Source organism: Roseateles chitinivorans, assembly GCF_002761755.1.
Lineage (GTDB): Bacteria > Pseudomonadota > Gammaproteobacteria > Burkholderiales > Burkholderiaceae_C > Roseateles > Roseateles chitinivorans.
The window spans coordinates 1-56,258 of sequence record NZ_PEOG01000013.1 but is presented as its reverse complement, the minus strand read 5'-3'; the positions used below and the strand labels follow the sequence as shown (position 1 = coordinate 56,258).

49 protein-coding genes (1 of these 49 running past the window's edge) are annotated in these 56,258 nt (G+C 70.6%); 24 read left to right on the top strand and 25 right to left on the bottom strand.

Going from position 1 to position 56,258, the window contains the following annotated elements; genetic code table 11:
* The 3 genes in view from CS062_RS06300 to CS062_RS06290 are tightly spaced (at most 57 nt apart) and all read right to left on the bottom strand, a layout consistent with a single transcriptional unit that may run on beyond the window.
* Window positions 1-92: the 5' portion of a hypothetical protein gene (locus tag CS062_RS06300; RefSeq protein WP_099860588.1), read on the bottom strand. It extends 142 nt beyond the left edge of the window; 92 of the gene's 234 nt are visible here — the first part of the coding sequence; its start codon is at window positions 90-92; its stop codon lies off the left edge, out of view.
* Window positions 93-149: 57 nt separating this feature from the next.
* On the bottom strand, window positions 150-1,184 hold the full coding sequence (locus tag CS062_RS06295) for an alpha/beta fold hydrolase (RefSeq protein WP_099860587.1): 1,035 nt from the start codon (window positions 1,182-1,184) through the stop codon (window positions 150-152).
* On the bottom strand, window positions 1,181-2,401 hold the full coding sequence (locus tag CS062_RS06290; RefSeq protein WP_099860586.1) for a low temperature requirement protein A: 1,221 nt from the start codon (window positions 2,399-2,401) through the stop codon (window positions 1,181-1,183). Before CS062_RS06290 ends, CS062_RS06295 begins: the two co-directional genes overlap by 4 nt.
* A 161-nt stretch (window positions 2,402-2,562) precedes the next feature.
* On the opposite strand from CS062_RS06290, the gene CS062_RS06285 reads away from it, so the two are divergent.
* From CS062_RS06285 to CS062_RS06265, 5 genes are all read left to right on the top strand, one after another.
* Entirely contained in the window at window positions 2,563-4,479 is a 1,917-nt protein-coding gene (locus CS062_RS06285; protein WP_099860585.1) for a diguanylate cyclase domain-containing protein, read from the top strand.
* Between the two features lie 39 nt (window positions 4,480-4,518).
* A complete protein-coding gene (locus tag CS062_RS06280) occupies window positions 4,519-5,298 on the top strand; it encodes a c-type cytochrome (RefSeq protein ID WP_233217937.1) in 780 nt (259 codons plus the stop codon).
* 74 nt (window positions 5,299-5,372) lie between these two features.
* Complete coding sequence (locus tag CS062_RS06275) at window positions 5,373-6,695, top strand: c-type cytochrome (RefSeq protein ID WP_099860639.1); 1,323 nt, start codon at window positions 5,373-5,375, stop codon at window positions 6,693-6,695.
* Between the two features lie 294 nt (window positions 6,696-6,989).
* Entirely contained in the window at window positions 6,990-7,469 is a 480-nt protein-coding gene (locus CS062_RS06270) for an Hsp20/alpha crystallin family protein (RefSeq protein WP_099860584.1), read from the top strand.
* A 51-nt stretch (window positions 7,470-7,520) separates the two neighbouring features.
* Window positions 7,521-7,952, top strand: a complete 432-nt coding sequence (locus CS062_RS06265) for an Hsp20/alpha crystallin family protein (protein ID WP_099860583.1) — start codon at window positions 7,521-7,523, stop codon at window positions 7,950-7,952.
* 179 nt (window positions 7,953-8,131) lie between these two features.
* Here the strand turns inward: CS062_RS06265 and CS062_RS06260 are convergent, their stop codons facing one another.
* A complete protein-coding gene (locus CS062_RS06260; protein WP_099860582.1) occupies window positions 8,132-8,938 on the bottom strand; it encodes an amidohydrolase family protein in 807 nt (268 codons plus the stop codon).
* Between the two features lie 80 nt (window positions 8,939-9,018).
* Between CS062_RS06260 and CS062_RS06255 the strand changes: the two genes are divergently transcribed.
* Window positions 9,019-9,717, top strand: coding sequence for a GntR family transcriptional regulator (locus CS062_RS06255; RefSeq protein ID WP_233217935.1), 699 nt, complete (start codon window positions 9,019-9,021; stop codon window positions 9,715-9,717).
* Window positions 9,718-9,738: 21 nt separating this feature from the next.
* Window positions 9,739-10,710: a tripartite tricarboxylate transporter substrate binding protein gene (locus CS062_RS06250; protein ID WP_233217934.1), complete on the top strand. Its 972-nt coding sequence runs from the start codon at window positions 9,739-9,741 to the stop codon at window positions 10,708-10,710.
* A gap of 24 nt (window positions 10,711-10,734) precedes the next feature.
* On the opposite strand, the gene CS062_RS06245 is transcribed toward CS062_RS06250, so the two are convergent.
* From CS062_RS06245 to CS062_RS06235, 3 genes are read right to left on the bottom strand one after another with little or no spacing between them, the layout of a single operon-like run.
* A complete protein-coding gene (locus CS062_RS06245; RefSeq protein WP_099860580.1) occupies window positions 10,735-12,855 on the bottom strand; it encodes an FUSC family protein in 2,121 nt (706 codons plus the stop codon).
* A complete protein-coding gene (gene cphA, locus CS062_RS06240) occupies window positions 12,855-15,443 on the bottom strand; it encodes a cyanophycin synthetase (RefSeq protein ID WP_099860579.1) in 2,589 nt (862 codons plus the stop codon). The genes CS062_RS06245 and cphA overlap by 1 nt, the downstream gene beginning before the upstream one ends.
* A gap of 59 nt (window positions 15,444-15,502) precedes the next feature.
* On the bottom strand, window positions 15,503-17,680 hold the full coding sequence (locus tag CS062_RS06235) for a cyanophycin synthetase (RefSeq protein WP_099860578.1): 2,178 nt from the start codon (window positions 17,678-17,680) through the stop codon (window positions 15,503-15,505).
* A gap of 178 nt (window positions 17,681-17,858) precedes the next feature.
* Between CS062_RS06235 and CS062_RS06230 the strand changes: the two genes are divergently transcribed.
* The 8 genes from CS062_RS06230 (at window position 17,859) to CS062_RS06195 (ending at window position 27,671) form a co-directional block, all read left to right on the top strand.
* Window positions 17,859-20,165 (top strand): cyanophycin metabolism-associated ABC transporter, encoded by a 2,307-nt coding sequence (locus CS062_RS06230; RefSeq protein WP_099860577.1) that lies wholly within the window; start codon window positions 17,859-17,861, stop codon window positions 20,163-20,165.
* A gap of 18 nt (window positions 20,166-20,183) precedes the next feature.
* The gene (locus CS062_RS06225) at window positions 20,184-20,651 is read left to right on the top strand and encodes a cyanophycin metabolism-associated DUF1854 family protein (RefSeq protein WP_099860576.1); all 468 of its coding nucleotides are present in this window, start codon (window positions 20,184-20,186) and stop codon (window positions 20,649-20,651) included.
* A 155-nt stretch (window positions 20,652-20,806) separates the two neighbouring features.
* Window positions 20,807-21,985: an isovaleryl-CoA dehydrogenase gene (locus CS062_RS06220; RefSeq protein ID WP_099860575.1), complete on the top strand. Its 1,179-nt coding sequence runs from the start codon at window positions 20,807-20,809 to the stop codon at window positions 21,983-21,985.
* A gap of 56 nt (window positions 21,986-22,041) precedes the next feature.
* Window positions 22,042-22,719: a carbonate dehydratase gene (gene can, locus CS062_RS06215; protein WP_099860574.1), complete on the top strand. Its 678-nt coding sequence runs from the start codon at window positions 22,042-22,044 to the stop codon at window positions 22,717-22,719.
* 46 nt (window positions 22,720-22,765) lie between these two features.
* Window positions 22,766-24,628 (top strand): bifunctional isocitrate dehydrogenase kinase/phosphatase, encoded by a 1,863-nt coding sequence (gene aceK, locus CS062_RS06210; RefSeq protein WP_099860637.1) that lies wholly within the window; start codon window positions 22,766-22,768, stop codon window positions 24,626-24,628.
* Window positions 24,629-24,677: 49 nt separating this feature from the next.
* Window positions 24,678-25,856: an acetyl-CoA C-acyltransferase gene (locus CS062_RS06205; RefSeq protein WP_099860573.1), complete on the top strand. Its 1,179-nt coding sequence runs from the start codon at window positions 24,678-24,680 to the stop codon at window positions 25,854-25,856.
* 11 nt (window positions 25,857-25,867) lie between these two features.
* Entirely contained in the window at window positions 25,868-26,536 is a 669-nt protein-coding gene (locus CS062_RS06200; protein WP_099860572.1) for an SDR family oxidoreductase, read from the top strand.
* A 4-nt stretch (window positions 26,537-26,540) separates the two neighbouring features.
* Window positions 26,541-27,671 carry an acyl-CoA dehydrogenase family protein gene (locus CS062_RS06195; protein ID WP_099860571.1) on the top strand — a complete coding sequence of 377 codons (1,131 nt, stop codon included), beginning with the start codon at window positions 26,541-26,543 and terminating at the stop codon, window positions 27,669-27,671.
* A 92-nt stretch (window positions 27,672-27,763) separates the two neighbouring features.
* Here CS062_RS06195 and CS062_RS06190 read toward each other — a convergent pair whose 3' ends face one another.
* From CS062_RS06190 to CS062_RS06145, 10 genes are all read right to left on the bottom strand, one after another.
* Complete coding sequence (locus CS062_RS06190; RefSeq protein ID WP_099860570.1) at window positions 27,764-28,522, bottom strand: carbonic anhydrase; 759 nt, start codon at window positions 28,520-28,522, stop codon at window positions 27,764-27,766.
* A 152-nt stretch (window positions 28,523-28,674) separates the two neighbouring features.
* Window positions 28,675-29,382 (bottom strand): hypothetical protein, encoded by a 708-nt coding sequence (locus tag CS062_RS06185; protein WP_099860569.1) that lies wholly within the window; start codon window positions 29,380-29,382, stop codon window positions 28,675-28,677.
* Window positions 29,383-29,610: 228 nt separating this feature from the next.
* On the bottom strand, window positions 29,611-30,480 hold the full coding sequence (locus CS062_RS06180; protein ID WP_099860568.1) for a ZIP family metal transporter: 870 nt from the start codon (window positions 30,478-30,480) through the stop codon (window positions 29,611-29,613).
* Between the two features lie 115 nt (window positions 30,481-30,595).
* Window positions 30,596-31,996, bottom strand: a complete 1,401-nt coding sequence (locus tag CS062_RS06175; RefSeq protein ID WP_099860567.1) for a class II fumarate hydratase — start codon at window positions 31,994-31,996, stop codon at window positions 30,596-30,598.
* Window positions 31,997-32,015: 19 nt separating this feature from the next.
* Window positions 32,016-32,324, bottom strand: coding sequence for a FagA protein (locus CS062_RS06170; protein ID WP_143742263.1), 309 nt, complete (start codon window positions 32,322-32,324; stop codon window positions 32,016-32,018).
* A gap of 470 nt (window positions 32,325-32,794) precedes the next feature.
* Window positions 32,795-34,123: a DUF1501 domain-containing protein gene (locus CS062_RS06165; RefSeq protein WP_099860565.1), complete on the bottom strand. Its 1,329-nt coding sequence runs from the start codon at window positions 34,121-34,123 to the stop codon at window positions 32,795-32,797.
* A 10-nt stretch (window positions 34,124-34,133) separates the two neighbouring features.
* Window positions 34,134-35,681 carry a DUF1800 domain-containing protein gene (locus CS062_RS06160; protein ID WP_099860564.1) on the bottom strand — a complete coding sequence of 516 codons (1,548 nt, stop codon included), beginning with the start codon at window positions 35,679-35,681 and terminating at the stop codon, window positions 34,134-34,136.
* Window positions 35,682-35,758: 77 nt separating this feature from the next.
* Window positions 35,759-36,481, bottom strand: a complete 723-nt coding sequence (locus tag CS062_RS06155) for a DUF2442 domain-containing protein (RefSeq protein ID WP_099860563.1) — start codon at window positions 36,479-36,481, stop codon at window positions 35,759-35,761.
* Window positions 36,468-36,755, bottom strand: coding sequence for a DUF4160 domain-containing protein (locus CS062_RS06150; RefSeq protein WP_099860562.1), 288 nt, complete (start codon window positions 36,753-36,755; stop codon window positions 36,468-36,470). The genes CS062_RS06155 and CS062_RS06150 overlap by 14 nt, the downstream gene beginning before the upstream one ends.
* A 175-nt stretch (window positions 36,756-36,930) precedes the next feature.
* Window positions 36,931-40,518 carry an indolepyruvate ferredoxin oxidoreductase family protein gene (locus CS062_RS06145; RefSeq protein ID WP_099860561.1) on the bottom strand — a complete coding sequence of 1,196 codons (3,588 nt, stop codon included), beginning with the start codon at window positions 40,516-40,518 and terminating at the stop codon, window positions 36,931-36,933.
* 153 nt (window positions 40,519-40,671) lie between these two features.
* On the opposite strand from CS062_RS06145, the gene CS062_RS06140 reads away from it, so the two are divergent.
* Together CS062_RS06140 and CS062_RS06135 are read left to right on the top strand one after the other, a co-directional pair.
* Window positions 40,672-41,142: an Lrp/AsnC family transcriptional regulator gene (locus tag CS062_RS06140; RefSeq protein WP_099860560.1), complete on the top strand. Its 471-nt coding sequence runs from the start codon at window positions 40,672-40,674 to the stop codon at window positions 41,140-41,142.
* A gap of 75 nt (window positions 41,143-41,217) precedes the next feature.
* Complete coding sequence (locus tag CS062_RS06135) at window positions 41,218-41,907, top strand: CBS domain-containing protein (protein ID WP_099860559.1); 690 nt, start codon at window positions 41,218-41,220, stop codon at window positions 41,905-41,907.
* Between the two features lie 40 nt (window positions 41,908-41,947).
* On the opposite strand, the gene CS062_RS06130 is transcribed toward CS062_RS06135, so the two are convergent.
* Window positions 41,948-42,394, bottom strand: a complete 447-nt coding sequence (locus CS062_RS06130) for a hypothetical protein (protein WP_099860558.1) — start codon at window positions 42,392-42,394, stop codon at window positions 41,948-41,950.
* Window positions 42,395-42,690: 296 nt separating this feature from the next.
* Between CS062_RS06130 and CS062_RS06125 the strand changes: the two genes are divergently transcribed.
* Entirely contained in the window at window positions 42,691-43,242 is a 552-nt protein-coding gene (locus CS062_RS06125) for a protein phosphatase CheZ (RefSeq protein ID WP_099860557.1), read from the top strand.
* An 18-nt stretch (window positions 43,243-43,260) separates the two neighbouring features.
* On the opposite strand, the gene CS062_RS06120 is transcribed toward CS062_RS06125, so the two are convergent.
* Entirely contained in the window at window positions 43,261-44,106 is an 846-nt protein-coding gene (locus CS062_RS06120) for a M90 family metallopeptidase (RefSeq protein WP_233217933.1), read from the bottom strand.
* 343 nt (window positions 44,107-44,449) lie between these two features.
* On the opposite strand from CS062_RS06120, the gene CS062_RS06115 reads away from it, so the two are divergent.
* On the top strand, window positions 44,450-44,836 hold the full coding sequence (locus tag CS062_RS06115) for a hypothetical protein (RefSeq protein WP_143742262.1): 387 nt from the start codon (window positions 44,450-44,452) through the stop codon (window positions 44,834-44,836).
* Window positions 44,837-44,904: 68 nt separating this feature from the next.
* Window positions 44,905-45,738: a lectin gene (locus CS062_RS06110; protein WP_099860555.1), complete on the top strand. Its 834-nt coding sequence runs from the start codon at window positions 44,905-44,907 to the stop codon at window positions 45,736-45,738.
* Here the strand turns inward: CS062_RS06110 and CS062_RS06105 are convergent, their stop codons facing one another.
* The 3 genes from CS062_RS06105 to rsmI form a co-directional block, all read right to left on the bottom strand.
* Window positions 45,739-46,887 carry a 3-deoxy-7-phosphoheptulonate synthase gene (locus CS062_RS06105; protein ID WP_099860554.1) on the bottom strand — a complete coding sequence of 383 codons (1,149 nt, stop codon included), beginning with the start codon at window positions 46,885-46,887 and terminating at the stop codon, window positions 45,739-45,741. It lies immediately after the preceding gene.
* A gap of 313 nt (window positions 46,888-47,200) precedes the next feature.
* On the bottom strand, window positions 47,201-48,664 hold the full coding sequence (tldD, locus tag CS062_RS06100) for a metalloprotease TldD (protein WP_099860635.1): 1,464 nt from the start codon (window positions 48,662-48,664) through the stop codon (window positions 47,201-47,203).
* Between the two features lie 100 nt (window positions 48,665-48,764).
* Window positions 48,765-49,727: a 16S rRNA (cytidine(1402)-2'-O)-methyltransferase gene (gene rsmI, locus CS062_RS06095; RefSeq protein ID WP_099860553.1), complete on the bottom strand. Its 963-nt coding sequence runs from the start codon at window positions 49,725-49,727 to the stop codon at window positions 48,765-48,767.
* On the opposite strand from rsmI, the gene CS062_RS06090 reads away from it, so the two are divergent.
* The 4 genes from CS062_RS06090 to CS062_RS06075 all read left to right on the top strand — a co-directional run bounded on the left by CS062_RS06090 (window position 49,726) and on the right by CS062_RS06075 (window position 52,742).
* On the top strand, window positions 49,726-50,133 hold the full coding sequence (locus CS062_RS06090) for a YraN family protein (RefSeq protein ID WP_099860552.1): 408 nt from the start codon (window positions 49,726-49,728) through the stop codon (window positions 50,131-50,133). The genes rsmI and CS062_RS06090 overlap by 2 nt on opposite strands.
* A gap of 45 nt (window positions 50,134-50,178) precedes the next feature.
* Window positions 50,179-50,748 (top strand): SIS domain-containing protein, encoded by a 570-nt coding sequence (locus CS062_RS06085; protein WP_091720410.1) that lies wholly within the window; start codon window positions 50,179-50,181, stop codon window positions 50,746-50,748.
* Window positions 50,749-50,777: 29 nt separating this feature from the next.
* Window positions 50,778-51,437 carry a BON domain-containing protein gene (locus tag CS062_RS06080; protein ID WP_199174178.1) on the top strand — a complete coding sequence of 220 codons (660 nt, stop codon included), beginning with the start codon at window positions 50,778-50,780 and terminating at the stop codon, window positions 51,435-51,437.
* Between the two features lie 276 nt (window positions 51,438-51,713).
* Window positions 51,714-52,742 (top strand): sce7725 family protein, encoded by a 1,029-nt coding sequence (locus CS062_RS06075; protein ID WP_099860550.1) that lies wholly within the window; start codon window positions 51,714-51,716, stop codon window positions 52,740-52,742.
* 12 nt (window positions 52,743-52,754) lie between these two features.
* On the opposite strand, the gene CS062_RS06070 is transcribed toward CS062_RS06075, so the two are convergent.
* The 3 genes from CS062_RS06070 to CS062_RS06060 form a co-directional block, all read right to left on the bottom strand.
* A complete protein-coding gene (locus CS062_RS06070) occupies window positions 52,755-55,022 on the bottom strand; it encodes a molybdopterin-dependent oxidoreductase (protein ID WP_099860549.1) in 2,268 nt (755 codons plus the stop codon).
* 121 nt (window positions 55,023-55,143) lie between these two features.
* Window positions 55,144-55,914: a LytR/AlgR family response regulator transcription factor gene (locus tag CS062_RS06065; protein WP_099860548.1), complete on the bottom strand. Its 771-nt coding sequence runs from the start codon at window positions 55,912-55,914 to the stop codon at window positions 55,144-55,146.
* Entirely contained in the window at window positions 55,911-56,171 is a 261-nt protein-coding gene (locus CS062_RS06060; RefSeq protein ID WP_099860547.1) for a hypothetical protein, read from the bottom strand. The genes CS062_RS06065 and CS062_RS06060 overlap by 4 nt, the downstream gene beginning before the upstream one ends.
* Window positions 56,172-56,258 lie beyond the last annotated feature (87 nt).

Here is a 56,258-nt window from a genome sequence, read left to right as displayed (position 1 = left end):
AGCGGCTTGAGCGCGTTGACGCCCGCGACCACCGCGGCCAGCCACAGCACCGCGCCGCCCAGGAACTGCCCGAAGGCCACCAGCTTGTTCATCCTGTCCTTCCGGAAACCATTCCTCGCGGAGCGTAGCGGCCTCGCGGGCCACTTCGCTCAAAGCCCTTCGGCCAGGAACGGCATCACCGCCGCGAGCAACGCGTCCGGCGCTTCTTCCGGGATGTAGTGCCCGCAAGGCAGGGGGCCGCCGTCGACGTCCGCCGCCACCCGGCGCCATTCCTTCAGCGGGTCGAAGCACTTCGCCACCACGCCCTGGGCGCCCCAGTACACCCGCAGTGGCATCGCCAGCTTCGCGCCGGCATCGCGGTCCGCGCGATCGTGCGCGAGATCGATGCCTGCCGCCGCGCGGTAGTCCTCGCACATGCCGTGCGCCGCACCGGGCAACGCCAGCGCCCGCTGGTACTCCGCGAAGGCGCGCGGGTCGAAGGCGGATAGCCCCGCATGCCGCCGCCCCATCACGTCCAGCGCGTAGGCCGCGGGATCGGCCTCGATCAGACGCTCCGGCATCGGCGCCGGCTGGATCAGGAAGAACCAGTGCCAGTACGCGCGGGCGAAGGTCTCGGTCGTCTGCTCGTACATCGCCAGCGTCGGCGCGATGTCCAGCAGCGCCAGGCGCTCGACCGCCACTGGATGATCGGCCGCCATCCGGTGCGCCACCCGCGCGCCGCGGTCGTGCGCCAGCACGCGAAAGCGCGCGTGCCCCAGCGCGGCCATCACCGTGACCAGGTCCAGCGCCATGCGCCGCTTGCTGTAGTTGCCGTGGTCCGCCTCGCCGGCGGGCTTGGACGAATCGCCATAGCCTCGCAGGTCGGGCATCACCACGGTGAAGCGCTCCGCCAGGGCCGGCAGCACGCGATGCCAGATCGCCAGCGTCTGCGGGTGGCCGTGGATCAGCAGCAGCGGCGGACCGTCGCCGCAGACCCGCGCATGGATCCGCACACCGGGCTCGACCTCGACGAACAGCCGCTTCGCGGTCGCCGGGAACAAGGCGTCGACCGGATGCGCCTCGGTGGTGAACTCGGCGGTGGGTGCTGGACGGGCACCGGCGGTGACACCGGTGTCGACGGTCGCGGCGGTCGGCGCGGCGGCCGGTGCGGGATGGGCGGGAGAAGGGGGGCGCGCGGCGTTCATTCGCCGATGCTAGGCGCGTTGGCCTCCGCCGCGCTGTCGGGGACGAGACACTGCGCCCGCGAACGGCGCTCCCACGCCGCCAGCGCGATCAGCACCGCGCAGGCGAAGGCGCTGGTCGCCACTGGTGGCCAGGCATGCACGAACGGTCCCGCCGCCGCCAGCACCAGCACCGCCACGCCGTGCGACCACGGCCAATGGCCGACCACCGCGCGCTTGAACAGCCCGACGCCGATGGCATAGATCCCCACGCCGCCGAGCAGGCACCAGGCCGTCTTCAGGTCGGTGTGGCCGTCGGGATGCGCGAGCACGAACTCGTCCGCCGCTGCGTTGACGATGATCCCGGCCACGATCGGCAGGTGGATGTAGGTGTAGGCCAGCCGCGCCAGCCGACCCGGGTCCTCGCTGTGGGCGATGCGGCCCGCGGCGAAGTCGTTGGTCGTGTCGAAGTAGAGCCACCACAGCGCCAGGCTGCCGGCGAAGGAGACCAGGAAGGCCAGCAGGCTCATCGTCGTCAACGGCGCCGCGGCGAAGGTCGCGCCGGTGACGAGCAGCGACTCGCCCAGCGCGATGATCACGAACAGCGCGCAGCGCTCGGCCAGGTGACCGCCGGAGACATTCCAGTCCGCCGTCGTCGACCGACCCAGCCCGGGCACGAAGAACCCGGCCGACGGGCCGATCACCTCGAGGCCCAGCGCCGCGACCCACAGCGGCACGCGCAGGTCCTCGTGCAGCGCGCCGGCGATCCACAGCACGGCCGACACCGACAGCCACGCGCCGATGCGCTGGAAGTTGCGCACCAGGGCCGCGTCGGCGCCGCGCGCCGCCCAGAGGAAGAACAGCGTGCGCCCGACCTGCAGGGCGGTGAAGGACAGCGCGAACATCAGCGCGCGTTCGCCGAAGGCCTGCGGCAGCGACACCGACATCAGCAGCCCGGCCAGCATCATCGCGAACAGGCACAGCCGCACCGGCAGCCGCTCCGGATCCAGCCAGTTCGTCACCCACGAGGTGAAGATCCATACCCACCAGACCGCCAGCATCAGGAAGCCGGTCTGCGCCGCGCCGCGCAGGGTGACGCCATCGTGGGCGAAATGCGCGATCAGCGTGTGCGACAGCTGGGTGACGGCGAAGACGAAGACGAGATCGAAGAACAGCTCGACAAAGCTGACCTTCGCATGACCGTGCGGATCGGGACGGCGCAGGAGGGGTATCCGGGACATCCCCGGACTGTCGCACGCGGGCGCGAGCCCTCCACCGGGGCCGATGCCAGCTTGACGCAGATCGCACGGGCGCACCCATAATCGCCCGCACCCCTGTCTCCCGCCGGCCCCACCCCCAACGCCCATCCGCCTTGACGAGACCGACCCGCCCGAGACGTCGCATGCGTTCCTCCGCCGAGCCGATCCATCGCACCAGCCTCGGTCGCGGCGTGGGGCTGCTGATGGTGGCCCTGGTGGCGATGGGCCTGATCATCGCCCTGCTGGCCGGTCGGGCGCGGGCGACGCTGGACGACCTGCGCCGCGCCGACCGCATCAACAACGTCCTGCCGACGATGACGATGCTGATGGAGGACCTGCTCAATGCCGAGACCGGCCAGCGCGGCTACCTGCTGACGCAGCGCTCCAGCTACCTGCAGCCCTACCGCGACGCGGTGCGCAACCTCGACCGCCGTGTCGAGGAGCTCGGCGCCCGCGACCAGGACCCTGCCCACGCGCCGAAGCTGGCACGCGTCCGCGAGCTGGTGAATCTCAAGCTCGGCGAGATGAACCAGACGATCCGGCTGCACGATTCCGGCCGGCAGGACGAGGCCCTGGAACTGGTGCTCAACGACCAGGGCCTGCACCACATGGATGAACTGCGCGACGTGCTGGGCGAGCTGACCTCGTCGCTGCGCGCCGAGCGGGCCGCGATCAGCGAGCGGCTGTCGCGCGAAGCCGGCCACACCGAGCTGCTGATGCTGGCCGGGCTGGCGATGCTGGGGCTGTTCACCGTGATGGCGACGAGCCAGGTCGTCCTGCGCTCGCGCGAGCTGCTGCGGACGCAGAAGCGCCTCCAGGGCATCGCCGACAACGTGCCCGCGCTGATCAGCCATTACGACGCCGATGGCCTGCTGCGCTTCGCCAATGCGGAGGTCGGCCGCGTCTTCCACGCCGACCCGGCCGCGCTGCGGGGAAGCACGCTCGAGCAGGTGCGCGGGACCGAGAACGCCGCGCAGATGCGGCCCTTCGTCGAACGGGTGATGCGCGGCGAGGCCGTGTCCTTCGACGCCGAGCAGGTCATCGACGGCGAGACGATGCACTTCCACCAGCGTTTCGTGCCGGAACTCGTCAACGGCCGCGTCGAGGGCTTCTACGCCTGCTCGATGGACATCACCGACCGCAAGCGCACCGAGGCGCTGGTCGCCGCGAGCGAACGCCGCATGAAGGCGGTCACCGACAACCTGCCGGTGTTCATCACCTACATCGACGCGGAACGCCGGATGCGCTACGTCAACGAGGCCTTGCGGACCTGGTTCGGCCTGGACCCGCAGGCGGCGATCGGCCTGCACATCGACGATGTCTTCGGACAGGCCAGCACCAGCCAGCGCAGCGCGCAGCTGGACCTGGCACTGAGCGGGGAACGGGTCGAGTTCGAGATCGCCTCGGTGATGTTGGGCAAGCAGCGGCACCTGCGCACCGTGTACGTGCCCGACGTGGTCGCGGACGGCCGGGTGCAGGGCATCTTCACCCTGTCCATCGACATCACCGTCATGAAGCAGGCCGAGGCGCAGCTGGCGCGGCTGGCCAGCTCCGACGCGCTCACCGGGCTGCCCAACCGGCGAGAGTTCGACCAGGCCCTGGCCGCGGCGCTGTCGCGTCAGCGCCGGCTCGCGCGCGAGGGCCGGGTGATGGCGCTGCTGTTCCTGGACATCGACCGCTTCAAGGCCATCAACGACACCCACGGTCACGGCGTGGGCGACATCGTGCTGCGCGAGTTCGCGGCGGTGCTGCGTCGGGCGGTGCGGGGCAGTGATCACGTGGCCCGCATCGCGGGCGACGAATTCGTCGCGGTGCTCGAAGGCCTGAACCGGCCCGAGGAGGCGGAGCAGGTGGCCGCCAAGATCGTCGACGCGGTGCGCGCCGCGCGGCCGGCCGAGGTGGCGATCACGACCAGCATCGGCATTGCCACCGTCGCCGATGTCGAGGCGCCGGCGATGGACCTGATCGCCCTGGCCGACCGGGCGTTGTACCAGGCCAAGCACCAGGGACGCGACGGCTGGGCGGCGCTGCGATGGCCGGGGCAGGACCAGCGGCGATGACACGCGAGGCATCGGCGAGGCATCGGCGATGATGACCGGATGAAGCGCACCCGAATCGTCGCGGGCGTCCTCATCGCCGCCGTGCTGGGCCTGGGACCGTCCACTGCCTCCGTCGCGTTCGCGCAAGCGTCGCCGTCCGCTCCCGCCGAGGCCGCCATGCCGGCGGCGCCCGCCGCGCCCGGCGAGCGTCCGCTGCGACCCTTGACCAACGACATCGCGGAACGCGTCCAGGCTTGCACGCTGTGCCACGGTCCGCAGGGTCGGGCAACACCGCAGGGCTACTTCCCGCGGCTGGCGGGCAAGCCGTCGGGCTATCTCTTCAACCAACTGCAGGCCTTCCGCGACGGGCGCCGCCATCATGCGCTGATGGCCGGGCTGCTGCGCAACATGAGCGACGATTACCTGCGCGAGATCGCCGGCTATTTCGCCGCGCTCGACGTGCCGTATCCAGCGCCTGTGCCCTCCGGCCTGGGCACGGAGCAGCAGGCCCGAGCCGAGCGACTCGTGACGCAGGGCGATCCGTCGCGCCGCGTGCCGGCCTGCACCGCCTGCCACGGCCCGTCGATGGCCGGCCGCCAGCCAGCGATTCCCGGCCTGCTGGGCCTGCCGCGCGACTACCTCGTCGGGCAACTCGGCGCGTGGCGCAATGGACTGCGGCGCGCGCATGCGCCGGACTGCATGGCCGACGTGGCCCGGGCGTTGTCTCCCGACGATGTCGCCGTGGTCGCGACCTGGCTCGCGGCGCGCCCGGCGGGCGCGCATCCGGAGCCCCCGTCATCGGCGCCGCTGCCGGTGGCGTGCGGAGGACTCGCGCCATGAGCGGGCCGGAACGCTCGTCCGGGACCTCGTCGCAGGATGCCGCCGCATTGCCGGCGCAGGACCGCGCCCGCCCGATGAGGACCTTCCTGCGCGGCCTCATCGGCCTGTCGATCGCGCTGCCGGTGATGGCGCTGCTGCTGATCGCCGGGGCCTGGGCACGGGAGCTCTGGCTGGCCGGTCGTCCGGCCGTGTCCGGCGCCGAGGACACCAACCCGGCCCTGGTCGCGCGCGGCGCCTATCTGGCGCGGGTGGCCAATTGCGCCGGCTGCCACAGTCCGCGCGGCGGCGCGCCGCTGGCGGGCGGTCTGCCGCTGGGCACGCCCTTCGGCACGTTGTTCAGCAGCAACCTCACGCCCGATCCGGAGACCGGCCTGGGTCGCTGGTCCGCCGACGACTTCTGGCGCGCGATGCACCACGGCCGCAGCCGCGACGGGCGGCTGCTTTATCCGGCGTTCCCGTACACCAGCTACACCGCGATGACGCGGGAGGATGCCGACGCGATCTTCGCCTGGCTGCGCCAGCAGCCGGCGGTCCGGCAGACCACACCGGCCCACCAGCTCGGCTGGCCCTATCGCTGGCAGACCGCGCTGGCGGTGTGGCGCCTGATGTATTTCACGCCGGGCGATGCGCCGTCGCAGGACGAGCCGGGCATCGATCGCGGCTCGTCGCGTGGAGAGGGCGGCCAGGCGGCGAGTGCGCGCGGCCGCTACCTGGTCCAGGCGGTGGGCCATTGCGCCGAATGCCATGCGCCGCGCAACCGGCTCGGCGCGCTGCGGGATGCGACGGGGCTGCGCGGCGGCTGGGTCGGCGTGCAGGGATGGACGGCGCCGTCGCTGGCGGATCCGCGGGCCGCGGGCGTGCAGGACTGGTCCGAGGACGAGGTGACGCACTGGCTGCGCGCCGGCTGGTCGCCGCGCGGCGCGGCGCTCGGGCCGATGGCCGACGTCGTCGCCGAAAGCCTGCAGCATCTGAGCGAGGCGGATGCGCGCGCGATCGCGGTCTACCTGCGCGGCCTGCCGCGCGAGGCGGCGACACCGGCCGAGTTCAAGCCGGCGCCGCCGGCGCAACTCGACCTCGGCCGCCAGGTCTATGCGAAGCACTGCGCCGATTGCCATGGCGATCGGGGGCAGGGGCGGCGCATCGACGGCCAGCCGGCCTATCCACCGCTGGCCGGCAACCGCGCGGTGACGCTCGATGCCCCGCAGAACCTGCTGCAGACCCTGGCGGACGGCGGCTACGCGCCGGCGACCCTCGCCCACCCCCGGCCTTACGGCATGCCGCCCTGGCGGCAGGTGCTGAGCGAGGAAGAGATGGCTGCCGTCGCGACGGTGATCCGGCAGAGCTGGGGCAACCAGGCGCCGGCGGTGACGACGCAGGACGTGCTGCGGCTGAAGTGATCCCGGGCCGAACGCGTGCCCTTGCGACTCGCGTCGCTGTCCCCCGCGGCACGGCGCCAGAGGCCGTCCCGAGCCCGCGCCGAGCGCGCGCAGAGCCTGCGCAGAGCCCGCGCAGAGCCCGCGCGTGGGGGCTTGAAATCCGCGCGAGCGGACCGGGCCCCGCGCGGCGGGCGCGGCATATGGGGACAGGCCACCCTCGATTTCAAGATCTTGAAGCGCGAAGGGGCGCTCCTAGTTGGGGAGTCATGGCGGCCACCCGCCGCGACTCACCCGCAGGAAGCCAAGGAGCCCCGCATGTACCGTCAACTGTTTGCCCGCGAACTGTTCAACGACCTCGACCGCTTCCAGCGCGAGATGAGCAGCCTGTTCGAAGTCACTGCCGGCCGCGGCGTCGCGCGCGGTGGTTATCCGGCCCTCAATGTCGGCCTGTCGCCGGAGGCGGTGGAGGTCTACGCCTTCGCTCCCGGCCTGGACCCGGCCACGATCGGCGTCGACCTGGACCGCGGCGTGCTGAGCCTGTCCGGCGAGCGCCTCTCGCCGCTGTCCGCCAAGCCGACCGCGGCCGAGGGCGAGACCGCGCCGCAATCGGCCGCGCCGGCCGGCAAGACCATCGTCCATCAGCGTGAGCGCTTCGCCGGCAAGTTCCGCCGCGTCGTCAGCCTGCCCGACGACATCGATCCGGAACAGGTGGCCGCGTCCTACAAGGACGGCGTGCTGCGCGTCAGCGTCAAGCGCCGTCCCGCGCCGCAGCCGCGTCGCATCGACATCCACTGATCCGCACTGCCCGCGATCAAGTCCCCGGAACCTCGAGACGAAAGTATTTTCATGAGCACGACCGCCGTTCATACCCCCGCCGCCGACGCCGCCACCGTGTCGGCTTCCGCTTCCGCCGCCGCCTCGACCCAGGCCGCGCGCCGACGTGACGACTACGCGATCCAGCCCGCCGTCGACGTGATCGAGGACGCACAAGGCCTGACGCTGTTCGCCGATCTGCCTGGCGTGCCGCGCGAGCAACTGCAACTGCGCGTCGATCAGGACCGTCTGGTCATCGAGGCCGAGATGCAACTGGACCTGCCCGCCGGCCTGGCCGCCGGTCATGTCGAGGTCTCGCGCCAGTTCTATCGCCGCGCGTTCACGCTGAGCAAGGAACTCGACGCCGACCAGATCGGCGCCGAACTGAGCAACGGCGTGCTGCGGGTGCGCATTCCCAAGGCCGCTCACGCGCAGCCGCGCAAGATCGACGTCAAGCTGAGCTGATCGCGCCAAAGGGCTCGGCCCGCCCCGGGTCGAGCGCGGCCGTTCGCCTCCAACGGGCTCCCTCTCCGGAGCCCGCGTCGCTTTTGGGCTCGCTGCCCTTCCCCTGCGGACTCGAACTTGAAGTCGGAGTCGGATGCGGACTCGGTCCCGCCGGCTGCAGTGCGCAGCGGTTCGCGCGTTCAGAACCGATAGAGCCGGCGTGCGTTGCCTGAGCGCAGCGCTTCGAGTGCCGCGCTGGTCCCCGCCACCTCGGTGAGCCATGCCGGCGAGGTCGACGTGTTCCGCGCCTGCTCATGCGCCGTGCACGGCCAATCGCTGCCCCAGACCAGCCGCTCCGGGCCTATCAGTTCCAACCAGCGGGACGCCAGCGTCGTGGCCTCACACTCGGCCGCCAGGCGATAGGGCGCGCTGAGCTTCACATGCAGCCGATTCCGCTGGGCAGCGCTCAGCGCCTGGAGTTCCGACACCGCCGCCGGCTTGCCGAAATGGTCCGCGACGACGGTCAGCGCCTGGGGAATCCGATCCAGGACTTCCGCCAGCCGGCCATGGTCCGTATGAATCTGCACATGCCAGTCCAGGGTCTCGAGACGCTCGAACAGCTGATGCCATTCGGCGCCCAGCCGGTGGTCGGTGCCCACGAGGTTGAGCCGGATGCCGCGCACGCCCAGCGCCTGCATGCGCTGGAGTTCGGGCATGGCGATGTCCGGCGCGACGACGACCACGCCGCGCAGTCGCCCGGCCTGTTCCGCCAGCATTTGAAGCAGGTGGGTGTTGTCGGTGCCGAGGAAGCTCGGCTGGACCAGCACGCCGTGCGTGATGCCGTGGGGTGCCGTCGCCGCCGCCCAGGCTTCGAGCGGTGCGGCGTAGGTCGGCACATAGCGCGCGCCGGGCACGCCGGTGGTCGTCAGCGGGAACGCGTGGAAATGGGCGTCGACCACGCCCGCGCTCGGACCGGGCTTGACGTCGGAAGAGGGCGTCGGCATCATGCGTGAATTCTAGTCCTATAGAGGACTATAGGAAATCCATTTTGGAAACAGGACTTCCCAACCTTGCCAATGGCGCCGGTGTGAGCCGGTATGCCCAGCTCGCGCAGGACCTGCGGCAGCGCATCGTCGCCGGCGAATGGGCCGCGGGCGCGGCCATTCCTGCGGAGACCGACCTGGCGGAACGCTTCGGCGTGGCGCTGGGCACGGTGCGCCAGGCGGTGGCCATGCTCGCCGCCGAAGGCATCGTCCAGCGCGTGCACGGCAAGGGCACCTTCGTGACCCAGGGGCTCAACGGTCCGTCGCTGCTGCGCTTCTTCCGTTTCCGCGGACCGACGAACGAGCCGCCGACGGCGCGCGTCCATCGCTGCCAGACGGTGCGCCTGCGCGCGGCGGAGGCACTGGCGCTCGGCCAGCAGACCGGCGACGCGGCGCTGCGGGTGAAGCGGGTGCGCCTGCTGGCCGGGCGGCCGGTGCTGGCCGAAGACCTGCTGCTGCCGCTGGCCCGCTTCGAGGCGCTGCGCGCGCTGCCGACCGGCGAATGGGAGGACCTGCTCTATCCGATGCTGGCCCGGCTCTGCGGGGTGACCGTCGCGCGGGCCAATGACGAACTGAGCTTCGGCCATCTCGACGCGGCCACCGCCGCGTTGCTGGATCTGCCCGAGGGCGCGCCGGCCATCCGGGTCGATCGGCAGGCCTTCGACCTCGGCGGTCAATGCATCGAGCTGCGCACCACCTGGGGTGACGCGACCGCTTTCCACTACAGCGCCGAGATGCGCTGATCGCTTTATCAGGAGACCATGATGATCGGACGACGCCCTGCCGTGATGACGGCGCTTGCCCTGGCCTGCGGCCTGTCGACGGGCGCCTGGGCGCAAGCCTGGCCCAGCAAGCCGGTGACCCTGATGGTCAGCTATCCGCCGGGCGGCGGTGCCGACCTGATCGCGCGGCTGATCGCGCCCAAGCTGGGCGAGGCGCTGGGCCAGACCGTCATCATCGAGAACCGCCCCGGCGGCAGCGGCCAGATCGCCGCCGGCGCCGTGGCGCGCGCGCCGGCCGACGGCTACACGCTGCTGTTCGACGCCTCGTCCTATGCGGTCACGCCGACGCTGTTCCCGAACTCGCCCTACAAGCAGGGCAAGGCCTTCAAGACGGTCGCGGTGACGGCGCTCTTCCCCAACGTGGTCCTGGTGAACGCCCAGTTCCCCGCGAAGACCGCTGCCGAGCTGGTCGCCGCTGCGAAGGTGAAGACCGACCAGGTCGCCTTCGCGTCGTCGGGCAACGGGTCGGCGCAGCACATCGCCGGCGTGCTGTTCGAGCAGGCCGCGAAGGTCGAGATGATGCACGTGCCCTACAAGGGCGGCGGTCCGGCGCTGACCGATGTCATCGGCGGCCAGGTGCCGGTGTTCTTCGGCAACGTGGCCTCGACGCTGCAGTACGTGAAGCAGGGCAAGCTGCGGCCGCTGGCGGTGAGCGGGCGCCAGCGCTCGGCGGCGCTGCCCGAGGTGCCCACCGGCGCCGAGGCCGGCCTGCCGGGCTTCGAGATGTACGAGTGGAATGGGCTGTTCGCGCCGGCCGGGACGCCCGGCCCGGTGGTCGAGCGCCTGTCGCGGGCGGTCCAGCAGGCGCTGGCCGCACCGGAGGTGAAGGCCCGGATCGTGGAACTGGGCGGCGAGCCCTTCCATGGCGGCGTCGCCGAATCCGGCAAGTTCGTCGATGCGGAACTCAAGCGGATGGCGTCCCTGATCAAGGAGCGTCACATCACGGTGGAGTGATCGCCGGCGCGCGGCCCCGGACGATCAGTTCAGCCGCGACACCGACATCACCGCCTCGGGCGGTGCCGCCATCGCGGCGAACGCCGCCTCGGCGGCCTGGCCGGCGCGGGCCGCGTCATCCAGGCTGACCTGCATCCGGCGCCGCATCCAGGGCCGGATGTCCTCCAGCGGACCGACATCCGGCAGCAGGCTCCAGTCCTGCAGCGCCTGCACCGCATGCGGCACCGGTTCCTGGCCCGCGAGCGCGCGCTGCAACTTCGCGGCGGCCGCCGGCATTTCGGCCATCAGGTCGCCGTCCAGGTCCTGGCCGCGCCGCATCAGGCTCTGCCGCATCATCGACAGATGGGCCATCAGCCGGTAGCCGTGGTCCAGCACCGCATTGAGCTCGTCCTGCGGCGGCCTCACCCGGCGGGGTTCCGCCGCGCTGCGCTGCAGGGCCGCGGACAGCGCCGCCAGCGCGTCATAGGCCTGTCGCCGCGCCATGCGCTGGGTCAGCGCGCCGGCGGGCGTCATCGCCGCCGTCATCGCCTGCAACGCGTACTGCTGCAGCGCATGCTGGGCCCGCTTCAGCGCGCGGGGCAGGTTGCGCCGCTCCCAGGCCGGCAGCACATAGCTGAAGGCCCAGGCCAGGGCCGCGCCCAGCACCGTGTCGGCCAGCCGCTCGGAGACCGCGATCCCGTGCGACGGATCGGCCAGGTGCGACTGCAGCAGGGCGAGCATCGTCGCGGCGATGGCGGTGACCAGGTAGCGGCGGGTGACGAACGCATGCGCGATGCCAACCGCCACCTGCAGCACGATGATCCACAGCGTCTGGCTCGGGATCAGCGACAGCGCCAGCATCAGCCCGCAACCGATCGCGGTGCCCAGCACCCGCAGGTTGCGGCGCTCCAGCGTCTGGTCCAGGCTGCCGCGCAGCACCACCGCCACCGACAGCACCAGCCAATGCGGATGGGAGGCCCAGGGCAGCGCCAGGGCGATGAAGTAGGCCGAGGCCAGCGCCAGCGTGCTGCGCAGCGCGTGCCGCAGCACCGGCGAGTCCAGGTGCAGCTGCGCCCGCAGCAAGCCCATCGGCCAGCCGACCGGCGTGACGAACTGGCGCAGCGTGCCGGCCTCCAGCGCCAGCGGCGGCACCGGCTGGGCCAGGTCCAGCGCGCGGCCCATCGCCAGCACCTCGCCATCCAGGTGCGACAAGCGGTCCTGCAGCACGAGCTGCAGGCGCGTGCGGGGATCCTGCGGCGGCAGTTCGGGCCAGCGCGTCGGCCGCACCGTGTTCATCGCGGGAGCCCGCTCGTCGAGCAGCGCATCGCGGTACTCGTCCAGCAGCACGCCCAGCGCCTTGAGCCGACCGACCAGGGCGGCGCGCATCTGCTGCCCGACCGGATCCTCGCCCAGCAGCTCCAGGTCGAGCCGGCTGGCCAGCATCAGGTCGCGCAGCTCGACCACGTGCAGCAGCACCGCGGCGCTGCGCGGATCGGTCCGGGCGCGCGGGAACACCTGGTCACGTGCGGTCTGCAGCAGTTCGGCGAGCTGGGCCTCGTTGCCCAGCCAGTCGCGCATCGCATGGGCCGCGCCGCCGCTGCCCAGCAGCTCGGCGCGCGCCGTCAGCAGCTGCGCCAGGCCATGCAGCGCGTCGGCCAGCGCGAGGCGATGGAAGCGCCGCTGCAGCAGGGCGCTGGTCAGCACGCTCCACAGCAGGTAGAGCGCGATGCCGGCCGCGCCGCTGGCCAGCACGACCGGCAGCGGCTGCGGCGGCCAGGCCAGCGCGAACACCATGGCCAGGATGGGCGCGAACGAAACGGGGCCCGCGCGCGGTCCCCAGCTCAGCAGCAGGGCGCTGCCGAAGGCGAGCGCGGCCACCAGGGCGCCCATCGCGACGCGATGGGGATGCAGCACCGCGACCAGCCCGACCGCCAGCAGCGTCATCGCGCCCGCGGTCAGTACCCGGTTGCGGTTGCGCCGGACGCTGCCCGGTAGATCGGCCAGGCTGGCGCAGATGGCACAGGCCATCGCCAGCTGCGAGGCGACATGCGACAGCGCGGCGGGCGCCGCATGCGACACGATCACCTGCACCAGCATCACCCCCAGGGCGACGCTGAGGCCGTTCCACCAGTGCGCCGGCCAGTGACGCCAGCGACCGGCCGCCATCAGGCTTCCCGGACGCGCTGGTTCAGATGGGCCAGGGCTTCCTCGACCTGGTCGACCAGCACCAGGCACAGGTCGCCCGGTTGCAGGCGCTCCAGCGCGCGGTCGATCGCGACGAACTCGCCACGGATCTCCTCGATGTGCTTGGTCCGGGTCGCGCCTTTCAGACCCTGCTGCAGCAGCGCCAGGACCTCACCGTCCTCGCGGCCGCGCTGGCAGGCGTCCTGGAACAGGATGGCCTCGTCGAAGGCCTCGCCCAGGATCTGCGTCTGGATGCGGATGTCCTCGTCGCGGCGGTCGCCGGCGCCCGAGATCACCACCGAGCGCTTATTGGCCGGCAGCGCCTGCACCGCCTGCACCAGCGCGCGCATCGCATCGCCGTTGTGGCCGTAGTCGGCGATGACGGTCGCGCCGCGGTAGTCCATCACGTTGAAGCGGCCCGGCACGCTGTCCGGGTCGCTCATGAAGCTGGCCAGCCCGCGCCGGATCGTGTCCCAGTCCAGGCCCACGCCCCAGGCCGCGGCCACCGCGGCCATCGCGTTCTCGTTCTGGAACGGGATCGCGCCGCCGCGGGTGAAGGGGATGTCGCGCAGCGGGATCGACTCGCGCCAGGCGCCCTGCGCGGCGACCAGCGCGTCGCCGTCGATGTAGACGCAGCGCTTGCCTTGTGCGCGGTGGGTGGCCATCAGCGGATGGTGGCGGTCGCTCGCGAAGAAGATCACCTGGCCCGGGCAGACCTCGGCCATCCGGGCGACGACCGGGTCGGCGGCGTTGAGCACCGCGTAGCCGTTGTCCGCCACGTTCTGCACGATCACGCGCTTGACCAGCGCCAGCTCCTCGACGGTGTTGAGGAAGTTCATGCCGAGGTGGTCGCCCTCGCCCAGGTTGGTCACCACCGCCACCTGGCAGCGGTCGAAGCCCAGGCCCTCGCGCAGCACGCCACCGCGGGCGGTCTCGAAGACCGCCGCCTCGACGTCCGGATGCATCAGCACGTTGCGGGCGCTCTTCGGGCCGGAGCAGTCGCCGCTGTCGGTCTGGCGGCCGTCGACATAGACGCCGTCGGTGTTGGTCATGCCCACCCGCAGGCCCTGCGTCGCGAACATGTGCGCCACCAGCCGGGAGGTCGTCGTCTTGCCGTTGGTGCCGGTGACCGCCACGATGGGGATGCGGCCGTCTTCGCTGGCCGCGCCGCGGCTGCCATGGCCGTAGATGCTGGAGATGATGGCCTCGCCGACGTCACGGCCCTTGCCGTAGGACGGGCTCAAGTGCATCCGCAGGCCCGGCGCGGCATTGACCTCGACGATGCCGCCGCTCTGCTCCTCGAGCGGCTTGTGCACGCTCTCGGCGACCACGTCGACGCCGCAGACATGCAGCCCGACCACCGTGGCCGCCGCGATCGCGCGTGCCGCGACCTCGGGATGCACGTCGTCGGTCACGTCGGTGGCGGTGCCGCCGGTGGACAGGTTGGCGTTGTTGCGCAGGATCACGCGGCGGCCCTTGTCGGGGACCGACTCGGGCGTCAGCCCCTGCAGGTCCAGGCGCGCGATGGCGATGTCGTCCAGGCGGATCTTCGTCAGCGAGGTGGCGTGGCCGTCGCCACGGCGCGGGTCTTCGTTGACCTTGTCGACCAGTTGGCGCACCGTGTGCACGCCGTCGCCGATCACATTGGGCGGATCGCGGCGGGCCGCGGCCACCAGCTTGTCGCCGACGACCAGCAGCCGGTAGTCGCTGCCGGGCAGGAACTTCTCGACCATCACCGTGCCGATCTCGTCGGCCGCCTTGTAGGCCATCTCCAGATGCTCGCGCGAGGCGACGTTCACTGTCACCCCCTTGCCCTGGTTGCCGTCCAGCGGCTTCACCACGACCGGCAGGCCGATCTCCTGCGCCAGTTCCCAGGCCTCGTCGACCGAGCTCACCGGCGCGCCGATCGGCACCGGCACGCCGGCCGACTGCAGCAGGCGCTTGGACAGGTCCTTGTCCTGCGCGATCGATTCGGACACCGCGCTGGTGGCGTCGACCTCGGCCGCCCAGATGCGGCGCTGCTTGACGCCCCAGCCCAGCTGCACCAGCGAGCCCTGCGTCAGGCGGCGGAACGGGATGCCGCGCTTGCAGGCGGCGTCGACGATCGAGCCGGTCGAGGGCCCCAGGCGGATGTCCTCGTCGGTCTCGCGCAGCGCCTTGATGGCGGCGTCGGCGTCGAAGGCATCGCCCGACTGGGCGGCGGCGATCAGCTCGACCGCCTTGTCGAAGGCCATGCGGCCGACGTCTTCCTCGCTGTACTCGACGACGACCTGGTAGGTGCCCGGTTCGGACGTCGTGTGGGTGTGGCTGAAGGTCACCGGGCAACCGGCCTGGGCTTGCAGCGCGAGCGCGGCCTGTTCCAGCACATGGGCCAGCGTGATCGGCGCCTTGGCGCTGCTGGCCGGCCGCAGCGGGCCGATGCCGGGGAAGCGCTCGCGCAGGCGGGCCTCGAAGCCGGCCATGTCGGCGAGCGCGCGCTCGGTCTCGCTGCAGTGCACGACCGCCTCGATGGCGGTGTGGCGGCTCCACATGTTGGGGCCGCGGAGGGCGCGGGTGCGGGAGACTTCCATCTGTCGTCTTTCGGTTCGACTGTTCTTTGAAGGGGCGATCGGAACGGCGGCCGGCGCGCTTACTGCGGCAGGTCCGGCACGAAGGTGTCCAGGCCGGCGGAGATCAGCTCGGGCGAAATGCCCATCGCCCAGGCGGTGGCGACGGCGGCCAGCACCGAGTCGGTGGCGATCTCCTGTCCGGCCACGCGGAAACGGGCCTGCAGCGAGTCGACATTGGCGCCGGAGGTTTCCGCCGTGCCCTGTGCCAGCATCGCGGCGCCGCCGCGCAGGAACACGCCGCGGCCCTCTTGGGCGCGGTGCGCGGCCAGCGCCGCGTTGGCGGCGTCCAGCGCGTAGAAGATGACCTCGCCATCGGAGAGCTCCGCCATCTCCACCACCTTGGCTTCGTCGGCATTGAGCACGGCGACGCCGTCGGGCAGCACCACGTCGACCTGCGTGCGCAAGACCTTGAAGAGCTGGTCCTCGGTCTGGATGTCGTGCTGGTCGAGTTCGGCCACGCGGCCCATGTCGGTCACCACGCCGACCTGGCAGCGGTCGTAGGCCAGTCCATCGCCCAGGATGGTGCCGGCGCCGTTCTCGACCACGATCGCGTCGACCGCGCGGTTCATCAGCAGGCGGTGGCTGGCGGCCCAGGTCGCGCTGGGCTTGCGCTCGACGCGGCGGGTGCCCAGGAACAGGCCGGCGCCGCAGGCCAGGCCGACATGGCGGCCGTTCAGGTGCAGCAGCCAGCCGACCAGGCGCGCGATCTGCGCCGTGCCGCGCGAGCCGGCGACGCCCACGATCGGGATGCGGCCGTTCTCGTCCTCGGCGAACAGGTGGTCGATGATGGCCTGGCCGACCGGCTGGGGCATGCCTTCGGCCGGCTTGAGGTGCATCAGCAGGCCCGGGCCCGCATTGACCTCGACGATGGCGCCGCCGGTCTCGGACAGCGGCCGCGAGATGTCGCTGCAGACCAGGTCGACGCCGGCGATGTCCAGGCCGACGGTGCGAACCGCCAGCGACACCGCATGGGCGACTTCGGGATGAATCTGCGCGGTGCAGTCGATCGCGACGTTGCCGTTGCGCTGGATCAGCACCCGGCGGCCGGCCTCGGGAATGCCGTCGCCGGACAGGCCCTGGCGCTGCAGATCGAGCAGCACGACCGGGTCGTCACGGATGTCGATGCGGTTGAGCGGGAAGTCTTCCGTCGTGCCGCGGCGCGGATCGGTGTTGATCTGCAGGTCGATCAGCTCGACGACGGTGTGCGTGCCGTCGCCGGTGATCCAGGCTTCCTCGCCGCGGGCCGCGGCGACCACCAGGCCGCCGACCACCAGCAGGCGGTGCTCCATGCCGGGGATGTAGCTCTCGACCAGCACTTCCGAGCCTTCCTTGTCGGCCAGGTGGAAGGCGGCCTCGACGTCGGCCTGGTGGCGCAGGTCCAGGGTGACGCCGCGGCCGTGGTTGCCGTCCGAAGGCTTCACCACGACCGGCAGGCCCAGGTCCTGGGCGACCTCCCAGGCCTCGGCGGCGGTCTTGACCGCCTGGCCGGCGGGCACCGGCACCCCGACCGACTTCAGCAGTTCCTTGGTCAGGTCCTTGTCGCGCGCGATGCCCTCGGCGATCGCGCTGGTCATGTCGGTCTCGGCCGTCCAGATGCGACGCTGGCGCGCGCCGTAGCCGAGCTGGACCAGGTTGCCGTCGTTCAGGCGGATGTGGGGGATGCGGCGGTCGGTGGCGGCCGCCACGATGGCGGCGGTGGACGGGCCGAGGTAGCAATCGTCGAGCTTGTCGCGGATCGCCTCGACGGCGGCATCGACATCGAAGTCATCGCCGTTGATGGTGGCCATCAGCAGCGCGTGGCCTTGCTCGAGCGCGCAGCGGGCGACCTGCTCGTCGCGGGCCCGGAAGACCATGCGGTAGACGCCATGCTGCGAGGTGGACCGGGTCTGGCCGAAGCCGGTGGGCATGCCCGCCAGGTTCAGCAGCTCGATGACGACGTGCTCCAGCACATGGCCCATCCAGGTGCCTTCGGTCAGGCGCTGCAGGAAGCCGCCGCGCTCGCCCACGCCGCAGTGGTGCTCTTCCAGCGCCGGCAGCCGCTTGCACAGGCGCTCGGTGAAGCCGGGGATCAGGTTCGAGGGATGTTCCTCCAGGCCGCCCAGGTCCAACCAGGTTTCCAGCACCGGACGGTAGGTCCACATGTTGGGGCCGCGCAGGTAGTTGATGCGCAGGAGCTTGATGTCGTCGTGTCGGCTCATGAGGGGAGGGAACGTGGATGGGGGCCGCCCGGCGGACTACCGGAGAGGAATGCGAAGCACAATTGTGCGCTTAAGCGAAAATCCCGCGAAAAATGCCGCATCCGGGTTGGTCCGGGTCTTGCCCCGTCCGGGGAAGCGGCGAAGAACGTCCGGTTTCGAAGATCGCAGAACAACACAAATGCAGCATCAACATCCTGTCGCGTCGGCCAGTGCCGGCGGCGTTTCGCTCGCCGAGGCCTTCGCGTCACGCCTGCGGCGTGGCGAGAACGTCCGGGCCACGCTGGAGGTTGACCTCGATGCGCGATTGCGCTTCGCCGCGGGCGGTCTGCAACTCACCGATCAACGGCTGCTGTCGCTGGAGCCCGCCGAGGACGGCGCCGGCGCCCTGGTCGAGCGCGAATGGCCGCTGACGCCGGCGCTGCGCCTGGCGCTGTCGGACCACGCCGGCCTGGGGCAGCTGGAGCTGGTCGACGACCGCGGCCGGCTGGCCCAGTGGCGCTTCACGATGAAGGTCAACCTGCAGGCGCAGCGCTTCCAGGACGCCTTCAACCGCCGCGATGAACCGGCCCAGACCCAGGACGCCGAACCCGAGCTGTGCCCGAGCTGCCAGGCGGTGCTGCCCGAGGACAGCGAGGAATGCCCCTCCTGCGCCCGGGAGCTGCACACGCCGCCGTCGACCTGGGTGCTGCTGCGGCTGTGGCGCTTCGCGCGGCCTTATCGCGGCCAGTTGCTGCTGGGCTTCCTGCTGATGCTGGGCGCGACCGGCGCGACGCTGGTGTCGCCCTACCTGACCATGCCGCTGATGGACGACGTGCTGATCCCCTTCCAGCAGGGCAAGCAGATCGACACCGGGCTGGTGGCGCTCTACCTGGGCGGCCTGCTCGGCGCGGCGATCGTGTCCTGGATCCTGGGCTGGGCCAAGACCTACATCCTCGCGCTGGTGTCCGAGCGCATCGCCGCGGACCTGCGCACCGCGACCTTCGACCACCTGCTGGGCCTGTCGCTGGAGTACTTCGGCTCCAAGCGCACCGGCGACCTGATGAGCCGCATCGGCTCGGAGACCGACCGCATCAGCGTCTTCCTGTCGCTGCATGCGCTGGACTTCATCACCGATTGCCTGATGCTGCTGATGATCACGGTGATCCTGTTCTCCAACAACGCCTGGCTGGCGCTGGCGACGCTGGTGCCGCTGCCGTTCATCGCCTGGCTGATCCACCTGGTGCGCGACAAGCTGCGCACCGGCTTCGAGAAGATCGACCGGGTCTGGGGCGAGGTGACCTCGGTGCTGGCCGACACCATCCCCGGCATCCGCGTGGTCAAGGCGTTCGCGCAGGAGCGCCGCGAGGCCGAGCGCTTCCGCAGCGCCAACAAGCACAACCTGCTCGTCAATGACCGGCTGAACAAGACCTGGAGCCTGTTCACGCCCAGCGTCTCGCTGCTGACCGAGATCGGCCTGCTGGTCGTCTGGGCCTTCGGCATCTGGCTGATCGCGCATTCGCAGATCACCGTGGGCACGCTGACCGCGTTCCTGGCCTACATCGGGCGCTTCTACGGCCGCCTGGACTCGATGAGCCGCATCGTCTCGGTGACGCAGAAGGCGGCCTCGGGCGCGAAGCGGATCTTCGACATCCTCGACCACCATTCCAACGTGCCCGAGCCGGCGCAGCCGGTCCGGCTGGAGAAGGTGCGCGGTGGCCTGACGCTGCAGGACATCGGCTTCCGCTACGGCAACCGGACGGTGATCCGCGACCTGAACCTGGAGATCCAGCCGGGCGAGATGATCGGCCTGGTCGGCCACAGCGGCTCTGGCAAGAGCACGATGGTCAACCTGATCTGCCGGTTCTACGACGTCACCGAAGGCGCGATCAAGCTCGACGGCGTGGACCTGCGCCGCTTCTCGCTGGCGGACTACCGCCGCCACATCGGCCTGGTGCTGCAGGAACCCTTCCTGTTCTTCGGCACCATCGCGGAGAACATCGCCTACGGCAAGCCCGACGCGACGCGCGAGGAGATCGTCGCGGCCGCCCGCGCGGCGCATGCCCATGAATTCATCCTGCGGCTGCCGCAGGGCTACGACTCGCTGGTCGGCGAGCGCGGCCAGGGGCTGTCCGGCGGCGAGCGCCAGCGGATCTCGATCGCGCGCGCGCTGCTGATCGACCCGCGGATCCTCATCATGGACGAGGCCACCTCGGCGGTGGACACCGAGACCGAGAAGGAGATCCAGAAGGCGCTGGACAACCTGGTGCGGGGCCGCACGACGATCGCGATCGCCCACCGCCTCTCGACGCTGCGGAAGGCCGACCGGCTGGTCGTCATGGACCGCGGCGAGATCGTCGAGGTCGGGCCGCACGACGAGCTGATCGCCAAGCAGGGCGCCTACTGGCGGCTCTGGGAGGCGCAGGCCCGCCGCGTCGATGCGGAGGAGCAGGACAGCGTCGTCGTCGTCGCGCCCAACGTCAATGTCCACACGGCCACGCAGGCCTGATCGCGCCGAGGTGTCTTCATGAGCAACATCCAGTCCCTGGCGCGCAATCCGTTCGGTCGGCTGATCCTGGTCGACGCGGCCGGCCAGACCCACGACAACGTCACGCCGGTGCGGGCCCATCCGCTGTCCGCGCCCGAGGAGGGCATCTCCCTGGTCGGCACCGACGGCCATGAGATCGCCTGGATCGACCGCCTCGGCGACCTGCCCGAGGCGGTCCGCACGCTGCTGCGCGACGAGCTCGACCACCGCGAGGTCACGCCCACGGTGCTGAAGCTGCTGGCGGTATCGACCTTCTCCACGCCGTCCCAATGGACCGTCGAGACCGACCGCGGCGCCACCGAGTTCATCCTCAAGAGCGAGGAAGACATCCGGCGCATCGGGGAAGGGCGGCTGCTGATCGCCAGCTCCCACGGCCTGCACTTCCTGGTGCCGGACCGGTTCTCGCTGGACCGGCATTCGAGGAAGCTGCTCGAGCGCTTCCTGTAAGCCCGCCCGTCGGGGCCGGGGCCACCCTTACGCATTTATGCAATAGCCGAAACGGCAAAGACCTGCCCTACAATTGACGTTTACGTAAACGTAAGACGAATTGCCCAGCGGGTGCCCGGAGCGGCGCACGCGGAGGCGGTCGAGGAGACATCCCCATGAGCCTGCCCGGTCTGAACTTCCACCTCGGCGAAGACATCGACGCGCTGCGCGACGCGGTGCGCGAATTCGCCCAAGCCGAGATCGCCCCGCGCGCCGCGGAGATCGACCGCAGCGACCAGTTCCCGATGGACCTCTGGCGCAAGATGGGCGACCTGGGTGTGCTGGGCGTCACCGTGCCCGAGGAATTCGGCGGTGCCGGCCTGGGCTACCTGGCCCACATGGTCGCGATGGAGGAGATCAGCCGCGCCAGCGCCTCGGTCGGCCTGAGCTACGGCGCCCACTCCAACCTGTGCGTCAACCAGATCAAGCGCAACGGCAACGAGGCGCAGAAGAAGAAGTACCTGCCCAGGCTGATCTCCGGCGAGCACGTCGGCGCGCTCGCGATGAGCGAGCCGGGCGCCGGCTCCGACGTCGTGTCGATGAAGCTGCGGGCCGAGGACAAGGGCGGCTACTACGTCCTCAACGGCACCAAGATGTGGATCACCAACGGGCCCGACGCGGACACGCTGGTCGTCTACGCCAAGACGGAGCCCGAGCTCGGCGCCCGCGGCATGACCGCCTTCCTGATCGAGAAGGGCATGAAGGGCTTCTCGATCGCCCAGAAGCTCGACAAGCTGGGCATGCGCGGCAGCCATACCGGCGAGCTGGTGTTCCAGAACGTCGAGGTGCCGGCCGAGAACGTCCTGGGACAGGTCGGCGGCGGCACCAAGGTGCTGATGTCGGGCCTGGACTACGAGCGCGCCGTGCTGGCCGCCGGCCCGATCGGCATCATGCAGGCCGTCATGGACAACGTCGTGCCCTACATCCACGACCGCAAGCAGTTCGGCCAGTCCATCGGCGAGTTCCAGCTGATCCAGGGCAAGGTGGCCGACATGTACACCGTGCTGCAGGCCGCCCGCGCGTTCTGCTACACGGTCGGCAAGAACCTGGATGCGCTCGACGGCGCGCATGTGCGGCAGGTCCGCAAGGACTGCGCGTCGGTCATCCTGTGGTGCGCCGAGAAGGCCACCTGGATGGCGGGCGAAGGCATCCAGATCTTCGGCGGCAACGGCTACATCAACGAATACCCGCTCGGCCGGCTCTGGCGTGACGCGAAGCTCTACGAAATCGGCGCGGGCACGTCCGAGATCCGCCGCATGCTGATCGGCCGCGAGCTCTTCGCCGAAACGATGTGAGGCCTTCGCGGGTGCGACAGGCCGGTGTCCGCCCGTAACCGCGACAATCCCGCCCCATGAGCACGAACGACCACATCGACGGACTGCTGGACAACAACCAGCGCTGGGCCACCGAAACCGAGGAGCGCAGCCCCGGTTTCTTCTCGCGCCTGCTGAAGCAGCAGACGCCGCAGTACCTCTGGATCGGCTGCGCCGACAGCCGGGTCCCGGCCAACGAGCTGGTCGGGCTGCTGCCCGGCGAGCTCTTCGTCCACCGCAACGTGGCCAACGTCGTCGTCCACTCCGACCTGAATTGCCTGTCGGTGATGCAGTTCGCGGTGGACCAGCTCAAGGTCCAGCACATCATCATCGTCGGCCACAGCAACTGCGGCGGCGTGCGCGCCGCGCTGCAGGACCTGCGCGTCGGCCTGGTCGACAACTGGCTGCGTCATGTGCAGGACGTCCGCAACCATCATCAGGACTGGCTCGACCAGCTGCCCGAGGAGCAGCGCGTCAACGCGCTGTGCGAGCTCAACGTGCTGGAACAGGCCCGCAACGCCTGCCAGACGACGGTGGTGCAGGACGCCTGGTCGCGCGGCCAGTCGGTGGCGGTGCATGGCTGGGTCTACGGCCTGCACAACGGCCTGCTCAAGGACCTGAGCGTCACCGCCGCGGGACCCGACGACGTCGGCCCGGCCTACCGCCGCGCGCTGGAGGCGCTGCAGCGCCGCTACGAGGCGGCCATGGGCCGCTGAGCCCGCGCGGCCACGACCGGACATGAGCGGAACGGACGGCGGCGCCATGTTCCCCCACGAGCTCAACGACCCGCGCGCGTTCGAGATCGCGCAGGCGATGCTCGAGGGCTTCGACAAGCACTACCGGCTCTTCCGCGCCGCGTCGGCCACCGCCAAGCAGCGCTTCGAGCAGGCCGACTGGCATGGCCAGCAGCGCGCGCAGCGCGAGCGCATCGAGTTCTACGACCTGCGGGTCGACGAGGCCGTCGCGCTGCTGGAGGCGCGCTACAAGACCAGCGAGTTGCCGAGCGAGGTCTGGCAGCAGGTCAAGCTGCACTACATCGGCCTGCTGACCAAGCACCTGCGCCCGGAACTGGCCGAGACCTTCTTCAACTCGGTCACGACGCGCATCCTCCACCACAGCTACTTCCACAACGAGTTCATCTTCGTCCGGCCCGCCATCTCGACCGAGTTCATCGAGAACGAGGAGCCCGCCGCCCAGCCGACCTACCGCTGCTACTACCCCTCGCAGGACACGCTGCGCGACACCTTCATGCGCATCGTCTGGAACTTCCAGCTGGCGCTGGAGTTCGAGGACCTGGGACGGGACATCGACCTGGTGCTGAAGGCCGTCGGCGAGCAGCTCGGCGCCTTCCGCTGGCGCACCAACTTCCAGGTGCAGGTGCTGTCCTCGCTGTTCTTCCGGAACAAGGGCGCCTACATCGTCGGCAAGGTCGTCAACGGCTTCAGCGAGACACCGTTCGCGCTGCCCATCCTGCACAAGGAACCCGCTCCGGGGGCCGACGCGCCGGCGAATGCCAATGGCGCGAAGGAACCGACCGCGGCACGCCGGCTCTACATCGATGCCGCGCTCTTCGGCGAGGACGAACTGCAGATGCTGTTCAGCTTCGCGCGGGCCTACTTCCTGGTCGACATGGAGGTGCCCAGCGCCTACGTGCAGTTCCTGCGCTCGCTGATGCCGCGCAAGCCGCGCTCCGAGATCTATTCGGCGCTGGGCCTGCAGAAGCAGGGCAAGAACCTCTTCTACCGGGACTTCCTCAACCACCTGCGCCACAGCAGCGACAAGTTCCGCATCGCGCCCGGCATCAAGGGCATGGTGATGCTGGTCTTCGACCTGCCGTCGTACCCGTTCGTCTTCAAGGTCATCAAGGACTTCTATCCGCCGCAGAAGGACACGACGCGCGAGCAGATCCAGGCCAAGTACCTGCTGGTGAAGCAGCATGACCGGGTGGGGCGGATGGCCGACACGCTGGAGTACACCCGCGTCGCCTTCCCGCGGCACCGCTTCGAGGACGAGCTGGTCGCCGAGCTGAAGCACTTCTGCCCGTCGCTGCTGGAGGAGACCGGGGAGGACCTGGTCATCAAGCACCTCTACATCGAGCGCCGCATGGTGCCGCTCAACATCTACCTGCAGGAGGCATCGCCGGCGCAGCTGGCGCATGCGGTGGTGGAGTACGGCAACGCGATCAAGGACCTGGTGGCGGCCAACATCTTCCCGGGCGACATGCTGTGGAAGAACTTCGGCGTGACCCGCCACGGCAAGGTCGTCTTCTACGACTACGACGAGATCGAATACCTCACCGACTGCAACTTCCGCAAGGTGCCCGCGCCGCGCAACGAGGAGGAAGAGCTGTCCGGCGAGGTCTGGTACCACGTCAACAAGCTCGACGTGTTCCCCGAGACCTTCGGCCCGTTCCTGCTCGGCCATCCGGGCGTGCGCGACGTCTTCATGGCGCATCACGCCGACCTGCTCGATCCCGCGTTCTGGCAGACCCACAAGGAACGCATCCTGGCTGGCCATGTCGAGGACGTGTTCCCGTACGACCCCCACAAGCGCTTCCATGTCCACGGCGTGGCGCCGGCCCTGAAGGTGCCGGAACCGCAGGACCGGGAGCTTCCCATCCATTGATCCGCCGCGGCCCCGCCGGGCCGCATCGATTCCCCTGAAGGAGACCTTCATGTCCGATTCCATCGTCATCGTTTCCGCCGCGCGCACGCCGATCGGCGGCCTGCTGGGCGACTTCGCCGGCCTGGCCGCGTGGGAGCTGGGCGCCGTCGCGATCAAGGCGGCCGTGGAGCGCGCCGGCGTGCCGGCCGATTCGATCCAGGAAACCTTCCTGGGCAACTGTTTGATGGCCGGCCAGGGCCAGGCGCCGGCCCGCCAGGCGGTGCTCAAGGCCGGCCTGCCGCAGTCGGTGGGCGCGGTCACGCTGTCCAAGATGTGCGGCGCCGGCATGCGCGCCGTCATGTTCGCGCACGACACCCTGAAGGCCGAGAGCGCCGATGTGCTGATCGCCGGCGGCATGGAGTCCATGACCAATGCGCCGCACCTGATGTTCGCTCGCAAGGGCGTGAAGTACGGCGCCGCGCAGATGTATGACCACATGGCGCTGGATGGCCTGGAAGACGCCTACGAGCGGGGCAAGGCGATGGGCGTCTTCGCCGAGCAGTGCGTCGACAAGTACGCGTTCTCGCGCGAGGCGCAGGACCAGTTCGCCATCGCTTCGACCGAGCGCTCCAAGCGCGCGAACGAGGACGGTTCCTTTGCCTGGGAAATCGCGCCGGTGACGATCGCCGGCAAGGGCGGCGACACGGTGGTCTCGCGCGACGAGCAGCCGTTCAAGGCCAAGCTGGACAAGATCCCGACGCTCAAGCCGGCGTTCAAGAAGGACGGCTCGATCACCGCGGCGACCTCGTCGTCGATCTCCGACGGCGCGGCGGCGATGGTGCTGATGCGGGAGTCGACCGCCAGCAAGCTGGGCGTGACGCCGGTGGCGCGCATCGTCGGCACGGCGGTGCACGCCAACGCGCCGGAATGGTTCACCACCGCGCCGGTCGGCGCGATCCAGAAGCTGCTGGCGAAGAACCAGTGGGATGCGAAGAGCGTCGACCTGTGGGAGGTCAACGAGGCCTTCGCCGCGGTGACGATGGCCGCGATGGCCGAATTCAAGCTGCCGCACGAGATCGTCAACGTCAACGGCGGCGCCGTGGCGCTGGGCCATCCGATCGGCGCGTCTGGCGCCCGCATCCTGGTCACGCTGCTGGGGACGCTGAAGCATCGCGGACTCAAGCGCGGCGTCGCGGCGCTGTGCATCGGCGGCGGCGAAGCGACCGCCGTCGGCGTCGAGCTGATCTGAGGACGGGCCGGATGGCGCAAGTCCTCATCATCGGCGCGTCGCGCGGCATCGGCCTCGAGCTCGTCAAGCAGCACCGCGCCAGCGGCGACACCGTCGTCGCCACCGCGCGCGACGAGGCCAGCCTGGAGAAGCTGCGCGCGCAGGGCGCGACGGCGATCAAGCTGGATGTCTCGGACATGATCAGCATCGCCGGGCTGGCCTGGCAGCTCGACGGCTACCAGTTCAACCGCGTCATGTACGTGGCGGGCCTGTACGGGCCCAAGACGATCGGCCTGCAGCCGCCGAGCGCGGCGGACTTCGACGCCGTCATGCACACCAACGTCCTCGGACCGATGCGGGTGCTGCCGCAGCTGCTCGATGCGCTGGCGCCGGCCGCGCGCATCGGCATCCTGTCGTCGCGGATGGGCTCGATGACGCTGCGCGCCAACTCGGCGGGCTGGGTCTACCGCGCCTCGAAGGCGGCGGTGAACTCGGTGATGAAGGACGTGGCGCTGACGCTGGACGGCCGCGCGACCTGCGTGAGCCTGCATCCGGGCTGGGTCAAGACCGACATGGGCGGCCAGGAGGCCGACATCGACGTCGCGACCAGCGCGGCCAGCCTGCGCCAGGTGCTCGACGGCCTGAAGCCGGGCGACAACGGCGGCTTCTTCAACTACGACGGCAGCCCGCTGCCCTGGTGATTCCATGATCCTTTCCGACGACCACCGCGCGGTGCAGGACGCGGTCCGCGCCTTCGTGCAGGACCAGATCGCGCCCAAGGCGGCCGAGTGGGACAAGTCCCATCACTTCCCGGCGGAAGAGCTCAAGGGCCTGGCCGCGCTCGGCTGCTACGGCGTGGCGGTGCCGCACGAGTACGACGGCGCGGGCCTGGACTACCTGGCGCTGGCGATCATCCTGGAGGAGATCGGCGCCGGCGACGGCGCGACCTCGACGGTGGTCAGCGTCAACAACTGCCCGGTGTGCAGCATCCTGATGGCCTTCGGCAACGAGGACCAGAAGCAGCGCTTCCTCAAGCCGCTGGCGCGCGGCGACATGCTGGGCGCGTTCTGCCTGACCGAGCCGCATGTCGGCTCCGAGGCCGGCGGGCTGAAGACGACGGCGGTGCGTGACGGCGACGACTACGTCCTCAACGGCGTCAAGCAGTTCATCACCAGCGGCAAGAACGGCGACGTTGCCATCGTGATGGCGGTGACCGACAAGGCGGCCGGCAAGAAGGGCATCTCCGCCTTCCTCGTGCCGACGTCGACGCCGGGCTACCTGGTGGCGCGCATCGAGGACAAGATGGGGCAGCACGCCAGCGACACGGCGCAGATCCTGTTCGAGAACTGCCGTATCCCGGCCGCAAACCGGCTCGGCGAGGAAGGGCAGGGCTTGAAGATCGCGCTGTCGGGCCTGGAGGGCGGGCGCATCGGCATCGCGTCGCAGTCGGTGGGCATGGCGCGGGCGGCCTTCGAGGCGGCGCTGCGCTACAGCAAGGAGCGGGTCGCCTTCGGCGTGCCGATCTTCGAGCACCAGGCGATGCAGCACAAGCTGGCCGACATGGCGACGCAGATCGAGGCGGCGCGCCAGCTCATCTGGCATGCCGCGTCGCTGAAGGACGCCGGCCAGCCCTGCCTCAAGGAAGCGGCGATGGCCAAGCTCTTCGCGAGCGAGATGGCGGAGCGGGTCTGCTCCGCCGCCATCCAGATCCACGGCGGCTATGGCTACGTCAGCGACTTCCCGGTCGAGCGGATCTACCGCGATGTCCGCGTGACGCAGATCTACGAAGGCACGTCCGAGGTCCAGAAGATCCTGATCGGACGCGCGCTCGGCTGAAGTCGGTGCCCGGTTGCGGCCCGGGAGGGCTGCGGCGGGCTACTCGCCGGTGTGCCGGGCCGCAGGGGCGTTGGTCCGCGGTCCGGAGGCGGTCAATCGCCGCTTTCCTTGACCTCGCGACCGTTGAGCGGCTGCACCGGCCGCGCATTGCTGCCGATCAACTTGCGGAAGGCGGCGATCTGCGCGGCGGACAGCGTGGCCGGCGTCTTCAGGACCATCCAGTGGACGCCCTCCGAGCAGGGCGGCGTGGTCAGGGAACCGGCGAAGTCGTAGTAGCCCAGCGTCTTGGGCAGCAGTGCCGCCAGGTCCAGCGACAGGGCGTCCACGGTGATCTTCTCGCCCGGGCGCGGCAGGTGCTGGAAGACGGGCGTCAGCGCCGCGTTCGCGGCACCCGCCTGGATCAGCACCGCCACCACGCCGAGCTCGCCCGCGGCGTTCTTGTGGACCAGGTGGACCACCATCGGCGTGGACTTGCCCTTGATGCGCTCCTCGCTGGGCGTGTGGAAGTGGAACTGCAGCAGTTCGTAGGTCTGGCCGCCCACGTCCAGCGTGTTGCCCGCGGGCAGGTTCACCTGCACCGTGTGGCCGTTGTTCCAGATCGTTGGCGCGGCACTGCCGTAATGGAAGTTGAGTGGCGGCAGATCGGCTTTCACCGCATGGTCGATGTTGATCGGGCTCTGCAGGTGGCCCATCGCGCAGGTGGCGAAGGCAGGGTCGACCTCGCTCCAATGGGCGGCGCCTTTCTCGCCGGTGTATTCCCAGTGGGACGCCGGAGACGCGGCGACGGCGAGGGTGGACGACAGGAGGCCGATCGACAGAGCGGCGAACAGCGGGCGTGCGGACAGGTTCATGACGGGGCGCTAGGGTGAGACGTGGGAGGAGGTCCGGCCCCCGCGCGGGGAGCCGGGCGGCGGCAGTGTGGCGCGCAGGGTGTTGTGCCTGCGTTCAGTCGACGAGAAGAATGCGTTAAGCACTTCGTCCGAACGTCGATCCGTGCGCGGGCTCAGTCCTCGTCGAGGTTGAGCCCGCTCTGCCAGACCGGCAGGGCTGCATCGAACATGGACGCCGTGCTTCCCAGCGCTTTCGGATCGCGGGCCAGCTTGAGCCAGGCCAGCGTGTCGTGGTGGCTGCCGGGCAGCAGGTCCCGGGCGCGCTCGGCGCTCAGCCAGGCATGCAGCGCGGCGTACTGCGCCGGGTGGCGCTGCGCCGTCCAGCCCAGCGCGACGAGGTCGCCATAGCCTTCCTCGCGGCGCGCCGATTTCATCGAGAGATAGGCGCGCTGCAGGTCCGGACTGAGGCCATCGGGCGCCGGCGCGGCCGAGAAGCCGGCGGGCAGGTTGAACCAGACGCCGTCCAGGTAGCGGCGGCAGTGCCCCAGCTCGTGCGCGGCCATCAGCTCCAGCGCGGGGTCTTCCAGGCCCGCCGGCAGGCGCTGTATCGTCGCCTCGCCCTCCGGATTGCCGCGCAGGCTCAGCACCAGCTTGCAGCGGCCGTCCCTGAAGCCCAGCGCCAGCGGCGCGGCCTCCGGCGCCTCCTGCGGCTGCACCACCACGTCCACCGGCATGCCCGACGCCTTCGCGTGCTGCAGCACCGGCGTCATGCCCGCGATCCAGCGCTGCTCCAGCGGCGTCAGGCCTGCGGCCCAGGCAGGGGTCGAACACACCGGGATCACGGCGGCAAGCGCGAACAGCGCGGCGGACAACTTCTTCATCACGGCTCGGGTCCTGCTGGTCGATGAGGGCAGAGCACCGATGGTGACGGGCCGCATGGCGCTTGTGCGCGGTCGGCCCTGCATGACGCCGGGGTCGGCGTGACGGTTTGCCGCTTGCGCGCGGCGAGTTGTAAACCGGGTCGAGGCGCCCGCTCGAGTGCCCCTGACGCATCGCACGACGGGCGGCGGAGGGCGCGGCGCTCCCGCGCCGCACCGGCCGGCGTGGTGTCAGCCCAGCGCCGTGTCCAGCACCATCATCAGCGCGAAGCCCAGCATCAGCCCCTGCGTCGCCCAGCGCTCATGGCCCTTGCGATGCGACTCGGGAATGATCTCGTGGCTGATGACGAAGAGCATCGCGCCCGCCGCGAATCCCAGTCCCCACGGCAGCAGCAGCGGCCAGGCCGAGACCACCCAGGCGCCCAGCACCGCGCCCACCGGCTCCACCAGGCCCGAGGCCGCGCCCAGCAGCAGGGCCTTGCGCCGCGAGTACCCCACCGTCATCAACGCCACCGCGATGACGAAGCCCTCGGGCAGGTCCTGGATCGCGATCGCCAGGCTCAGGCTGGCGGCCGCGACCGGGTCATTGGCGGCGAAGGCCACGCCGATCGCCAGGCCCTCGGGCAGGTTGTGCAGCGTGACGGCGATCACGAACAGCGTCGTGCGGCGCAGTCGGGTCGGGTCCATGCCCTCGCGGCCCTTGATGAAGTGCTCGTGCGGCAGCCACCGGTCCAGCGCCATCAGCGCCCAGGCGCCGAGCAGCACCGCCAGCGCCACCTGGCCGGCGGCGCCGGTCGGCGTCGCATGCTCGCGCGCCGCCTCGAGCCCGGGCAGGATCAGCGAGAAGGAACAGGCCGCCAGCATCACGCCGGCCCCGAAGCCCATCAGCGCGTCCTGTCCACGCGCCGAGAGGCTGCGCGTGCCCAGCGCCGGCAGCGTGCCGAAGGCCGTCGCCGCCGCGGCGAGCAGGCCCGCCTGCAGCGCCATCGCGATCACCGACCCCTGGCCGATCACTCCCGCCGGCTTGATCCACCGCCAGCCCTGATGGAGCAGCAGCGCGGCGCCGATCAGCAGGATCGCGAAGCCCAGCCACTGGCGCATCCGGTGGCGTCGCGCCAGTGCGGGGTCGATCACCGCGAGAGGCGGTGCCGGATCGACGGCGGGATCGTGGCGGTGAGCGGGGTCGTGGGCCATCGGTGTCCGCGGGGTTTCGGCCTCAGAGTCCGCCATCGGTGAGCTTGGCGGGATCCAGCATCTGCAGCAGCGTCGCGCGGTCGAACTCGGTCATCTCCTCGGCGACGTCGACGATGGGCCGCTTTTCCGCATAGGCGCGCTTGGCGATCGCCGCGGCCTTCAGGTAGCCGATCTCGCGGTTGAGCGCGGTGACCAGGATGGGATTGCGTGCCAGCGCATGCTGCAGCCCGTCGGTGTTGACCTTGAAGTCGCGGATCGCCTGCTCGGCCAACGCGCGCGACGCGGCCGCCAGCAGCGCCAGGCTGTCCAGCAGGTTGGTCGCGATCAGCGGCAGCATCACATTGAGCTGGAAGTTGCCCGACTGGCCCGCGAGGGTGATCGCCGCATCGTGGCCGATGACCTGCGCGCACACCATCGTGACTGCCTCCGGGATCACCGGATTGACCTTGCCCGGCATGATCGAGGAGCCCGGCTGCAGCGCATGCAGCTCGATCTCCGCCAGGCCGGCGAGCGGGCCGGAATTCATCCAGCGCAGATCGTTGGCGATCTTCATCAGCGCCACGGCCAGGCCCTTGAGCGCGCCGGAGAGCGCCACCGCCGTGTCCTGCGCCGACAGCGCGGCGAAGAAGTCCGGCGCGGGGCGGAAGGCCAGGCCGGTGAGGGTGGACAGTTCCTCGCAGAAGCGCTGCGCGAAGTCGGGATGCGCGTTGATGCCGGTGCCCACCGCGGTGCCGCCTTGCGCCAGCTCGCAGACCGACGGCAGCAGCGCGCGCAACTGCGCGCGCCGCGCGTCGATCTGCGCGCACCAGCCGCCGAGTTCCTGGCCCAGCCGCAGCGGCATCGCGTCCATCAGGTGGGTGCGGCCGGTCTTGACATGGTGGCCGTCGCTGCGGATCTTGTCCTGCAGCGTCTGCACCAGCAGGTCCAGCGCCGGCAGCAGCTCGCCCTGCAGGGCCTGCGCCGCGCTGATGTGCAGCACGGTGGGAATGGCGTCGTTGCTGCTCTGTCCGGCGTTGACATGGTCGTTGGGGCTGACCGTCGTCGGGTTGGCCGCGCCGGTGCCGATGAGCCGCGTGGCCAGCGTGGCGATCACCTCGTTGGCGTTCATGTTGGAACTGGTGCCCGAGCCGGTCTGGAAGACTTCCACCGGGAAGTGGTTCATCAGCGCCGGGTCCTGCAGCAGCTGCGTGGCGGCCCGGTCGATGGCCTGGCCGATGTCGGCCGGCACCTGCTCGAGCGCGATGTTGGCCCGCGCGGCGGCGGCCTTCTGCAGCACCAGCGCGCGCACGAAGCGCTCGGGCATCGGCTGGCGGCTGATGGCGAAGTTCTCGACCGCGCGCTGCGTCTGCGCGCCGTAGAGCGCGTCGACCGGCACGGCGACCTCGCCCATGGAGTCGCGTTCGATGCGGGTGGCCTTGGTCATGGGGATCCTTCGTTCCGGGTCATTCCTGAATGGGGCTGCGGCTCAGGCGCCAGTGGAAGCGCTGCAGGCGCGCGACGAGGGCGGCGTCGCCCAGCGCATCGGCCAGCCGCTGCAGGGCCGCGAGCGGCCGATTCAGCTGGTCCAGGCAGGCGCATCGCCAGTGCCAGGGTAGCAGCGTGTCGTGCGCGGCGCCGTACAGCAGCCGGAGGGCCTGCTCGTGGGCGGGAATCGGCGCCAGCACGCCGGCGTCGACCAGTTGCTCGAGCGCCAGCTGGTGGCGGCGCAGCAGCCCCGGGTCATCGGGAGACAGGCCGCAGGCGATCTTCAAACCCAGCCACCGCAGGCACTCGACGCCCGGATGATCGGCGGCGGCACATCCGCCGTCGCCCGCCATCGGGGCGGGGCGGAACTCCCCCGCCAGAGGGAGGCGTGGCGCGGACCTTCCCTCGGAAGCGGTGGGGCGCGATGGCAGCAAGGGCATTGGAGGCTCCTGACGGTCAAGACCTGGGCCGGGTGACGGCGGGCGCGGGCTGGCAGGAACGCTGGCGGTGGTGGCAACGGTAGGGGCTCCAGCAAGGCGGATGCCTGTGTCGCGACGGCAAAAAGAAGGAGAGGCCCGCCGCGCAACGATGCCGATCGGATGCGCGGCGTGGCCTCTCTGCAATTGCATTGGTCGCGGGGTCGGATCCCGCCGGAGTCTTTTCGTTGGAGTGGGGATGCTAGATGAGAATTGCTCTCATCTGCAAGGCTGGCGCTGCAAGCGCTTGCAACAGCTGGGGGTTTTGCGCGAACCGGCGGTCAGATCAGGCGAAGGTCCAGCGGGCGGACGCCGGGGAAGACGCGCGCGACGGCGGCGGTCGACAGGCCGAACTGGCGCTGCCAGAGGCCGCCGAGCACCGCGCGGTAATCGTTGAGCACCGGATAGTCGCGGTTCTGGAACAAGGTCCTGGCGTTCAGCGCGACCTGCTCGCCGACCACCGGGCCGCCGCTAGCCAAGGCCCCGCCGAGCAGCCAATAGACGCTGCCATGGCCGTGGTCGGTGCCGCGGTTGCCGTTCTCGCGGAAGGTGCGGCCGAATTCGCTGATCACCATCACCGTGGTCTGGCGCCAGAGGTCCGGGCCGAGTTCATCCGCGATCGCCGCCAGGCCGCGGCCGAGTTCCTCGAAGCGGTTGGCCAACTGGCCGGTCGCGCCGCCCTGATTCACATGCGTGTCCCAGCCGCCGACATCGATGAAGCCCAGGCTGAAGCGGCCCCGCATCAGCGTGGCGATGCGACGCGCCTCGAGCTCGAAACCCTTGGCCGGGATCGCGTTGCGGCCGGCCGCGTCGGTCATCGCCTTCATCTTGTCGGGCGACAGGTCGCGCGCCAGCTCGTCGCGCAGCGACAGGCCCTCGTCGACCGCGGCGCCAAGCGCCTGCCCCCGGTACATGCTCGCGATCAGCGCGCGGTTCCTGGCGTCGACCGCCGGGCGCGCCGCTTCGCGCAAACCGGCATTGGCGATCCGCACCGGGCCGCGGAACGCGATCGGCAACTGGTCCGTGAACGACAGCGCCTGCCGCGCATCGAGCTCGGCCGCCAGTCGGTTCAGGAAACCGGAGTTGTAGTCCCGCGAACCCCCGAGCGGCTGGCCCAGCTCGATGCTGTCCTGCGTCTCGAAGTGGCTGCGCGACAGGTCCTCGGTGCCAGCGAACGGGATGAAACGGACCTGGCCCGATTGGGCCAGCGGGTACAGGCTGCTTTTCAGCGCGGGATGAAGGCCCCAGTCGGCATCCAGCGCCAGCGCGGCGGTGGCGTCGGTCGGAGACGGGCGCGGGATGGCGATGCGCGGGCGCTGCTCGTAGTAGAAGCTGCTGGCCGTGGGGACCAGCAGGTGGGTCGCGTCGTAGCCGCCGCGGAGGAAGACCAGGAGGAAACGGGGGCGCTGCTGGACTGCGCCCGAAGACGGGGACGCCGGAGCCCCTCCTCGCTCAAGCGCCTCCGCACGCTCGGCAATCGCTCGGAGGGGCTCCGGCGTCCCCGTCTTCTCCAGGTCGCTGGGATTGGGCGGGGCGGCGGCGAAGAGGCGGGCCGAGGTGAGGGTCAACGGCGTGGCAGCGAGTGCCTGCAGGAGGTGGCGGCGGTGCATGGTGGACAGCTCAGAGATACATGAAGTCGGGACTGGACAGCCAGAGGGTGAGCCACTGCTGCGGTGAGGTCGTCTGGGCGAGCGCCTCTCGGGTCGGGATCGCCAGGCTGGGCTCGACGCGGGCCCGCAGCGCCTTCAGGTCGGGCAGCGGAACCGGGGCGGTCGTGCCTTCGGGGCGGTACAGCGCGGCCGCGCCGCCGCCGATCTGCCGTGCGATCTCGAAGCGCAGCGTCATCTGGCCCGGACTGTTCCACGCCTCGGCCGTCAGCGGGTAGCCGTCCGGCGTCTGCTTGTCGTAGAGCCCCTGGCCCAGGCGTCGCAGCCAGTTCTGCAGCGGCTGCGCGTTCTGCAGCGGCCGTTGCTCGAACCCGGCGCGCAGGCTCGACAGCAGGTAACGATGAGGATCCTTGAACTTGGGCGCGTCGGCCGAGAGCAACGCCGGCGAGCGCAGCATCGGCCGCAGCGTGGCCGGGATGTCGCCCTTCGTGCGCTGGAAGGCCGCGGTCATCGCGTCGACGAGGGCCGGCGGCGGCTGGTCGCTCAGGAGGAACACCGCCAGCTTGCGGGACACGAAGCGCGCCGTCGCCGGCTGCGCGACCAGCAGGTCCAGCACCTCGTCGAGCTCATCGGCGCCGCGGCCCCGGATCGTGCGGCCGAGCAACTGCTTGTCGCCGAAATCATGCCGGCCGGGGTGGAACTCGAACAGGCCGTCGCGGCGGTACAGCGTCTCGAATCTGGGGGCGACCTTGGCCGGCTCCGGATCGACGCGCACGCCGAAGCCGGTCAGCACCCGCGCCAGCTCCTGCACGTCGCGCTGCGTGTAGCCGCCGTCGACGCCCATCGTGTGGAGCTCCAGCAGCTCGCGCGCGTAGTTCTCATTGATCGCACGGACAGCGTTCTGGTCGTTGTCCAGGTAGCGCAGCATCGCCGGATGGCGGGCCACCGCCCCCAGCATCGCGCGGAAGGAGCCGAGGGCGTGCGGCCGCAGCGCCCGGTCCTGGTAATCGGACAGCAGCAGGCGGATGTCGCGCTTGCCCTGATGGACATTGAAGTGGTTGAACCAGAACCACGCCAGCTGCTCGAGCAGCTGCTGCTCCGCGTAGAGCTCGCGCAGCAGCTGGCGTTCGCCGGTCTCCCGCGCGGCCAGGCCCTGCGCGTCCTGGTAGGCCTTGCGCGCGGCGCTGCGTTCCTCCTCGGTCGCTCCCTTGTCGCCGCCGCGGCGGAGGGACTCGGCGGCCCAGACGCGCGCGGTGACGTCGCCCTGGCTGATGCCCAACGCATCGATGCGGGCCTGGATCGGCGGCGGCATCGGCGCCAGCGGGTCCGCCTTCAACTGGCGCTCGACGTAGCGGCCCCAGCCGAGGCGCTCGATCTCCTCCAGCTGCGCTTGCGTCGCACCCCAACCGATGCGGTTGGCGGCGCGCAGACGCTGCGAGGCGTCCATCGGCAGGTCGGGCATGGTCGACAGACCGCCGCAGGCAGCAAGCGCGGCGGAGGCGGTCGCACCCAGCAGCAGCGAGCGGCGGCGGGGCGCGAAGGGAGAGGTCGGGAAGGACATGCGGCAAGCATGCCGCCGGGCCATCCGGCGTGTCCAGGGGCCTTTGCGCTACTTCACAGTTGTAGCGGACTCGCCGCTCACGGGCGCTTGACGGGCCACGGCGCTTCGCGGGCGTCGGGCGGTTCGAGGCCACCGGGAGCACGAGGCGCATCGGGAACACGCGGAGCGCCGGGAGCACGCGGAGCATCGGGAGCAACGGGACCACAGGAAGCGCTGGGAGCGCTGGGAGCGCTGGGAGGACTGGGAGGACTGGGAGGACTGGGAGGACTGGGACGACTGTGGGCGCACAGCGCCGGGGCCGCTGGCGCATGCAGCGGCGTGGCGCGTCGCATCGTGGCCATCCACCGTCGCGTGCCCATCACGCCTTCGAGCAGGCCCGGCAGGAACACATCGGCGTTGAGCCGCGGGAAGTGCACGCCATGACCGGACGGCGAGATTTCCGCCTCGACCAGGTCGCCGGCCTCCGCGCCGCCCAGCCCCTGGACCAGCCACGGCGCGAAGGCGAGTTCGACGCCGGTGTCGAGGACCACCAGCACCCGGTCCGTGGCGCCGTCGTAGCGCACCGCCACCGCCGCCGGCAGCAGCGCGCGCTGCAGTGCGCCTTCGCGCTCCGCCGCCTCGTAGGCGTCCGCGTCGATGGCGGCGGGCGGGAGCGCCGGGTCACGGGAGGAGGCCTCGTCGGCCGGGTGGCTGAGGTGGCCGAAGTCCCCGGGGCGGTCATGCCGAGCGCGGGGATCGCCCGAGTTCCCGAAGCCGTCGAGCCGGTCGAGGCCGCGCCGGGGATCGTCAATGCCGGCCATGGAGCGCCCTCCAGTCGGCGATCAGGCGCGGCAACTGGCTTGCCAGCACCGCGACGATCCGATTGAGGCGCGCATGCGGGAAGAAGTGGTTCTCTCGCAGCAGGATCGCGTCGCGTCCGCGGTCGGGGCGGGCGAAGGGGGCGTCGTTGTCCGGGCCGAGGCGCAACTCGAAGCGCGCCTCGCCGCCGGAGCCCATCACGTGGATGTGGCCGGGCCGCTGATCGTTGAGGTAGATCACCGCCCGCAATCCATCGAACTTCAGGATCGTCGGCATGGTTGGAGCGGCCGGGCATCCGCCGGGCCGTCTCGGGAAGTGGCAGAGGGCGTCCAGCTTCCCCGGCCTCCCGACTCGACGCCTTGACGAATATCGAAGAAGGCACCGTCCCGCGCCGCAGTCCCTCTTCAGGACGGAAGCCCGGCGCGGCCTCGCCCGTCGGCGATGCCGGGCTTCAGAGTTCGGCCACGCCCTTCACACGTTCAGGGGCCTTCGTCAGCGGCACGACAGCGATCGGCGCCTCGACCGCGCGGCCATGGAAGCGGTCCAGCAGATCCTTCCATTGCGCACGCACGGTGACGACGTTGGCCAGCTTCACGTGGCCGTAGCCGCGAATCCCTTCGGGCAGGCGCGCGAGCTTGATCGCCACGTCGAGCTTGTCGGCGTTCAGGTGCGCCAGCAGCTCGTCGACGAGCGCCTCGTAGTCGCGGATCAGCTGACGCTCGATGCGGCGTTCCTCGGTCTTGCCGAAGAGGTCGAGCGCGCCGCCGCGCAGGCCCTTGAGCTTCGCGAGCGCCTTGAGCGCCTTGAAGGTCCACGACCCCAGCTCGACCTTCTTCGCCCGGCCGTCGGCACCGGGCTTGGCGATCAACGGCGGCGCCATGTGGAAGCTCAGGTGGTCCCAGTCCTCGAACTGCGCCTTGAGCGCGGCCTCGAACCTGCCGTCGGTGTACAGGCGGGCGACCTCGTATTCGTCCTTGATCGCCAGCAGCTTGGCGTAGTAGCGCGCGACCGCCTTGGTCAGGCGCAGGCCCTTGCCGGCGTCGCCGAGCGCCGATTCCGCCGCGCGCACCCGCTGCACCAGCGCCTCGTAACGCGACGCGTAGGCCGCGTCCTGGTACTCGGTGAGGAAGGCCTTGCGACGCGAGATCAGGCCGGGCTGGCCATCCTTGTCGTCGAGCTGGTCGAAGTTGAACCACTGCACCGCCGAGCCCGCCTGCTCGCCGGCCAGCCGGCGCAGCGCCTCGGGCGCGGCGATCGCCAGACGGCCCAGCGCGAAGGCGGTCTTGTTGTTCTCGACCGCGACGCCGTTGAGCTCGATGGCGCGCATCAGCGCCTCGAAGGACACCGGCACCAGGCCGCGCTGCCAGCAGGCGCCCAGCATCACGATGTTGCTGGGCATGGTGTCACCCATCAGGCGCTGGGCGATGTCCTGTGCATCGATGCTGGCGAGCAGACCGGCGCCTTCGCCGACCGCGTGGCGCATCTTGGCCAGCAGCGAGTCGGCCTGCAGGCTGGCATCGGGGTTGCGGACGAAGGCGGCAGTGGGCAGTTCATGGGTGTTGGCCAGGATCACCGTGCGACCGGCCTTGACCGTGGCCAGCGCATCGGCGCTGGCGCCCACGACCATGTCGCAGGCCAGCAGCACATCGGCCTGCTGCGTGTCGATGCGGACCTGGTTGAGCAGGTCCTGCGTCGGCGCGACCCGCACGAAGGACAGCACGGCGCCGCCCTTCTGCGCGAAGCCCATGAAGTCCAGCACCGAGCTCTGCTTGCCTTCCAGGTGCGCGGCCATCGTGACCAGCGCGCCCACCGTCACCACGCCGGTGCCGCCCACGCCGGTGACCAGCATGTCGAACGGGCCGGTCCACGACCAGGTCGCGGGCGGCTGGATGGCGGCGATCTCGCGCGCCAGGTCGGCCGGCCCGAAGGCGGCGCCGGCGCGCTTCTTGAGCTTGGCGCCATGCACCGAGACGAAGCTCGGGCAGAAGCCGTTCACGCAGCTGAAGTCCTTGTTGCAGCTGCTCTGCTCGATCGCGCGCTTGCGGCCGAAGTCGGTTTCCACCGGCACCACCGACAGGCAATTGCTCGCCTGGCCGCAGTCGCCGCAGCCCTCGCAGACGGACTCGTTGATGAAGATGCGCTTGTTGGGGTCGGGGAACTCGCCCTTCTTGCGGCGCCGACGCTTCTCGGCGGCGCAGGTCTGGTCGTAGATCAGCACGGTGACGCCGGCGATCTCGCGCAACTCGCGCTGCACCGCGTCGAGCTCGCTGCGGTCGTGGAAGGTGGTGCCGGCGGGGAAGAGGCCGTGATGGCCGTCGTACTTGCCGATCTCGTCGGAGACGACGACCAGGCGCTTGACGCCTTCGGCCTCGACCTGGCGCGCGATCTGCGGCACCGAGGTCTGGCCGTCGACCGGCTGGCCGCCGGTCATCGCGACCGCGTCGTTGTAGAGGATCTTGTAGGTGATGTTGGCCTTGGCCGCGATGGCCTGCCGGATCGCCAGATAGCCCGAGTGGTAATAGGTGCCGTCGCCCAGGTTCTGGAAGACATGCTTCTCGGTGGTGAAGCGCGAGTGGGCCGCCCAATCGACGCCCTCGGCGCCCATCTGGATCAGGCCGGAAGTGCCACGCTCCATCCAGCTGGCCATGAAGTGGCAGCCGATGCCGGCCAGCGCGCGCGAGCCCTCGGGCAGCTTGGTCGAGGTGTTGTGCGGGCAGCCCGAGCAGAAATAGGGCTGGCGGCGCACGCCGTCGGCGCTGTTGGACAGCAGGCAGGGCGTCAGGAAGTCGACGACCAGATGGCGGCGGTCCAGCGCGGGATTGAGCCGCGCGAGCCAGTCGGCGACCGTCGGCATGATGCGCGACGGCCGCAGTTCGCCGAGCGCGCTCAGCACCGCGCCGCCGTGTTCATCGGTCTTGCCGACGACCCGGGGACGCTGCGCATCGGGCAGGTGGTAGAGCAGCTCCTTGATCTGGCGCTCGACGACCGGGGCTTTCTCCTCGATGACCAGCATGTCGGTCAGGCCTTGGGCGAACTCGCGGATGCGAGTGGGCTCGAGCGGATAGACGAGGCCGATCTTGTAGACCCGCACGCCCGCGGCGGCCAGCGCGTTGGGATCGAGGTCCAGGCGGCGCAGGACTTCCATGAAGTCGTAGTGCGCCTTGCCGACGGTCACGATGCCCAGCGTCGCGCGCGGGCTCACCACGATGTGCTTGTCGATCGAGTTGACCTTGGCGAAGGCCAGCACCGCGTCGATCTTGTGCGCGAGGCGCGATTCCAGCTCCAGCGAGGGCAGGTCCACCGAGCGGATGTGCAGGTCGGTCGGCGGCGTGTGCTCGACGGGCAGCTCGAAGTCCAGCGGTACCGCGTCCAGGTCGACGGTCATGCCGGACTCGACCACTTCCGAGATCGCCTTGAAGCCGACCCAGGCGCCCGAGAAGCGCGACAGCGCCCAGCCGTAGAGACCGAACTCGAGGTACTCGGCGACGTTGCCCGGATGCACCAGCGGCATCGACCAGGCCTGCAGCGCCAGGTCGCTCTGGTGCGGGGTGGAGGAGGACACGCAGCCGTGGTCGTCGCCGCAGACGACCAGCACGCCGCCTTGCTTGGCCGTCCCGTAGACATTGCCGTGCTTGAGCGCGTCGCCGGAGCGGTCCACGCCCGGGCCCTTGCCGTACCACATCGCGAAGACGCCATCGACGGTGCGCTTCGGATCGAGGGCCACGCGCTGCACGCCCAGGCAGGCGGTGGCGGCCAGGTCCTCATTGATCGCCGGCAGGAAGTTGACCTGTGCCTGGTCGAGGAACTTCTTCGCCTTCCACAGCTGCTGGTCGACCATGCCGAGCGGGCTGCCGCGGTAGCCGCTGACGAAGCCGGCGGTCTTCAGGCCCTGGCGCTCGTCCTGGGCCTTCTGCATCAGCAGCAGGCGCACCAGCGCCTGCGTGCCGGTGAGAAACACCTGGCCGGAGGTCGCGGCGAGGTTGTCGGAGAGCTGGTACGGCCGCAGCGCGGACGCGGCGGCAAGACTGGCTTCGGTCATGGCTTGTCTCCCCAACGGGAAGAGCCGGCCGGCAGGGCCGGTCGGCTCGAATTTATGAATGAGCGAATTCTTTCCGAGACAATCGGCACTTTCTTGCTTCGTTTGCTCGCTGCGTCCTGCGAATCAGTAGAAGCATTCTCAAAAGAGGCAGATATGGAGAATGAACCTTTCGACCGGGCGACGCGCCTGATCCTGGAAGCGCTCCAGGCCGACGCCCGCCAGAGCACCCAGCAGCTGGCCGACAAGGTCGGCTTGTCGGCCACGCCGGTCTGGCGGCGGGTGAAGGAACTGGAGGAGCGCGGCGTGATCCGCCGCCATGTGGCGCTGGTGGACCGGGAACGGCTGGGGCTGTCGATCTGCGTGCTGGCCAATGTCAGCCTGGTCCGGCACACCGAGGGCGCGGTCGAGGCCTTCGAGGCGATGGTCGCGGCCAGCCCCGAGATCGTGGAATGCCAGGCCATCACCGGCGAGGCCGACTATGTGATGAAGATCGTCGCGCCGGACATGAAGGTCTACGACCAGTTCCTGCAGAGCAAGGTCTTCAAGGTGCCCGGCGTGGCGAGCGTGCGCAGCAACGTCGTGCTCCGGGAAGTGAAGTACGAGACGGCCTATCCGGTGCCGTGAGCGACCGCCTCGGGCGGGACGCGGGGAGTGTTCTCCTCAATGGGCATCGGCGTTCGCGCATGAGATCCTGAAACCATGTTTTCCGTTTACGGCACCTCCGGAAAGATCCTGACGGGCGGGCTCGAGCAGGTGCGCGACCTCGCGCCGGTGCAGGCGGTGGCGCGCACGCGCGCCGTGGCGCCCATCGCGCGCCAGGGCGACCTGACGCCGTCGACCGTGGTGCTGGCCGGCGTGGGGCAGGGCGGGGCCGGCGGCGGGATGGCGGGCGGCGCGTCGGCCTACGTCGCGCAGGAAGCGCTGGCCGCCTATGCCGGCGAGACGACCCGCCAGCCGCTGACGCAGGTCCACCAGCTGATGAGCCGCAAACTGATCAGCGTGCGCTCGGGCGCGCCGCTGCGGGCGGCGATGCGGATGATGTCGCGGGCCGGCGTGGCGCAGGCGCCGGTGCTGGGCCCGATGGGCGAAGTGCGTGGACTGGCCGCGCGCGGCGACCTCACCCGCGGCTTGGCGGACGACCTCGACGAGATCGCCGAGATGACGATGATCGCCCACCGCCTGGCCGCGCCCGTGGACGAGGTGATGTGGACGCCGGTGCCGGTCGCCCAGTCCGATACGCCACTGCGCGAGGCCGCGCAGCTGATGCTGGACCTGGGCCTGCCTGGCATGCCGGTGGGTGATGACAACGGTCGCCTGATCGGATTCCTCTCGCGCAGCGACCTGCTGCGCGGCATGACGCACGAGCCGCCGCTGGACCTCTGGACCTGAACCGGCGCCGGGCCGGCGCCGGGCCGGCGCTGCGGCAGGGTCAGTACTTGCGCATGCCGCGCTCGGCCTCTTCCTGCTCGATCGCTTGCAGCGTGCGCCAGTCGGTGCAGACAAAGACGCCGTCCTCGATGATCCGGTCCGGCAGGGAACCATCGCCCCGCGCGATCCGGCCGTCCTTGCAGACCAGCGCGCCGCGCGCCTGCCCCTGCTCCGAGAGCGCCTTGCCGACCGCCATCGAGTCGCGGGTGTAGAGCGCCAGCACCAGCAGCGCGAACAGCACGCCCAGGATCAGGGTCACGCCGACCATGACGTCGCTGACGTCGCGCAGCGCCGAGGCCTGCGGGGCCGCCGCCTGGGCCCGCGGGGCGGCGGCGAAGCTGGTGCCGTCGCTGCGGGACGCGTCCGACGGACGCGTGGCACCGGATGAGCCGGACCGCGAGGGAGCGCGATGGAAGCCGGGCGAGGGACGGGTGGTGGCCATGTTCATGAAACGGATCGCTTTGCCAAGGACGGACGGCAGCAAGGACGGGCCGCGGACGGACGGGATGAAGGCTACAGGGGACCCGGCTGATCGCTGACTCAAATGCTGGGCTCCCCACCAAAAATGCACGGGTGACCCTCCCCCTTTCCGTTGGTTACACCGGTTGCAGAATTAAGATTTCCGGGTTCGAAAGCGGCGCCCAGACCGCTCCGAAGCGCCAGTGCAGATGGCGCCCGCGCACCGTGCCGGTGCCGTCCGCAACCTCGCGTTTCCTTCGCGTCCACCCACCGCGATCAGCCGCCATGTCTCAATCCGAATCCCCGCTCACGGCCGCCGCGCATCAGGCGCTGCTGAAGCTGTCCCAGGAGCTGCCGGATGCCTGCGAGCGTCTGGACTATGTCAAGCGCATGACCGACCAGGCCGCCAGCAAGGTGCTCAGCATCGTCGAGTCGGCACAGGAGGATGCGCAGGCGGTGGGCCGACAGGGGCATGAGCTGTCCGAGTCGCTGCAGCGGCTGGCGGCCGCGCCGGACCTGAGCGTCGAGCGAGCCCGGGCGATGATGCGCCTGTGCGCGGCCTACGCCGCCGGCGCCGCGGGTTTCGCCGATCGGGTGAAGGGGCTGCAGACCGAGATCATGATGGCCCAGGACTTCCAGGATCTGTCCGGCCAGGTGATCAACAAGGTGCTGGGCATGCTGCGGCCGGCCGAGGCGCCGCTGCAGCAACTGCTCGCGACGCACGACCCTGTCGAGCCGGCTGCCGCGGCGCAGGAACAGCTCGCCGGCGTGCAGACGCCCGACAAGGCGCTGCAGCAGGACGACGTCGACGCGCTGCTGGCCGAGATGGGCTTCTGAGCCCTGCGGGGGCCGCGCTCAGGACCAGAGCAGCGGATCGACCTCGTAGAAGCGCCGCAGCTCCCCGTACAGCGCCGGATGCGCCTGCGCCAGCGCCCACGGCTGGCCGAAGAAGCGCTCGCTCGCGACCGCGAAGAACTCCGCCGGCTCGGTGGCCGCGTAGTCGCCCAGCGGGTCGGGCTCGCCCGCCGCGAGCCGCGCGCGCAGCAGGTCGAAGCTCTGCTGCATCACCACCGCCCAGCGCGCCTGCCGCGCACGGCTGCCCAACCAGGGCGCGCCATTGGCCAGGCCCTTGACCTGATCGAGCTGGTGCGCGAACTCGTGCACCGCGACGTTGTGGCCGCGCCCCGGCGTCGCCGCGTCGCGCAGGACGTCGTCCCACGACAGCACGACCTGCCCCTCGCCCCAGGATTCGCCGCTCAGCACCTGGCGGTCCTGCATCTGCAGCGGACCCTGGTGCCGCACCCGATCGACGATGAAGGCGCCGGGGTAGACGAGCACCGTGTGCAGCTTCGGGTAGTAGCCGCGCGCACGGCCCAGCAGCGGCAGCGCGGCCAGCGCGGCGATGGTCACCCGGACCTCGTCGGTGATGACCTGGCCGGCGCAGCCGATGAAGGACTTCTCCGCGAGGAACACCTGCATCTGCCGCTTGAGCCTGAGCTGCAGGTCCGCCGGCAAGCGCGCCGCCTGCGGCACGTTGCGGCGCAGGATGGCGCGCCAGGCGGCGGGGAAGGCTTTCGCCCGCAGCGCGGCACGGCGCCGGGCCTGCCGCCAGGGCTGGCTCAGCAACCAGAAGCACAGCAGCGCGGCGGTCAGCGCGAGGAAGAGCAGGGCCATGGCATCGGCGCCAGGGGCGCTTCGCATCGAAGCCTCGAACATGCGCGCCGGAGCCAGGCTTTTCAAGGGCGGGGCAGGTCTTGCGTCCGGTGGCCGCAGCGTCGACCGGTGCGTCGAATGGCGCCTCGCCCGAGACTCGAACACATCTGCGGCGTCGGCGCGACGCCGGGGTTCCGGCCGGGCGATTGACGTCCGACGCGCGGCCGCGCATGTCGGTGGTCGAGCGCTCGCCCCGGACAATTTCGGCCTGGGCGGCGCCGGCTTGAGCGCTCGTCGACGCGCCGCGCGCGGACGTCGCCCACCACAGGAACACACGCATCAAGAGGGAGGGCGGCGGACGGTCGGGCAGACCGGGCGCCGTCGGGGCGATTTGAAGTTTTCGGAAGTGCAGGCGACGCCGCTCAGGACGTCGCCGTTCGATGTCAGTCCGCTGCAGCAGTACCGCGCCAGGATCCAGCAGGAGATGCTGGACGGGCCGCCACCCTCGGTGGTGCTGAAGCTGTCCCCGTTCATCGGGACGGAGGGACCGCTCAAGGAGATGTACGCGCGCAACCGCGCGGACGTCACCTATGGCCGGCATCCGCTCGGCCAGGAGGCGCCGCCGGCCAGCCGTGTCGAGACGCCGAGCCATTCGCGCGGCACGTACACGGCCGCGAGCTTTCCCGACCTGCAGGTCCAGGTGACGCTCGGACCGATGCTCGTCAGCCAGGTGGAGCGCGCCGGCGGGACGCCGCGCGTGCTGGACGTCACCGCCTGAGGCGCCGTAGCATCGCCCGCACCCCTGTGCGCATCGCGCGCGGAGCGGGGCAGAGGCAGGAGGGGATCATGAAGACATCCGACCGGCGTGGCCGCTGGACGCGTCGCGCCATCGCGCTGCCCGTCGCGGCCAGTCTGCTGATGGGCGGCACGAGTGCGTGGGCGGCGGAGCAGACCATCGAGCTGAGTTCCCGCGGCGGCTATCAGAGTCATCGGCTGCCGGACGGCACGACCGAGGTGGAACTGGTGCAGCAGACCGCCGGCGGTTGCCGCTTCGGACGCACCTGGGGCTACGACCTGGGCGGCAAGGAGCTGTGGGTCGATGGCGGCTGCGGCGGCCGCTTCAGGATCACCACCTCGGCGGCGGCCGGGGGCGATGGCGCCGGCAATGCCAGCAACTCCGACAACTCGAGCAACATCGGCGCGGCGGTCGCTGCGGCGGCGGTGATCGCGGGCATCGCGCTGATCGCCAGCAAGGACAAGGACAAGGATCGGGACCGCGACGATGGCTGGCAGGACGACGGCGGCTGGAACGGGCGCCAGATCCGCGGCAAGGGCGGCCTGTGCCTGGACATCGAGGGCGGCGCCCGGCCCGGACGCAACCTGATCGTCTACGACTGCAACGGCGGCGGGAACCAGCGCTTCGAATGGAACCGCAACGGCGAGTTGCGGGTCGGCGGGCTGTGCCTCGACGTCGCGGACCGCAACACCTCCGACGGCGCGCGGGTGATGGCCTTCACCTGCAACGGTGGCGCCAACCAGCGCTGGCGCGCCCGTGGCGGCGAGATCCACAGCGTCGACTCCGGCAAGTGCCTCGACATCGAGAACGGCCGCGCCCGTCCGGGCACGGCCGTCATCATGTATCGCTGCAACGGCGGCGAGAACCAGCGCTGGTCGTGGTGATCAGCGCGCGACCGTCTCGGTGCGGGCGGCCCGCACGGCCTGGCTGAGCACCTCCAGCACCGCGATCGAGTCGTCCCAGGCCAGGCAGGCGTCGGTGATGCTCTTGCCGTACTCGAGCTGCGAGGGATCGTCCTTGCCGGGGCTGAACTTCTGCGCGCCGCCCTTGAGGTGGCTCTCGACCATCACGCCGAAGATGCTGGTGCTGCCGGCGCGGATCTGCGCGGCGATGTCCTTGGCCACGTCGAGCTGGCGCTCGTGCTTCTTGCTGCTGTTGGCATGGGAGCAGTCCACCATCAGCCGGGCGTCGAGCTTGGAGGCCTCGAGGTCCGCGCAGGCGACGGCCACGCTCTCGGCATCGTAGTTCGGTGCCTTGCCGCCGCGCAGGATCACGTGGCAGTCGCGGTTGCCCTTGGTCTCGACGATCGCGACCTGGCCGTTCTTGTGCACCGACAGGAAGTGGTGCGGGCGGGCCGCGGCCTGGATCGCGTCGGTGGCGATCTTGATGTTGCCGTCGGTGCCGTTCTTGAAGCCGATCGGCGCCGACAGGCCCGAGGCCAGTTCGCGGTGCACCTGGCTCTCGGTGGTGCGCGCGCCGATCGCGCCCCAGCTGATCAGGTCGCCGATGTACTGCGGCGAGATCACGTCCAGGAATTCCGAGCCCGCCGGCATGCCCAGCCGGTTGATCTCCAGCAGCAGCTGGCGGGCGATGCGCAGGCCCTCGTCGATGCGATAGCTCTCGTCGAGGTAGGGATCGTTGATCAGGCCCTTCCAGCCGACGGTGGTGCGGGGCTTCTCGAAGTAGACCCGCATCACGATCTCGAGCGTGTCGGCATGCTGCTCCCGCATCGTCATCAGGCGCTTGGCGTACTCGAGCGCCGCACCCGGGTCGTGGATCGAGCACGGGCCGATGATCACCAGCAGGCGGTCATCCTTGCGCTGCATGATGTCGCGGATGCGCTGGCGCGTGCCGACGACGAGTTGCTCCATGGCCGTGCCACGGATCGGGAAGAAGCGGATGAGGTGCTCGGGAGGCGGCAAGGGCGTGATGTCCAGGATGCGTTCGTCGTCGGTCTGGGAAGTCTTGTCCTGCGGCGAATACCAGCGCTCCGCCTGCGCGGCGCTGGGATAGGGGGTCGACTTGGCATTCATGGGAATCACGCTTTCTATGAGGGCTGGTGTGGCGCCCGGGGCCCGGCCGAAAAAAAACCGCCGGGCTGGGGGCCCGGCGGTTTCTTGAGGATTCTTGGCGCTGCTGCTTATGCGTTCGCCTCTCCTCCGCCGGGGCGGTGCGAGAACCAAAAATAAGCAAAGTAAAACTTCGGTGCGGAACGCATAAGGGCCAATAGTGCCTGTGCTTGTTGCGGCGCGTCAAGCGCCGCTGAGGCCTCGCCGCCGCCGCCGTGCGACGACATCGGGCAAGCCAGCCTTCGCGGAATCACGGGGCTGGCTCGCCGGACCGGGGTCAGGCCGTGCCGCCGACGGTCAGGCCATCGATGCGCAGCGTGGGCTGGCCGACGCCCACCGGGACGCTCTGGCCTTCCTTGCCGCAGACGCCGACGCCGGTGTCCAGCTGCATGTCGTTGCCGATCATGCTCACGCGGGTGAGTGCGTCCGGGCCGTTGCCGATGATCGTCGCGCCCTTGACCGGGTACTGGATCTTGCCCTTCTCGACCCAGAAGGCCTCGCTGGCGGAGAACACGAACTTGCCCGAGGTGATGTCGACCTGGCCGCCGCCGAAGTTGGTCGCGTACAGGCCCTTGTCGATGCTGGCGATGATCTCGGCCGGATCCTTGTCGCCGCCCAGCATGTAGGTGTTGGTCATGCGCGGCATCGGTACATGGGCGTAGCTCTCGCGGCGGCCGTTGCCGGTGGGCGCGACCTTCATCAGCCGCGCGTTCATCGCGTCCTGGATGTAGCCCTTGAGGATGCCGTCCTCGATCAGCACATTGCGCTGCGAGGCGCAGCCCTCGTCGTCCACGTTGAGCGAGCCGCGGCGGTCGGGGATGGTGCCGTCGTCCAGCACCGTCACGCCCTTGGCCGCGACGCGCTGGCCGATGCGGCCGGAGAAGGTCGACGAGCCCTTGCGGTTGAAGTCGCCCTCCAGGCCGTGGCCGACCGCCTCGTGCAGCAGCACGCCGGGCCAGCCCGGGCCCAGGACCACGGTCATCTCGCCGGCCGGCGCCGGGCGCGACTCCAGGTTGGTCAGCGCCGCGCTCACCGCCTGCTCGACATAGGACGCGATCATCTCGTCGGTGAAGTAGGCCAGGCCGAAGCGGCCACCACCGCCGCCCGAACCCACTTCGCGGCGACCGTCGCTTTCGGCGATGACGGTGACGGACAGGCGCACCAGCGGCCGCACGTCGGCAGCCAGCGTGCCGTCGGCGCGGGCGATCAGCACCACCTCGTGTTCCGCGGCCAGGCCGGCCATCACCTGCTTGACGCGCGGATCCTTGGCGCGGGCCAGGCGCTCGGTGCGCTCCAGCAGCGCGACCTTCTGCGTGCTGTCCAGGCTGGCGATCGGATCCGCATCGCCGTAGAGGGCGCGGCTCGCGGACACGACCGGTTCGGTCGGCACCTTCACCCGCCGGCTCTGTCCCGCCGACGCGATCGCGCGCACGGTGCGGGCGGCGTCCAGCAGCGCGGCCTCGGAGATGTCGTCGGAGTAGGCGAACGCGGTCTTCTCGCCGGCGACGGCGCGCACGCCCACGCCCTGGTCGATCGAGAAGCTGCCGCTCTTGACGATGCCTTCCTCGAGGCTCCAGCCCTCCGCGCGGGTGGTCTGGAAATAGAGGTCGGCGTCGTCGACGCGATGCTCGGTGATCAGCCGCAGCGCCTGCGACAGCGACGCGTCGGTCAGGCCGAAGGGTTCGAGCAGCTGGGCACGGGCGGTGACCAGGCGGGCGAGGGTGGGTTCGCGCGAAATCATCGGGCGATTGTAGGCATCGCCCATGGCGGCCGGGGGGCGGACGCGGTGACCGACCCTGCCGCAAGGATGGGGACCGGCCGGTCCGGTGCGGACGGCCGGCTCAGCCGGAGAGGGCGCCGGCGCCCGTGTCGGGCTCGTCCTCGGCGTCGTCCCCGGCGTCCTGCTTCCAGGCCAGCGCCAACTGGTACAGCGCCTTGCGCGATTCGCCGGTCAGCTCCGCGGCCAGCGACGCCGCCTGCTTCAGCGGCAGGTCGCGCATGAGCACGCGCAGCGTGCGCTGGGCTTCCTCGGGCAGGCCGACCTCACCCACGGGCGCCGGCGCGGCATGCAGCACCAGCACGAACTCGCCGCGCTCGCGCTGCTTGTCCTGCGCCATCCAGGCGGGCAGCGTGGCGCAGGGCGCGGTGTGGATGGTCTCGAACTGCTTGGTGACCTCGCGGCAGACCGTCAGCGTCTGTTCGGGCGCCAGCTCCGCCAGCTCCGCGATCAGTTCCTGGATCCGATGGGGCGCCTCGAACAGCACCTGGCTGTACGGCGCGCCAGTCAGCGCCTGCAGTGCCGCGCGGCGTTCGGCCGACTTGGTCGGCAGGAAACCCACGAAGCGGAAACCCTGGGCGCGGGCGTCGCCGGCCACGCTGAGCGCCGCGGCGGCGCTGCTCGCGCCGGGCAGCGGCATGACGCGCACGCCAGCCCGCGCGGCCGCGGCCACCAGCACCGCGCCGGGGTCCGAGATCGCCGGCGTGCCGGCGTCGCTGACGTAGGCGATGCGTTCCCCGGCGAGCAGACGCGCGACCAGGCCTTCGGCCGCCTGCTGCTCGTTGTGCTGGTGCAGCGCCACCAGCGGCTTGTGCAGGCCGAGCCAGCGCAGCAACTGAGCGCTGACGCGCGTGTCCTCGCAGGCGACGGCGTCGACCAGCCCGAGCACGTGGATCGCGCGCAGGCTCAGGTCGGCGAGGTTGCCGATCGGGGTCGCGACGACGTAGAGCGTGCCGCCCGGGAATTGCTGATGACCGGCCGCGGCGGAAGCGGCAGCGATCAGCGAGGCGGACGGGGACGTCGACATGTTCAAGAAACTCTCCATCGGACGGGACGGCGCGCAGGCGCAGGCACGGGGCGCCGACGCCGAGCAGCGCGCCCTGGACTACCTGAGGCGGCAGGGGCTGCGGCTGGTGGCGCGCAATTATCGGGTCGCGCGCGGGCCGTCCGCCCGGGGCGGGGAGGTCGATCTGATCCTGTGGGCGCGGGACGGGACGCTGGTGTTCGTCGAGGTCCGTTCAAGGGAACAGGATGCGCATGGCGGCGCGGCTGCCAGCGTGACACGGGCCAAGCAACGGAAGGTGATCTTCGCCGCCGAATGTTTCCTGCTCACGCTGGCGAAGATGCCGCCCTGCCGGTTCGACGTGGTGGCGATCGACGGGGACCGCATCGAGTGGCTGCAAGGCGCGTTCGATGTGCCGGCCGAGCATTGAGGCCGGCGGCGGCCGCTGGCCGTGCACCCTTTATCATCCGCGCTCATGTTGGAACAACGCATACAACAACAATTCTTCGAGAGCGCGGACCTGCTCTACCAGGTCGCCGAAGGGCTGTCCCGCCCGCTGGCGGTGGCGGCGCAGATGATGGTGGACGCGCTCACCGCCGGCGGCCGGGTGCTGACCGCCGGGCTCGGCACCTCGGCCGCCGACGCGACCTACATGGCCTCGCTGCTGTCCGGTCGCTTCGAGCAGGAACGGCCCGGACTGGCCGCGATCGCGCTCGACGCGCAGGCGCAGGGTTACGCCGATCCCGCCTCGGCGCTGATGCGCCAGATCCAGACCTTCGGCCATCCCGGCGACCTGCTGCTGCTGTACGAGGCGCAGGCCAGCGGCGCGGCCGCCGCGCTGCTGCAGGTGGCGCATGCGCAGGAGATGAGCGTGATCGTGCTCAGCGGCACGCAGGACGACGACTGGCGCGGCACGCTGCTGGACACCGACGTGCAGCTGCGCGTGCCGCACAGCCGCTTCGCCCGGGTGGCCGAAGCGCACCGCCTCCTCTCCCATTGCCTCAGCGACGCGATCGACCTGCAGCTGCTCGGCGCGGGCGAATGACCCTCCTCCCGACCTTGAAGGACCTCCCGATGACGACCGTGACCCGAAGCCCCCGCTGGACCCGCCGCCTGATCCTTGCCGCCGCAGTGGGCGGCGCGCTGCTGCAGACCGCCTGCGTGCCGCTGATCGTCGGCGGCGCGGCGGTGGGCGGCGCGATGGTGGCGACCGACCGGCGCACCTCCGGCACGCAGCTCGAGGACCAGGGCATCGAGCTCAAGACCGCCAACCGCATCCGTGAGCAGCTCGGCGACCGGGTGCACATCAACGTCAACAGCTACAACCGCATGGTGCTGCTGACCGGCGAGACCCGCAACGACGAGGACCGCGCCGCGGTCGAGCGCATCGCCCAGGGCGTCGAGAACGTCGGCAACGTGCTCAACGAGGTGGGCGTGGGCATGCTGAGCTCGCTGTCGAGCCGTGCCAACGACGTGGCCATCGCCGCCAAGGTCAAGGCCAGCTTGGTCGACGCGAAGGACCTGATCACCAACGCGTTCTACATCGTGGTCGAGCGCGGCAACGTCTACATCATGGGTCGGGTGACCGAGCGCGAGGCCAGCCGCGCGACCGAGATCGCGCGCGGCGTGCGCGGCGTGCAGAAGGTGGTGCGCGCGATGGAGATCATCAGCGAGGCCGAACTGGCCGCGATGGGCCAGGCCCAGCAGCCGGCCAAGCCGAAAAGCACGCCCTGAACCGACACCTGCCGGCCGCCGCGCCGGCCGGACCGCCCCGAAGGGACCGCCATGCGGTCCCTTTTTTCCTGGCGCGACGGGTGGCCTGGTCGTGGCCACGGCGGGGCGCCGTCAGTGCGATCTCGCGCGGGTCGAAGCGGCACCTGACCGACGGGGGCGGCCGTTTTTCCGGCTCCCTTGATCTGGCGCATTGATGGAGGGGATCGCTGCTGACGGATGAGGCAGTGCTCATCATCATCGCCCCTCCCTCAATCGAGACAGTTGGAGGCGAAGCCCATGTACTTCCCCTATCTCCATGGCAAACAGAAGGAGGTGCTGGCCTTGCGCCATCTCGCGCCGGTGCTCGGCGTGGATGGGCAGGTGCAGCCGGTGATGGAGCCGGTGCGGGTGATGGCGACCTCGATGCGGCACACGCTGGAGGCCTGCGAGGCGCATCGCCTGCCGGTGTGGCTGGTGGTCAATCCGGTGCAGCAGGATTTCGACCTGCTGCTGCCTGCCGAGGCGTTCGATTGGGGCCGGCAGCTGTTCACCTCGCTGCCGACGCGCCAGTGGATCCATCCGACGCTGATGCTCGGCCCGGCGCTGACACCGGACGTGGTGAGGCGCTTCGTGCAGGTGTTCGGGGCCCGGCCGATGGGGCTGGTCGTCGGCCCCGACGCGCCGCCGCTGTCCGAGGTGATGGCGATGCTCGGCGGCGCGCGGGTGGGGCAGGTGTTCTTCAAGGGTGTCGAGCCCACGGCCGCGGCACGCGCCGCGCTCGGCGATGCCGCCTGCGTGTGGGTCGAGGAACGGCGCCTGCCGGACAGCCCCGACCTGCGCCAGGATCACCGTCACCCGTTCCAGGATCCACTGCCCGACCCGCGCCGCGAAGGCCGGGCAGACTTCTCGGACTACACGACGCTGCCCTCGCGTCCGGACATGCCCGAGGCGAGCTCGCGCCAGGCCGCGTTCCGGCTCAGCTACCTGCGCGTCGCGCCGGCGCCGGCCGCGATCTGGCTTGAATCCTTCATGAGCGGCCGGCTCGCGCCGGAGGACGACAGCGCCGACGAGCGCTTTCGCCGCGCGCTGCGGGCCTTCCAGTCCGCGCTCGACCGCGACGACGCCTGCTTCGGCCCCACCGAGGCGGTGCGGCGCTACCTCGCCAGCCTCATCGACGGCATCCTGCCGTCGCGGGCGCTCAGCAAGCAGTGGGAACTGATGCACCACCTCGAGCTGATCAGCGGCGTGCTCGCGGGGCGTTTTCCCGAAGCCAGGCCCGCCGGCGTACCGACGAGCCTGCTGGCGCCCGCGGCGGACCGCGCCTGAGCCAGCGCCGGCTCAGGCCTCGGCCGCGCTGAGCCGCACCGGGATGCCGCTGAGCACCGAGGTGCCCGAGATCGGGTCGCGGGCCTCCTCGTCCAGCAGCAGGTTCATGTTGACCCCGGGATGCCGGGCCGCCACGCTCAACTGGCTGCCGGTCAGGTCATGGCCCCAGCCGTGCGGCAGGCTGACCACGCCGGGCCGCATGTCCGGGCTCAGCGTGACCGGCGCGATCACGCTGCCGCGCGCGTTGCTCAGGCGCGCGGATTGTCCGTCCACCAGCCCCGCGCGCGCCGCGTCGTCCGGATGGACCAGCAGGGTGCAGCGCTCGCGGCCCTTGGCTAGCACCGGCAGGTTGTGCATCCAGCTGTTGTTGCTGCGGGTTTCGCGCCGGCCGATCAGCAGCAGCTCGTCGCCGGTCGGACGCCGCAAGGCGGTGTCCGCATGCGCGAGGTCGGCCAGCAGCGCCGACGGCGCCAGGTCGATCCGGCCGGAGGCCGTGCGCAGGATCTCCGGGACGCGGGCCTGCAGCTCGCCCAGATCGATGCCGTGCGGCGCCGCCTGCACCCGCTGGAGGGTGAGCCCGTCCGGCCGCGCGCCGAAGCGGTCGCCGTAGGGGCCTGAACGCAGCCCCAGGTCGAGCCAGCGTGCCGGGCCCGCGCCGCCCTCGAGCATGCCGAAGAGGGCATCGGCCTGATCCCCGGCCTGTCGCTTCAGCTCGGCGCGCAGCGCGGCATCGTCCAGCGCCTGCAGGTCGGCATCGGCCGGCAGGCCCGAGGCGATCGCCGCCAGGCGCAGCAGCGTCTGCCATTCGGCGCGCGGCGCCTCCGGGGCGTCGGCGTCGACGGGCAGCACCGGGCCCGACCAGCGCGCATGGTTCCGCCAGGAGAGCTGCGCGAAGACCATGTCGTAATGCCAGTCCTCCAGCGGGGAGGGCGGCGGCAGGATCAGGTCGGCATGGCGGCTGGTCTCGTTGATGTAGGGGTCCAGGCTGACCATGAAGTCCAGGCTGTCGAGCGCGCGGGCGAGCCGAGCGCCGTTGGGCGAGGACAGCACCGGGTTGCAGGCCACGGTGATCAGCGCGTGCACCTGGCCGTCGCCGGGCGTCTCGATCTCCTCGGCGAGGCAGCTGATGGGGAACTCGCCCATCACCTCGGGCGCCTTGCCGACGCGGCTGTGCCGGCGCCCGGTCGCGACGCCCTTGCCCTGGCCCGGCCGGCCCAGGGTGTTGGCGGCGAAGGCGGCGGCCTTGGGAAACATCAGGCCGCCCTCGGTGTCGAAGTGGCCGGTGACGATGTTGAGCGCGTCGATGAGCCAGCTGTTCAGCGAGCCGAAGCGCTGCGTGCAGGTGCCGAAGCGGCCGTAGAGCACCGCCCTGGGTGTCGTCGCGAACTCGCGCGCGAGGCGACGCTGGGTCTCCGCGGGGATGCCGCAATGCGCGGCCCCCCGCTCAGGCGGGAAGTCGGCGACGGCGGTCCGCAGCGCGTCCAGGCCCTCGACATGCTCGGCCAGGCGCCCGAGCCGCTCCAGGCCTTCGTCGAACACGGTGTGCAGCAGGCCCAGCAGCAGGTAGACGTCGCCGCCGGGGCGGATCGCGAGGTGCTCGTCGGCGGCCTGGGCGGTCTCGGTGCGGCGCGGGTCGATGACGACGATGCGGCCGCCGCGCGCCCGCATCGCCTTGGCCTTGCCGCGGTAGTCGGGGCTGGTCCACAGGCTGCCGTTGCTGACCATCGGGTTGGCGCCCAGGCAGATGAACAGGTCGGTGCGCGGCAGGTCCGGGACCGGCACGCTGAGCCAGTGGCCGTACATCAGCCCGCAGGCGAGCTGCTTGGGCATCTGGTCCAGCGTCGAGGCCGAGAACAGGTTGCGCGTGCCCAGCGCCCGCGCCAGGTGCGGGAAGTAGCTGAACAGGCCGATCTTGTGCGAGGCCGGGTTGCCGATGGTCAGCGCGACGGTGTCGGCGCCGTACTGTTCACGCAGCGGGGGCAGGCGGCGCGCGACCTCGGCGAAGGCCTCGTCCCAGCTGACCGGCTCGAAGCCCGAGCGGTCCGCGCGGCGCCGCATCGGCTGACGCAGCCGGTCGGGGTCCTCGTGCAGGTCCTTGAGGGCGACGCCCTTCGGGCACAGGTAGCCGTGGCTGAAAGGGTCGGCCTCGCTGCCGCGGATCGAGACGACCGAGGTGCCCTCGGACGTGGTGCGGGTGCGGATCTCGAGGCCGCAGCAGGCCTCGCAAAGTGGGCAGATGCGGGTGTGGGTCTGCTCGGTGGCTGTGGCGTCCAGGGCCATGGCGTGTCTCCCGTCGTTTGCCGGCGATTGTGGGAGGCCGCCCCAGCCCTCGCGGTCATGTAGGCGACAGCCCGGGGATGACGTGGCGGGCGGTCGGTGAAGGCCGGCGGCGCCGGCCGTCCTACATCTGCCGGAACAGGTGGGTGTAGCTCTCCGCGACGATCAGCGCGTCCTCGCTCTCCTTGAGCTTGACCTGCATGCGGCCGCGGAAGTCGCGCGAGACGCCGGCCACCGCGGCCGCGTTGACCAGCGTCGAGCGGTGGATCTGCCAGAACTGCTGCGGATCGAGTTCGTCGACCAGCTCCTTGAGCGGCTTGCGGATCAGCGCCTCGCCCTGGCGCGTGGCGACGCGGGTGTACTTGTTGTCGGACTGGAAGTACAGCACCTCGTCGACGGTGATGAGCTTCAGCGTCTGTCCGACCGAGGCGTTGATCCAGCGCAGGAACTGGCGCTGCGGCAGCTTGCCGGCCTGCGCGCCGAGCTGGCTCAGCACCGCGCTGAGGTCCGCCGGCGGGCCCGCCATGCGCTGCTTGACCCGCTGGATCGCGGTGAACAGCCGCGCCGGCTCGAGCGGCTTGAGCAGATAGTCGACCGCGCCCTCGTCGAAGGCGGACACCGCGTACTGGTCGTAGGCGGTGACGAAGACGACATGCGAGCGTCCCTGCACCTGCCGCGCGACGTCCAGCCCGGTGGCGCCCGGCATCTGGATGTCGAGGAAGAGCACGTCGGGCCGGCATTCCTGTAGCAGGCGCAAGGCCTGCACGCCGTCCGCGGCCTCGCCGACGACGACCAGTTCGGGCCACAGCTGCGCGAGCCGGTCCATCAGTTCATGGCGCAGCGTCTCCTCGTCCTCGGCGACGACCGCGGTCGGTGCGGCGGGGTGAAAGCTCATGCGGGCAGCTCCAGCGTGAATTCGGTGTCGTCGGCATTGCTGCGGCACTGCAGCCGCGGCGGTGGCGCGCCGGGCGCGCGCTCCAGCCGCTCCAGGCGCTCGCCGAGCGCGCGCAGCGCGGTGTCCTCGCCGCACAGGCCGCCGCGGTCGAAGGACAGCCGCAGCCGCAGTCCGCCGCCGGCCGCCTCCTGGGCGCTCAGCCGGGCCTGCGTCGGCAGCCGCGCCGCCGACCACCCAGGCCGAGCGCAGCTGCGCATCGTAGAAATGCTTCTCCGCGCCCGGACTGACCGATTCGATCGGGGTCAGCGCCAGCCAGCCCACGGTCAGGCCGTCCACGATGATGG

What these genes read in the sequence shown, in the direction of transcription:
- CS062_RS06295 (WP_099860587.1), bottom strand. Translation starts at nt 1,184, where the DNA reads ATGAACGCCGCGCGCCCCCCTTCTCCCGCCCATCCCGCACCGGCCGCC.
- CS062_RS06290 (WP_099860586.1), bottom strand. Translation starts at nt 2,401, where the DNA reads ATGTCCCGGATACCCCTCCTGCGCCGTCCCGATCCGCACGGTCATGCG.
- CS062_RS06285 (WP_099860585.1), top strand. Translation starts at nt 2,563, where the DNA reads ATGCGTTCCTCCGCCGAGCCGATCCATCGCACCAGCCTCGGTCGCGGC.
- CS062_RS06280 (WP_233217937.1), top strand. Translation starts at nt 4,519, where the DNA reads ATGAAGCGCACCCGAATCGTCGCGGGCGTCCTCATCGCCGCCGTGCTG.
- CS062_RS06275 (WP_099860639.1), top strand. Translation starts at nt 5,373, where the DNA reads ATGAGGACCTTCCTGCGCGGCCTCATCGGCCTGTCGATCGCGCTGCCG.
- CS062_RS06270 (WP_099860584.1), top strand. Translation starts at nt 6,990, where the DNA reads ATGTACCGTCAACTGTTTGCCCGCGAACTGTTCAACGACCTCGACCGC.
- CS062_RS06265 (WP_099860583.1), top strand. Translation starts at nt 7,521, where the DNA reads ATGAGCACGACCGCCGTTCATACCCCCGCCGCCGACGCCGCCACCGTG.
- CS062_RS06260 (WP_099860582.1), bottom strand. Translation starts at nt 8,938, where the DNA reads ATGATGCCGACGCCCTCTTCCGACGTCAAGCCCGGTCCGAGCGCGGGC.
- CS062_RS06250 (WP_233217934.1), top strand. Translation starts at nt 9,739, where the DNA reads ATGATCGGACGACGCCCTGCCGTGATGACGGCGCTTGCCCTGGCCTGC.
- CS062_RS06245 (WP_099860580.1), bottom strand. Translation starts at nt 12,855, where the DNA reads ATGGCGGCCGGTCGCTGGCGTCACTGGCCGGCGCACTGGTGGAACGGC.
- cphA (WP_099860579.1), bottom strand. Translation starts at nt 15,443, where the DNA reads ATGGAAGTCTCCCGCACCCGCGCCCTCCGCGGCCCCAACATGTGGAGC.
- CS062_RS06235 (WP_099860578.1), bottom strand. Translation starts at nt 17,680, where the DNA reads ATGAGCCGACACGACGACATCAAGCTCCTGCGCATCAACTACCTGCGC.
- CS062_RS06230 (WP_099860577.1), top strand. Translation starts at nt 17,859, where the DNA reads ATGCAGCATCAACATCCTGTCGCGTCGGCCAGTGCCGGCGGCGTTTCG.
- CS062_RS06225 (WP_099860576.1), top strand. Translation starts at nt 20,184, where the DNA reads ATGAGCAACATCCAGTCCCTGGCGCGCAATCCGTTCGGTCGGCTGATC.
- CS062_RS06220 (WP_099860575.1), top strand. Translation starts at nt 20,807, where the DNA reads ATGAGCCTGCCCGGTCTGAACTTCCACCTCGGCGAAGACATCGACGCG.
- can (WP_099860574.1), top strand. Translation starts at nt 22,042, where the DNA reads ATGAGCACGAACGACCACATCGACGGACTGCTGGACAACAACCAGCGC.
- aceK (WP_099860637.1), top strand. Translation starts at nt 22,766, where the DNA reads ATGTTCCCCCACGAGCTCAACGACCCGCGCGCGTTCGAGATCGCGCAG.
- CS062_RS06205 (WP_099860573.1), top strand. Translation starts at nt 24,678, where the DNA reads ATGTCCGATTCCATCGTCATCGTTTCCGCCGCGCGCACGCCGATCGGC.
- CS062_RS06200 (WP_099860572.1), top strand. Translation starts at nt 25,868, where the DNA reads ATGGCGCAAGTCCTCATCATCGGCGCGTCGCGCGGCATCGGCCTCGAG.
- CS062_RS06195 (WP_099860571.1), top strand. Translation starts at nt 26,541, where the DNA reads ATGATCCTTTCCGACGACCACCGCGCGGTGCAGGACGCGGTCCGCGCC.
- CS062_RS06190 (WP_099860570.1), bottom strand. Translation starts at nt 28,522, where the DNA reads ATGAACCTGTCCGCACGCCCGCTGTTCGCCGCTCTGTCGATCGGCCTC.
- CS062_RS06185 (WP_099860569.1), bottom strand. Translation starts at nt 29,382, where the DNA reads ATGAAGAAGTTGTCCGCCGCGCTGTTCGCGCTTGCCGCCGTGATCCCG.
- CS062_RS06180 (WP_099860568.1), bottom strand. Translation starts at nt 30,480, where the DNA reads ATGCGCCAGTGGCTGGGCTTCGCGATCCTGCTGATCGGCGCCGCGCTG.
- CS062_RS06175 (WP_099860567.1), bottom strand. Translation starts at nt 31,996, where the DNA reads ATGACCAAGGCCACCCGCATCGAACGCGACTCCATGGGCGAGGTCGCC.
- CS062_RS06165 (WP_099860565.1), bottom strand. Translation starts at nt 34,123, where the DNA reads ATGCACCGCCGCCACCTCCTGCAGGCACTCGCTGCCACGCCGTTGACC.
- CS062_RS06160 (WP_099860564.1), bottom strand. Translation starts at nt 35,681, where the DNA reads ATGTCCTTCCCGACCTCTCCCTTCGCGCCCCGCCGCCGCTCGCTGCTG.
- CS062_RS06155 (WP_099860563.1), bottom strand. Translation starts at nt 36,481, where the DNA reads ATGGCCGGCATTGACGATCCCCGGCGCGGCCTCGACCGGCTCGACGGC.
- CS062_RS06150 (WP_099860562.1), bottom strand. Translation starts at nt 36,755, where the DNA reads ATGCCGACGATCCTGAAGTTCGATGGATTGCGGGCGGTGATCTACCTC.
- CS062_RS06145 (WP_099860561.1), bottom strand. Translation starts at nt 40,518, where the DNA reads ATGACCGAAGCCAGTCTTGCCGCCGCGTCCGCGCTGCGGCCGTACCAG.
- CS062_RS06140 (WP_099860560.1), top strand. Translation starts at nt 40,672, where the DNA reads ATGGAGAATGAACCTTTCGACCGGGCGACGCGCCTGATCCTGGAAGCG.
- CS062_RS06135 (WP_099860559.1), top strand. Translation starts at nt 41,218, where the DNA reads ATGTTTTCCGTTTACGGCACCTCCGGAAAGATCCTGACGGGCGGGCTC.
- CS062_RS06130 (WP_099860558.1), bottom strand. Translation starts at nt 42,394, where the DNA reads ATGAACATGGCCACCACCCGTCCCTCGCCCGGCTTCCATCGCGCTCCC.
- CS062_RS06125 (WP_099860557.1), top strand. Translation starts at nt 42,691, where the DNA reads ATGTCTCAATCCGAATCCCCGCTCACGGCCGCCGCGCATCAGGCGCTG.
- CS062_RS06120 (WP_233217933.1), bottom strand. Translation starts at nt 44,106, where the DNA reads ATGCGAAGCGCCCCTGGCGCCGATGCCATGGCCCTGCTCTTCCTCGCG.
- CS062_RS06110 (WP_099860555.1), top strand. Translation starts at nt 44,905, where the DNA reads ATGAAGACATCCGACCGGCGTGGCCGCTGGACGCGTCGCGCCATCGCG.
- CS062_RS06105 (WP_099860554.1), bottom strand. Translation starts at nt 46,887, where the DNA reads ATGAATGCCAAGTCGACCCCCTATCCCAGCGCCGCGCAGGCGGAGCGC.
- tldD (WP_099860635.1), bottom strand. Translation starts at nt 48,664, where the DNA reads ATGATTTCGCGCGAACCCACCCTCGCCCGCCTGGTCACCGCCCGTGCC.
- CS062_RS06090 (WP_099860552.1), top strand. Translation starts at nt 49,726, where the DNA reads ATGTTCAAGAAACTCTCCATCGGACGGGACGGCGCGCAGGCGCAGGCA.
- rsmI (WP_099860553.1), bottom strand. Translation starts at nt 49,727, where the DNA reads ATGTCGACGTCCCCGTCCGCCTCGCTGATCGCTGCCGCTTCCGCCGCG.
- CS062_RS06085 (WP_091720410.1), top strand. Translation starts at nt 50,179, where the DNA reads ATGTTGGAACAACGCATACAACAACAATTCTTCGAGAGCGCGGACCTG.
- CS062_RS06080 (WP_199174178.1), top strand. Translation starts at nt 50,778, where the DNA reads ATGACGACCGTGACCCGAAGCCCCCGCTGGACCCGCCGCCTGATCCTT.
- CS062_RS06075 (WP_099860550.1), top strand. Translation starts at nt 51,714, where the DNA reads ATGTACTTCCCCTATCTCCATGGCAAACAGAAGGAGGTGCTGGCCTTG.
- CS062_RS06070 (WP_099860549.1), bottom strand. Translation starts at nt 55,022, where the DNA reads ATGGCCCTGGACGCCACAGCCACCGAGCAGACCCACACCCGCATCTGC.
- CS062_RS06065 (WP_099860548.1), bottom strand. Translation starts at nt 55,914, where the DNA reads ATGAGCTTTCACCCCGCCGCACCGACCGCGGTCGTCGCCGAGGACGAG.
- CS062_RS06060 (WP_099860547.1), bottom strand. Translation starts at nt 56,171, where the DNA reads ATGCGCAGCTGCGCTCGGCCTGGGTGGTCGGCGGCGCGGCTGCCGACG.